The sequence below is a fragment of the Photobacterium sagamiensis genome (assembly GCF_050337085.1).
Classification (GTDB): domain Bacteria; phylum Pseudomonadota; class Gammaproteobacteria; order Enterobacterales; family Vibrionaceae; genus Photobacterium; species Photobacterium sagamiensis.
Map to the genome: position 1 here is coordinate 57672 of NZ_JAKJSP010000015.1, position 57671 is coordinate 115342.

Consider the following 57671-nt stretch of genomic DNA (forward strand, 5'->3'; position numbering starts at 1 on the left):
ATGGACGCACTGAAAGATGATCTTAAAGATCGCGTCAGTATCTTTGCCGGCCAATCCGGCGTTGGTAAATCCAGTATGGTTAATACCCTGATGCCTGAGGTCGGAGCTGATATCGGCGATGTCTCCGAGGGCTCCGGTTTAGGCCAGCACACCACAACGGCTGCAAGGCTCTACCACTTCCCTGGTGGTGGTGATCTTATTGATTCGCCGGGAGTCCGTGAATTTGGCCTCTGGCATTTAGAGCCGGAACAAGTCACTGAAGCCTTCGTTGAATTTCGCGAATACTTAGGTGGCTGTAAATTCCGTGACTGTAAACATGGCAATGATCCCGGCTGTCTAATCCGAGAGGCGGTCGAAGCTGGAAAGATAAGCCGTGAACGTTACGACAGCTACCATAAAATTATTGAAAGCATGTCGGAAAACGTGGCAAACCGCCAGTTTTCACACAATAAACTGAACTAGGCTCGTCGGGCAATTTTCCTCCCCCAAAAGCGGAGATTGCCCGTCGCTTTGAGTCAAATCCCTCCCTCCATTATCTACATACCCAGACCTAATTAACTGACTTTCAGGCCAGTTTTAGGTACTATTCTCGGTTCAAGTTATTCCAAGATGTTAAAGCGAATAGCTAGGCTGTTGATTAATTGACATTTTCTGGAAGACATATCGTGCTAGATAACATCAAATTGGGCCTGCAGTATTGCACCCCGAAACATGCCCTAACCCGCTTAGCTGGTAAACTGGCTTCATTAGAAGCGGGCAAACTTACAACCGCGGTTATTCGTTGGTTCATCGGCCAGTACAACGTCGATATGTCGGAAGCACGTAATCCGGATCCTGCCGCATACTCGACCTTTAACAACTTCTTTGTTCGTGAACTCAAAGAGGGCGCTCGTCCGATTAATGTTGACGACAATATCTTCTGCTACCCTGCTGACGCCTGTGTCAGTCAACTAGGGCCGATTAAAGAAGGGCGTCTGTTTCAAGCCAAAGGTCACTACTTTGATGCAGGCGAACTACTCGGTGGCGACAAAACGCTGGCTGAAGAATTCACGGGGGGAGATTTCGCAACCCTGTATTTATCGCCGCGCGATTATCACCGCGTTCACATGCCATGCGATGGCACGCTACGCCAGATGATCTATATTCCTGGTGATCTGTTCTCAGTCAATCCGCTGACCGCGAAAAATGTACCGAATCTGTTTGCCCGTAATGAGCGGGTGGTATGTATTTTTGATACTGCTCACGGTCCGATAGCCCAGGTGCTGGTTGGGGCTACCATTGTTGGCAGCATCGAAACAGTATGGGCTGGCACCGTCACCCCGCCAACTGGCCCGGATGTTCGTCGTTGGGACTACCCGGCTTCAGGGGCTCAATCCGTTGTATTGAAGAAAGGCGAGGAAATGGGCCGCTTCAAACTGGGGTCAACCGTAATTAACCTGTTCCCAAAAGAGATGCTTCACTTTGTCGAAGAAATGAAACCTGAGCAGCCAACTCGGATGGGCCAGCCATATGCTGATCTCAATGGAAAGCAAGACAAAGCGTAACCAGTTAACATTTCTGGAATAAAGGGGCGACTACTGCCCCTTTTTTGATCCCAAAAATTGACCATGTCGAGGATTTTACATTCGTTCAAATAGTATGCTGATTTGTAATTATTAGACTAGAAGCAAGCCGACATCACTATGAAAAGAATATCTATATCGCAGCTCATTCGGCTGTTCGTGGCCTTCGGGATCCCACTCGGTATTTTGATGCTACCTATTAATGCCATTCCCATAGAAGGCCTGACACTGATCCAACACCGTCTTCTGGCCATTTTTGCTCTCGCCGCACTCCTTTGGGTACTAGAACCCGTTCCCGTATTCGCAACCTCCATCCTTATCATTGCCCTTGAACTGATCATGATTTCAGATAAAGGGCTGCATCTGTTCCGCACCCCGCCAACAGGTCATGATATGGGTGAGATGATGAAATACACCGATATTTTCGGTGCTTTTTCTTCACCGATTATCATTCTATTCATGGGCGGTTTTGCGTTAGCCATTGCCGCATCAAAATATGAGCTTGATAACAACCTGGCCCGGGTATTACTTAAACCTTTCGGCACTCAGCCAAAATTTATAATGCTGGGCTTAATGCTGATCACAGCCGTATTCTCGATGTTTATGTCAAACACCGCTACCACGGTGATGATGCTGGCACTGTTAGCACCGATTGTTGCCTCGGTTCCGAAAGGGGATATCGGGATTAAAGCTCTGGTGCTATGTGTGCCAATCGCCGCGAATACCGGGGGTATCGCAACACCCATCGGCACCCCACCCAACGCCATTGCCCTGCAGTACCTGACCGGAGAGCACAGCATCAGCTTCCTTGGCTGGATGATGATGGGTCTGCCATTTGTTATGGTTCAGCTGGCTTTTGCCTGGTGGTTGCTACAAAAATTGTTCCCGTCTTCCCAGCAACAAATGGAGCTCAAGCTAGAAGGTACTTTCCAGAAAAGCTGGCAGGCGATCGTGGTATATATCACCTTTGCCCTTACCATTATCATGTGGATGACGACCTCGTTGCACGGCATGAATACCTACGTGGTTTCCATCATTCCATTGGCGGTATTCACCCTAACGGGGATCATGGGTAAAGAAGAGCTAAAGCTGATCAACTGGGATGTATTGTGGTTGGTCGCAGGCGGTATCGCCATCGGCATTGGTTTGGACAAAACCGGCCTGGCAGCAGCATTGGCTCATGCCATTGATTACGATGCCCTTTCACCGATTTCCGTCGTACTTACCCTGTCGCTGATCTGCTGGATAATGGCAAATTTCATGTCTAACACCGCGACCGCCAACTTACTGATGCCGATTGCGGCAGCGGTTGCAGCCTCAATGGAGAGCCTGGCTTCGATCGGCGGCTTGCAGGGCGTATTAGTTGTTGTCGCTTTTTCAGCCTCTCTCGGTATGATATTGCCAGTATCAACCCCGCCAAACTCATTGGCTTACTCGACCGGTTTAATTGAGAGTAAAGACATGGCTAAAACCGGTCTTATTATTGGGCTGGTGGGCTTAGCGATTGTCTATAGTGCCGCTCTTGTGCTGACCTAATTATAAGGGCTCAACATGCAAATCATTGCTCACCGCGGGGCAAGTGTTCTTGCCCCGGAAAACACCCTTGCCGCGATGCAGGCCGCGATTAACAGCGGAGCAAAAGCCATTGAATTCGATATTCACAGCCATGGTGATGAATTCCTTGTGATCCATGATCGCTGGCTGGATCACACCACCAATGGCAAAGGCTTGCTGCAGGCACATAGTCTGGAAGAAATTAAACAACTTGATGCGGGCAATGGTGAAGTTGTGCCAACCTTATGGCAGCTGTTGACGTTGGTAAACGGTCAGTGTGCGCTTAACATTGAACTAAAATACGTCACTCACCTCCCCCCTTTATTGAATCAACTCGATCTGGCCTGTGAAAAACTTAACTTTAGCGCCGACCAGTTTTTGATTTCATCCTTTAATCATCATCTGCTCAAACAGTTGAAAGCCCTTGCTCCCGAACTGAAGCTTGGCGCATTAACGGCTTCTCGCCCAACGGATGAATGTGCATTTGCCGAAGAGCTGGACGCCTATGCCGTCAAACTAAAAATCGATACGGTATGCCCCGAATTGGTCAATGATGCCCACCAGCGTGGGTTGAAATGTTATGTCTACACGGTCAACCAACCTGACGACTGGCAGTGGTTAGATCAGATGGGTGTCGATGGCATATTCTGCGATGTGCCTGAAATAGCCGTTGGCTCTTTTCCGCAATCCGCTGTCCGGCCCGTCTGGGAGTAGGTGTTCATCAGCCATCACAGTGGCAACCTGATAAAATTAACCTCACGACAAATAACCCTATAACAGCTATTGCTTTTTTATCTCTCTTGGCTGGGAGAAAGCTCACATTTACTTTTATTTCATTATCCCCATCGCTGCATTTTTGAACTTTATCACTAATGATTATGCCCTTCAGGCCGATAATATACGTGATGCATGCAAGAGTTCAGAATAACCACTTAGACTTCATATCTTTAATGCCTTGAAGTCACCTGTTGCTACCAAATATAAGAGTCTTCGATGAGATATACGATCAAATTTAAAATCCAGATTGCCATCGCCGCGATTATCGCTTCGGTTAGCGCAGTTCAAGCCTGGATTTCCATTAATCAGCTGAAACAAGAAACCACCACAGAAATCACCAGCCAAATGACCGATAAAGGTCAGGCCACCAGCCGCTATATTGCCGACTGGCTAAACACCCGAAGCGATATGATGCTGGCCAACGAATCCCTTATTGCCAACCAGGACAACGTTGACCGTGAACTGCTGCTAACTAAACGCGCCGGCCACTTCTTGTCCGTCTATGCCGGTTTTACTGATGGTAGCATTGCCTATGGTGATAAATCAGAAGACTGGCCTGCCGATTACGATCCGCGTACCCGCCCCTGGTATAAAGAAGCCATGAGCGTAAGCCAACTGACTCTGACCGAACCCTACCAGGATTTTGACGGCAGTATTGTTGTGAGTTTTGCCAAAGCCTTTCAGGGCAAACACTCCGGGGTGCTAGCCGCCGATCTGACCGTCAGTCATATCATCGATCAAGTGCTGAACCTGAAACTGGATCATGATGGTTTCGCTTTTTTAGTCGATGGTAACAACCGCATTGTCGCCTATCGAGATGAGACCTTAAGCCAGCAACCATTAACTCAGTTAGATAGCGAACTAACCCCGGAGCTGATCCGTCAGCTGCAAAACCAGCAGACAATCGAGACGTTCTCGTTAGACAGTGAGAACAAAGACAAACTCATTTTTGTCGCGCCAATTGCCGGTACAGACTGGACGCTGGGTCTTATCGAAGACAAGTCTCTGGCATTTGCTTCAATCTCAGAGCAGATCACCTTCGTTGTTCTGGCCTCCATCGGCCTTTACATCATCATCTCAATCATTGCGAGCCTGATCATCAACAGCCTGTTACGTCCGCTGAATAACCTGAATCAGTCGGTCAGCCAGCTTGCTAAGGGCAGTGGCGATCTGACCCAACGGATTGAAATTGAACGTATGGATGAAATCGGCGAACTGGCTGATAACATGAACCGCTTCTTAGCGCAGCTGCAAGGAATGATAAAAGGCGTTGTTGCTCACTCGCACACATTGGGTGAACACGCTGATATGTCTTCCAAGCAAACAGCTTTGGCATCGCAGAAAGTCGCCGATCAGCAGAACGATGTTAACCAGATTGCCACTGCCATTCATGAAATGTCTGCGACATCTGGTGAAGTGGCCAGCCATGCCGAAATGACAGCAGCAGCAGCGCAAGCATCAACCAATGCCTGTGATGAAGGTCAGCAGGTGATCGGGCAAAACCGTGATGCCATTACCTCGTTAGCGAATCAGGTGCAGGAAGCGGCAACCGTCATTCATGAGCTGGAAAATAACGCCCAAGGCATTAACCAGATCCTATCGACGATTCAAGGTATTGCTGAACAAACCAATTTATTGGCATTGAATGCCGCAATCGAAGCCGCACGTGCTGGTGAACAAGGCCGCGGTTTTGCGGTCGTGGCAGATGAAGTCCGCGTCTTGAGTAAGCGTACTCATGATTCCACGGAAGAAATCCGCAGCATGATCGAAACCTTGCAGCAGAACACCCATCAGGCAGTTGATAGCATGCAGGCGAGTACTGAACTGGCCGATCAAAGTGTCGGTTACGCGGAATCGGCAAACAGCAGCCTGACTAAAATCACAGAAGCAATTACAGAAATTTCTGACATGGCAACCCATATTGCCAGTGCTGCCGAAGAACAACGCGCAGTGAGTGAAGACATCAGCCGTAATACTCAGGCAATTAAAGATGTCTCTGACCATTTAGCAGACCAAACGGCAGATGTTAGCCAAAGTGCTCGCGAGATGAGCGATTCAGCAGAAGCGATGCGACAAGATATTTCTCGCTTTAAGGTATAAAGCAGCCATATCCGTATAGTGTGAAAGTAAGCCGATTGTTCAAAACGCTGATGAACACCATTATGGTGATTCACAGCGTTTTTTTTCGCTAGATCCCCATCAGGATCATTGTCTTAAAAATCAGGCAATGTCGATCGGAAAAGCAGTAACTTGATCAATATGATCCAATGTCAGCGCCAGCATGATCAAGCGATCAATCCCCAACGCAACACCGGCACAATCAGGGAAACCGGCTCGCAGTGCTTCCACCAAGTGCAAATCAATCGGCTGTGGCTTCAACCCCATCTCAATACGCTTCTTATTGTCCTGTTCAAATCGAGCAAGCTGCTCATTACCATCGGCTAATTCATGGAAACCATTCGCTAATTCAATGCCTTTAAAGTACACCTCAAAGCGTTCCGCTACTCGGCTATCCGCCGGGTTGATCTGAGCTAATGCAGCTTGTGATGCAGGGAAGTCATACACAAACGCCGGCACCTGCTGACCAATTTTGATTTCAACACCGATACTAAACAGGAGTTGCAACAAAGTATCGCGATCCTGCTCCGGTTCTGCAATATCAGCCAGGCCTAACGTAGCTGCAGCCACTTTAAGCTCATCCATGCTGCCTTCCAGCGGGCACACACCCAGCACCTGCATAAATGCTTGCTGGTAGCTCATACGCTCAGCCTGCTGGCAACCCAGCACTTGCTGCAGTAACTCATCCATTTCATCCATCAGCTCATGATGGTCAAAATCCGGACGATACCATTCCAGCATGGTAAATTCAGGGTTGTGATAACGACCCGACTCTTCATTACGAAATGACTTACAAATCTGATAGATAGGACCACTTCCCGCAGACAGTAACCGCTTCATATGAAATTCAGGACTGGTCATCATATAGAGTGTCTGGCCGCCGGCATATCCCGGGCCGACAAACTCAGTCTGAAAAGTATGCAGGTGGACATCCGTCACAGTCGCCTGGCTCATGGCTGGCGTATCGACTTCCAACACATCTTTGCGGGCAAAGAAATCACGGATAGAAGAAAGAATAGCAGCACGTTGTTTTAGCTGCTTCATTGAGGCCGTTGGTTGCCAAGGCAAAGACATAATACCACTTATTAATTTCAGGCTGATCATCTGGCGACAGTTTATCAAAGCCCTGCAGCTGTTCACATAGCAACCATTCAGCTTGAACTGAAAATATCGAACAATATTAATTTATAAAAATATATGAACAATGCATAACGCTGACTAGCTATTTCGCGATCAAAACACATACATCAGAAACACAACATCAACAACAACACAACCAACCACACATAAGCTCAACATTTTATTTCATTGAACACCCTCTAAATGATTAGATTAGATTTTACATTAATGACTTACACACAAAATGAGAAACACAACAATAACGGGCCAGAAACAATTAACACAGAACAGATCGGTCAATTAACAAACATTGCACATTACAAATTGTGACAATAATCACAAAACTTGTAATCCCTCACACTTTAGGGCTACTTCACTTCGAAAGATGCGTCTAAATCATATTTTCTCCCGGTTTTGTTGCATAGAATAACTTCAGGATTTCAAGGATAGGTGTGTATATGCATGCCTGTTAAATTTTTCGTCTTACCTCCGGAGGATAGCTGTGAAGACAATTACCACAGATATCGCTGTAATCGGCGCAGGTGGCGCAGGACTACGTGCTGCCATCGCTGCTGCTGAAGCAAACCCAGACTTAGAAATTGCACTGATTTCGAAAGTTTACCCAATGCGCTCTCACACCGTAGCTGCAGAGGGTGGCTCCGCTGCCGTCATCAAGGATGAGGATAGCCTGGACAACCACTTCAACGATACTGTTGGTGGTGGTGACTGGCTATGTGAACAGGACGTTGTTGAATATTTTGTAGAAAACGCGACTCGCGAGATGACCCAGCTAGAGCAATGGGGTTGTCCTTGGAGCCGTAAAGAGAACGGTGACGTTAACGTTCGTCGTTTTGGTGGTATGAAGGTTGAGCGTACCTGGTTCGCTGCCGATAAAACCGGCTTCCACATGCTACACACGCTTTTCCAGACCTCTATCAAATATACCCAAATCAACCGCTTTGACGAATACTTCGTGGTTGATCTGCTGGTAGAAGAGGGCGAAGTACAAGGCCTTATCGCTATTCACATGGCTGAAGGCGAGTTGGTTTGTATTAAAGCGAAATCTGTTGTACTAGCAACTGGTGGTGCAGGCCGTGTTTACAACTGCAACACCAACGGCGGCATCGTAACGGGCGACGGTATGGCGATGGCATTCCGCCACGGTGTACCGCTACGTGATATGGAATTCGTTCAGTATCACCCGACAGGCCTGCCTGGTACCGGTATCCTGATGACCGAAGGTTGTCGTGGTGAAGGCGGTATCATGCTGAACAAAGATGGCTACCGTTATCTTCAAGATTACGGTATGGGCCCTGAGACGCCAATCGGCCAGCCTAAAAACAAATACATGGAACTGGGTCCGCGTGACAAAGTTTCTCAAGCGTTCTGGCACGAGATGCAGAAAGGTAACACTATCAAGCACCCACTGGGTGATGTAGTCCACCTTGATCTTCGCCACCTGGGTAAAGAATACCTGCATGAGCGTCTGCCATTCATCTGTGAACTTGCGAAAGCATACGTGAACGTTGACCCTGCGGAAGAGCCAATTCCAATTCGTCCAACCGTGCACTACACCATGGGTGGTATCGAAACAGACAAGAACAACGAAACACGCATCTCTGGTCTATTTGCAGTCGGTGAGTGTTCTTCTGTTGGTCTGCACGGTGCAAACCGTCTGGGTTCTAACTCTCTAGCAGAGCTTGTTGTATTCGGCCGCCTGGCGGGTGAAAGCGCAGCAAAACGTGCAACAGAGTTCAAAGGTTGGAACGAAGAGTCCATTACCAAGCAAATGCAAGCGGTACAAGATCGCATCGACGCCCTCATGTCTCAAGAAGGTGACGAAAACTGGTCTGATATCCGTACCGAAATGGGTCACTCCATGGAAGCGGGTTGTGGTATCTACCGCCAAGAAGACCTGATGCAAGCGACAGTTGATAAACTAGCAGAGCTTCGTGAGCGTTATAAGAAGATCAGCATCAAAGACAAAGGCAAAGTATTCAACACTGATTTGCTATACGCAATCGAAGTTGGCTACGGCCTGGAAGTTGCTGAAACTATGGCTCACTCTGCAATTCTTCGTCGCGAGTCACGTGGTGCACACCAGCGTCTAGATGACAACTGCACAGAGCGTGATGACGTAAACTACCTGAAGCACTCGCTAGCCTTCTACAACGGTGACAAAGCACCTCGCATCGAATACAGCGACGTAAAAATCACTAAGTCTCAGCCTAAAGCACGTCTATACGGTGCAGCGGCAGAAGAGGCAGCAGCGAAAGAAGCAGCAGAAGCGGCAGAAGCGGCAGCGAACAAAGAGGAGCAGGCATAATGTCAGGCAACCGTATCCAAAAAGTTGAAATTCTGCGTTATGACCCAGAAAAAGACGCAGAACCGTACTTCGAGATGTTCGAAGTACCGTTTAACGAAACCATGTCTGTGCTTGATGCACTGGGTTACATCAAAGATAACCTAGACAAAGATTTGACTTACCGTTGGTCTTGCCGCATGGCGATCTGTGGTTCTTGCGGCATGATGGTTAACAAGGTACCGAAGCTAGCTTGTAAAACCTTCCTGCGTGACTACCCGAATGGTCTGAAAATCGAAGCGCTGGCTAACTTCGCTATCGAAAAAGATTTGATCGTTGATATGACACCGTTTATCGAGCGTCTTGAAGCGATTAAGCCATACATCATCGGTAACGATCGCACACCGGAAGATGGTCCAAACAACCAGACGCCTGAGCAAATGGCTAAGTACAAGCAATTTGCCGGTTGTATCAACTGTGGCCTTTGCTACTCAGCTTGTCCTCAGTTTGGTCTGAACCCTGAGTTCATTGGTCCTGCGGCGCTAACACTTGCACACCGATACAACCTGGATAGCCGTGATAACGGTGCTAACGAGCGTATGAAGCTGATTAACGGCGAGAACGGCGCTTGGGGTTGTACTTTCGTGGGTTACTGTTCTGAAGTTTGTCCGAAGAGCGTTGATCCGGCAGCAGCGGTTAACCAGGGTAAAGTTGAATCTTCTAAAGATTTTGTTATTGCCATGATTAAGCCTCAGGAGGCATAAGGATGAGCAACCGTAAACCTTACGTTCGCGAAATGACACGCACCTGGTGGAAAGATCACCCTTTCTACCGCTTCTATATGGTTCGTGAAGCAACAATTTTACCGCTGATCTTCTTCACTATCTGCCTGACTTTTGGTCTAGGTAGTCTGGTGAAAGGTCCTGAAGCTTGGGCTGGTTGGTTAGACTTTATGTCTAACCCAATCGTTGTGGTTTTGAACATTCTTGCGCTTCTAGGCAGCTTGTTCCACGCACAAACATTCTTCAGCATGATGCCTCAAGTAGTGCCGATTAAAATCAAAGGCAAAGCACTTGATAAGAAAATTGTTGTACTGGCGCAGTGGGCTGCAGTTGCTGCTATCTCACTATTCGTTCTAGTGCTAGTTTAAGGAGAACCACGTGGTAAATCTAAATCCTAAACGTTCTGACGAGCCAGTATGGTGGGGTCTGTTTGGTGCTGGTGGTACTTGGTTCGCAATGCTAACACCGGTAACTGTACTTGTTCTGGGTATCATGGTGCCGCTAGGCATGATTGATGCTGAAGCGATGAGCTACGAGCGTGTAACAGGCTTCGTAACCAGCATTATCGGCGCGCTATTTACTATCGCTACGCTGGCACTACCAATGTGGCATGCCATGCACCGCTTGCATCACGGTATGCACGACCTGAAATTCCACACCGGTGTGGCAGGTAAAATCGCGTGTTACGCGACCGCATTCCTGGTGTCTGCACTGGCTGTTATCTTTGTCTTCATGATCTAACCATCATCAAGATACCCGGTTTAAAAAGCACCGCTTCGGCGGTGCTTTTTTATATCTAAAATCCAGGTGAAACTTCAGAAAACAAGCAACTAACAGGCACAAAAAAGGCCGCCTAAGCGACCTTTTTCCAACAGTAAGCAGTGATTACTTCACACGGCTTACGTATTCGCCAGAACGCGTATCAACTTTGACAACTTCGCCAATCTGAATGAATAGCGGTACACGTACCACTGCGCCAGTTACTAGCGTTGCTGGTTTACCACCCGTACCCTGAGTATCACCTTTCAGGCCAGGATCTGTTTCAGTCACTTCTAGCTCAACGAAATTTGGTGGTGTCACAATAATTGGGTTACCGTTCCAAAGCGTCAGCGTACAAGTGTTGTTTTCTACCAGCCATTTCGCATTTTCACCAACAGCTTTCAGATCAGCAGCTAATTGCTCAAATGATTGGTTGTCCATGAAGTGGTAGAATTCACCGTCGTTGTATAAGTAATCAAGTTCGATGTCGACTACGTCTGCAGCTTCAACCGACTCGCCAGACTTGAAAGTCTTCTCAAGCACCTTGCCTGAAAGTAACTTACGGATCTTAACGCGGCTGAATGCCTGGCCTTTACCTGGCTTAACAAATTCGTTTTCGATAATGACACATGGTTCATTATCTAGCATAATTTTCATTCCGCTGCGGAATTCATTGGTGCTGAAAGACGCCATTTCTATCCTCTTAACCATCTTCGAGTTGTATTTAATGCCGCATATAATAACCCGAAACGCATCAACTGTTGAGCAAAAATGGCTCAATGATCTAGCTAATGCGATTTCAGATCCTTTTCTACTGTTAAAAACCCTGAAAATAGATCCCAACCCATGGGAAAAGGGGTTAGCGGCAAGGAAATTATTCGCGCTGCGTGTCCCTCTGAGCTTTGTCGAAAGAATGGAAGTTGGCAACCCTTACGATCCATTGTTGCGACAAGTGCTGCCTCTTGAGCAGGAGTTTGATGTTCACGAGGGGTATTCCCTCGATCCACTTGAAGAGCAGGACAACGCAATTCCAGGGCTGCTGCACAAGTACAAAAATCGTGTCTTGATGATTGTAAAAGGGGGTTGTGCGATCAATTGCCGCTACTGCTTCCGTCGCCACTTCCCTTATGAAGATAACAAAGGCAGCAAAAAACAATGGCAAGTGGCACTTGATTACATTGCCGGGCATTCAGAGCTCAACGAAGTGATTTTCTCGGGCGGTGATCCGTTAATGGCCAAAGACCATGAACTGCAATGGCTGATTAACGCTATCGAACAGATACCACACATCAAACGCCTGCGCATCCACTCACGCCTGCCTGTGATTATTCCTGCTCGTATTACCTCTGAACTTTGCCACATGCTGGATAACAGCCGATTGCAGGCGATTCTGGTTACCCACATTAACCATGCCAATGAAATTAATGATGAGTTAGCCTCGGCAATGGCCAAATTAAAACAGGCCAATGTGACCTTACTGAACCAGGGAGTGCTACTACGAGGAGTCAACGATTCAGTAGGCGCACTGACCTTGCTAAGTGAAGCGTTATTTGCCGTCGGTATTCTGCCTTACTATCTGCATGTGCTGGATAAAGTACAGGGGGCAGCCCATTTTATGGTGAGCGACCAAGAGGCTCGTCAGTTAATTGCAGGCTTGCTACAGAATGTCTCTGGCTATTTAGTGCCTAAATTGACTCGTGAAATAGGCGGACGCGCCAGTAAAACCCCGCTCGATTTACATTTAGAGTAAAGCCTGTATTTAGAGTGAAACCAACGCACCAAGCCAATGAATGCATCCAGAGTAAGCCCGTATTCATTGGCAGGTGTTCATTGAAATATCACTTCTTTGCGTTCAGCATTTCCAGTCATTTACAACAAAGTGCTGTTCCTATTTTCCAGCCTCTTACCCGTAAAAAATAACCATCCTTAATCTATTGATCTTTAAAGGCAGTACCGCTCGTACAGCTTTTTGATCATTACAACTCAAAAGCTAACGCCTATAGACAAGCAGCTTTTGAAGTCCAATCCAGCGAAAAGGTGCACCAAATGGAACATGACTAGCATTATGTTATAATTTTCACTATAAACTACTGATAAACAGGGATATTATCAGCCGTACAGCTTTATTGGTTAATTTCACTGTAAACCTAACATACAAAAATACCACGCATTATTGTTCGGATATCAACCAACCTCACGATTGGGCAGCAATTACCACTCAAAACAGCAAATAGATGTACCAATTTTCATTTCGGTAAATACAATGATATTTATCAATATAAGGCAATGGTTTTAAATGACTTTTATTTGCGCTCAGCTTTTCTGGCTTTTTCGTGAAGGAACCTATTTCAAGAATTTCCAACTCAAAGAATCGTAACTACGGTTTCTCTATCACTACCAATACCAGTAATCATAAACGCATCGTACAGCTTTTGAGTCAACATCCACCCAAAAGATGAGCGCTTTCTCACCAGTAGTCCAAAAACGAAATATTGCCACATAAGCTGTTGATTATTAAATGATTCATCATGCGTGCAGCTTTTCTGGTAATTTTCATAGTAAACCCTGCTCACGATGATCAGCAGAGAATACGATTCAAAACCTCGTGATGTTCAGCTTTTGATTCTAATAACAGTAAAATGATGTACTTTTTCGCCCGCCGTAGTCAGAATACCAACTTGAAACCTAAGCGATTGATTTTAATGGCTTAAAAATGCGTGCAGCTTTTGGAGGGATTTCCCTGATGAACTTGCGAGGGGGAAAACCAGGTACTAATAATAAACTATAAGGCATAAAAAACCCGCCATCAGGCGGGTCTTTAAATCAAGCGGTTAGCTTAGGGGATGATTACATCATGCCGCCCATGCCACCCATGCCGCCCATATCAGGCATTGCAGGAGCATCTTTAGCTGGCATATCGGTAATCATCGCTTCAGTGGTGATCATCAGACCGGCAACAGAAGCGGCGAACTGTAATGCCAGGCGCGTTACTTTTGTTGGGTCAATAATACCCATTTCAACCATGTCGCCATATTCGCCAGTTGCCGCGTTGTAACCGTAGTCGCCTTCACCAGCACGAACATTGTTAGCAACAACAGATTCTTCATCACCTGCATTCTTGGTGATTTGACGAATAGGCGCTTCCATCGCGCGAAGCGCAACACGGATACCCACACTCTGCTCTTCGTTGTCGCCTTCAAGGCCAGCAACTTTAGATGCCGCGCGGATAAGTGCGACACCACCACCCGCAACCACGCCTTCTTCTACCGCTGCACGCGTTGCGTGTAGTGCATCTTCAACACGGTCTTTCTTCTCTTTCATTTCAACTTCAGTCGCTGCGCCCACTTTGATGACGGCAACACCGCCAGCTAGCTTAGCCACGCGCTCTTGAAGTTTCTCTTTGTCGTAGTCAGAGGTTGCGTCTTCGATTTGCTGACGGATCTGAGCAACACGGCCTTGGATCATAGTTTCTTCACCAGCACCATCAATGATAGTGGTGTTTTCTTTGGTGATCGAAATACGCTTCGCCTGGCCAAGATCTTCAAGCTGAACTTTTTCCAGCTCTAGACCGATTTCTTCAGAAATTACCGTACCCGCTGTTAGAACAGCGATATCTTGCAGCATTGATTTACGACGGTCACCAAAACCAGGTGCTTTAACCGCTGCAACTTTAACGATGCCACGCATGTTGTTCACAACAAGTGTTGCCAGTGCTTCGCCTTCAACGTCTTCTGCAATGATTAGCAGTGGACGAGAAGCTTTTGCTACGCCTTCTAGAGCAGGAAGTAGTTCACGGATATTCGATACTTTCTTGTCTACAAGTAGAATGAACGGGCTTTCCAGATCAACAGAACCGGCTTCTTGGTTGTTGATGAAGTAAGGAGACAGGTAACCGCGGTCAAACTGCATACCTTCAACAACATCAAGCTCATCTTGCAGTGCCTGACCTTCTTCAACCGTGATAACACCGTCACGGCCTACTTTTTCCATAGCTTCTGCAATCAAGTTACCAACAGTCTCATCAGAGTTTGCTGAGATTGTACCAACCTGGGCGATTGCTTTCGTGTCTTCACATGGTACTGAAAGTTCTTTCAGCGCTTCAACGGCAGCAACAACTGCTTTGTCGATACCGCGCTTAAGATCCATCGGGTTCATGCCGGCAGCAACGGCTTTCAGGCCTTCACAGATAATAGATTGAGCAAGAACAGTCGCAGTCGTTGTTCCGTCACCCGCCGCGTCATTCGCTTGCGAAGCAACTTCTTTAACCATCTGTGCGCCCATGTTCTGGAACTTGTCTTCCAGTTCAATTTCACGCGCAACAGAAACACCATCTTTAGTGATAGTTGGTGCACCGAACGACTTGTCCAGTACAACGTTACGGCCTTTAGGACCCAACGTTACTTTTACTGCGTCAGCCAGAACGTTTACACCTTCCAGCATTTTAATGCGTGCGTCGTTACCAAATTTAACGTCTTTAGCAGCCATGTCTGTATTCCTTTCTTAGTTCTTTATTTGAAGTGAACGGATTATTCAACGATTGCCATGATGTCATTTTCAGACAKGATCAGGACTTCTTTGCCGTCAATCTTTTCAGTTTTAATGCCGTAGCCTTCAGCAAAAATCACAGTATCACCAACTTTGACGTCCAACGGCTGAACAGTGCCGTTCTCCAGAACGAGGCCTTTACCTACAGCAACGACTACGCCGCGAGTTGATTTTTCGGCAGCAGAACCAGTTAGAACGATGCCACCAGCAGACTTAGATTCAACTTCTTGGCGTTCAACGATAACTCGGTTATGTAATGGACGAATATTCATCGGTCGTCTCTCCAGATTTTGGTAAGATCCATAAGATTAAGAGAAGTAAGCAACAAACTGCTTACTTTCATGAAATAGCGTTTTTCTGATACTTAGACATGTTGGGTCGATTTTTTAGATCCCAAGCCTTTAGCTGTTATTTTTTTGAAAATTTCTCCGAGAATTTTTGCCCGATCACACTCTTTGCTTTAGGGTAAGCCTGCCAATCCAATCCGAGACCACTATGTCAGCAGAAAAAAGATCAGCCGGTATACGGTCTGACAAGCACGGACTGCTCTCTGATCCTATCGCAGAAGTATTGCGCCGCTTAACCGTGCCCATGGTATTCGGGATGGTGGCGATCTTAATGTTCAATCTGGTCGATACCTTTTTTATCTCCCTGTTAGGCACAGAAGCGCTGGCAGCGGTCAGTTTTACCTTTCCGGTAACCTTTGCCCTTAACTGCATTACCATGGGTGTCAGTGTGGGGATATCGACCAGTGTAGCTCGCTTATTAGGTCAGGGGAGGAATGATTGCGCAGCACGTTTTGCCAGCCACGGATTATTGCTGGCGGTCATTTTAATGATCAGCGCTTCCTCTCTGGGTACTGTCACGATCACCCCCCTCTTTTCTTTGATTGGGGCCACGCCGGAATTGCTGCCAATAATCACCCAATACATGAACATCTGGTATCTCGCCATTCCACTGTTAGTGATACCCATGGCCGGAAACAGTGCGATTCGTGCAACTGGTGATGCTAAAACCCCGGCCAAGATCATGATGCTGGCCGGATTGATCAACGGCATTCTGGATCCTTTACTGATCTTTGGTTACGGACCTTTTCCAGAATTAGGCGTCAAGGGGGCAGCCATTGCCAGTGGGATCAGCTGGGCCTTCGCGTTGATCAATTCCCTGTATATTTTAATCAGGCGTGAAAAACTACTGGCCTGGCCGCAACTGACACGTATTCGTAAAGACTGGTGGCAGGTAATGCAGATTGGTACTCCGGCAGGTTTGTCCAATGCAATGAACCCATTGGCAGGCGCACTGCTCATGTCGATACTGGCCGTTCAAGGTACAACGTCTGTTGCTGCTTATGGTGCGGCAATGCGCATCGAATCTCTGCTGGTGATCGTGATAATGGCTTTGGGCTCGGCCTTAATGCCGTTTATGGCGCAAAATTTAGGGGCTGATAAACCACGACGGGCATTTCATGCATTGTTTATCACCATGCGCTTTGCGATTGTTTTTCAGTTGCTGGTTTTTATTATGATGGTGCCACTAAGCTGGCCGCTATCCTCACTCTTCAGCCAGGATAGCGCGGTACAGCAACAGATATGGCACTATTTGATCGTCGTGCCGGTTAGCTATGGCATGCAGGCTGTGTGCATGTTGCTGATCAGCGCCTTAAACGCCATGCATAAACCAATGCACGCACTGGTGTGGAATCTGTTGCGGTTATTTGGTTTTTTACTGCCTGCAGCATGGCTCGGCAGTCAGCTTAATGGGACAGAAGGGCTATTTATCGGTGTTTCTGTCGCCAATATTGTCAGTGGTATCAGCGCTTACTTTTATGCGCTAAGAATACGTCGGCAAGCTGGATTATATGCAAGTTAAAAACCAGCGATGTATTCCTTCTATAATATGAACAGCATGAACAAATAAGGCAGCCTGAGCTGCCTTTAATGTATCAGTTAATGGTTAATGGTTAATGGTTAATGCAGACGATTTTGCTGATCGTTATCTTTGTCATCGTCTTTGCGCTCAAACTCACCGTCAAACACATCACCCTGACTATTCGCATCTTTGTCGCGGCGTGATTCAAAAGGATCTGCACCATGATCAAAAGGCCCCTGACCAGTAAAACCCTGGCCACCGCCAAACCCGGCACTAAAACCAGAGCCTGACGCCATACCCTTCACCTTTACGCGGCTCATTATCTGCTGCGCCAACATCGCCCGCGGGGCTGGCAGAAGAACAAACATACCAAGCGCATCCGTCATGAAACCCGGAGTCAGTAGTAATACCCCTGAAACCGCCAGCATAACTCCTTCAACAATTTGCTGAGCCGGCAGTTCGCCTTGCTGCAATTTTGTCTGAACCGCCATCAAGGTCGCAATGCCCTGACTACGCACTAACGACGCCCCGACCACCGCAGTGATCAGTACCAAAGCAATCGTTGGCCATAGTCCTAAGAAACCGCCGAGCTGAACAAATAAGGCAATTTCAACAATGGGAACAACGATAAACAGAAACAGTAATACCGGAAACACGACTCACCCCTTTGTGGTTGTCTGTCACTAACTGGTCAACACTTGCTGATGGTAATGCCATCAGAAAACACCAGCATCTTTATATAGTCTAATCAATGTGGGGTATTGTGGCATTTTTCAACCGTCAGTGCGCGTTACCAGTCCGCATTATTAGTTACCAAAGATAAACCAACAAGCTTTTCACATCCTGTCACTTTCAATCACCTACTGACACATAAGCCACACTACCGTTAACAGTATGCGTAAATTCGCTTTCGGTTTTGTGCAAATGCCTTCACGCACATCAAAATAAACCAACAAACCCTTCACATTCCGTCACTTACGATCATTTATTGACACACTCAGCCTCCTTATTGTTAACAAGTAAGTGTGAGGCCGATCTCGTTTTTGTGCAGTTGTTTTCATGTGCGTCAAAAAAGTGATCCAGGTTATGTTTTTACCATTCAAGGGGAGTATTATCAGCCCCACATAAGGTGTCAGGTACGATCATCTAGCCAACACTCCTGCGGAACGGATTCTTAATTCAGAATTGGCTCAACGTTTGAATTTTATTTAGCAGATTCCCATAAGGCTACCTCATGTCTCAGATGATTGATCTTGAAAAAAATGAAGCAACTCTGAATGTTGCTACCCGCATCGAAGAAGATCTACTTGGTGATCGTCACGTTCCTGCTGACGCTTACTGGGGCATCCATACTCTTCGCGCTGTTGAAAACTTCAACATTTCTAAAACCACTATCTCTGATGTACCAGATTTTGTCCGCGGTATGATTTTCACCAAGAAAGCTGCTGCAATGGCTAACAAAGAACTTGGTGCGATTCCATCTGAAGTTGGCGAATACATCATCAAAGCGTGTGACCTAATCCTGGACACAGGCAAGTGCATGGATCAATTCCCATCAGACGTATTCCAGGGTGGTGCCGGTACTTCTGTCAACATGAACGCCAACGAAGTAGTCGCGAACCTTGCTCTTGAGCTCATGGGCAAAGAGAAAGGCGAATACGACATCGTTAACCCGAACGATCACGTTAACAAAAGTCAGTCAACTAACTGTGCTTACCCAACCGGCTTCCGCGTTGCGGTATACAACAGCATCATGACAATGGTTGAAGCACTTGAGTACCTTAAAGGTGCCTTCGACGCGAAAAATGAAGAATTCGCAGACGTACTGAAAATGGGCCGTACCCAGCTACAAGACGCGGTACCTATGACCGTAGGCCAGGAATTCAACGCATTCAGCATTCTGATCAAAGAAGAAATCAAGAACCTTAGCCACACAGCAGAACTTCTGCTGGAAGTTAACCTTGGTGCAACCGCTATCGGTACTGGCCTGAATGCGGCAACTGGCTACCAGGAGCTGGCAGTTCAGCGTCTGGCTGAAATCACCGGTCTGCCTTGTACACCGGCAGAAGATTTGATCGAAGCAACGTCTGACTGTGGTGCCTACGTGATGCTCCACGGTGCGCTGAAGCGTACTGCCGTTAAACTGTCTAAGATTTGTAACGACTTACGTCTGCTTTCTTCTGGTCCTCGTACCGGTCTGAACGAACTAAACCTACCTGAAATGCAGGCAGGCTCTTCAATCATGCCCGCGAAAGTAAACCCTGTTATCCCTGAAGTGGTGAACCAGGTTTGCTATAAAGTGATCGGTAACGACACAACGATTACTTTCGCAGCAGAAGCAGGTCAGCTTCAGTTGAACGTCATGGAACCTGTTATCGGTCAGGCGCTATTTGAATCTATCGATCTACTGAAAAATGCCGCTATCAACCTGCGTGATAAGTGTATTACGGGCATCACAGTGAACAAAGATGTCTGTGAAAGCTACGTGTTCAACTCTATCGGTATCGTCACTTACCTGAACCCATTCATTGGCCACCATGAAGGTGACATCGTAGGTAAGATCTGTGCAGAAACAGGTAAAAATGTCCGTGAAGTCGTACTAGAGCGTGGGCTTCTGACTGAAGAGCAGCTTAATGACATCTTCTCAGTACAAAACCTGATGCATCCAGAATATAAAGCGAAGCGTTACAACTAATAACGCAAAAGCTAGATAACTCGGCGGGTTTTCAGGACGAAAACCCGCCCCCTTTTTGCTACAAATTCCCATTTTATTTTTTAACTTTAAAGACAGGAAATCTTATGATTGGTGTAGAGCTATTTGTCGTTCTCGCGTTTATTTATCTTGGCGCAAGAATCGGCGGTATTGGTATTGGTTTTGCTGGCGGTGCTGGTGTACTGGTACTTTCCCTTTTTCTAGGTATGGATGCAGGTAATATCCCTGTAGACGTTATCCTGATCATCATGTCAGTAATTACTGCCATCGCCGCGATGCAAGTTGCCGGTGGTATGGACTGGCTGGTTGATCTGGCAGAAAAATTTCTCCGTAAAAACCCTAAGCGCATCACATTCTATGCGCCGATGGTAACTTACTTCATGACCCTGCTTGCAGGTACCGGTCATACTGCATTCTCTACCCTGCCGGTTATCGCTGAAGTGGCCAAAGAGCAAGGCATCCGTCCTTCTCGTCCACTTTCTATTGCAGTTGTGGCATCACAAATTGCAATCACCGCATCGCCTATCTCAGCGGCGGTTGTGTTCTTCTCCGGTATTCTTGAGCCACTGGGTGTGGGTTACCTGACACTGCTGGCAATCTGTATCCCAACAACGTTTACCGCTTGTATGGTGGGTGCATTTGTTTCTAACTTCCTGGGCTGTGAGCTAAAAGACGATCCTGTTTATCAAGAGAATCTGGCTAAAGGCTTGATCAAGATCCAGGGCGCAACAAAACGTGAAATTCTGCCAACAGCGAAAACAGCAACTTACATTTTTATTGCTGCTATCGTCGCGGTAGTTGCTTACGCAACTATGATTTCAAGTGCTGTCGGCCTGATCGAAGACCCTGCACTGGGCCGTAATGATGCAATCATGGTATTCATGCTGACAGCAGCCATGGCTATCGTTACATTCACTAAGATTGATGCATCTCAAATTGCCAATGCCGCAACGTTCAAATCTGGTATGAGTGCTTGTGTGTGTGTATTGGGTGTTGCCTGGTTAGGTGATACGTTCGTATCTGGTCACATCTCTGAAATCAAAGAATTGGCGGGTGAAGTCCTGGCGCAATACCCTTGGATGCTGGCTGTAACTCTGTTCTTTGCTTCTATGCTACTTTACTCTCAGGGCGCAACAACGACTGCTCTGATGCCTGCGGCACTGGCGATTGGTGTAGCTCCTCTAACTGCTGTCGCTTCTTTCGCAGCAGTAAGTGCACTGTTCGTACTGCCAACTTACCCGACCCTGCTGGCAGCGGTTGAAATGGATGAAACAGGTTCAACCCGTATCGGTAACCTGGTATTCAACCACCCGTTCTTCATTCCGGGTCTGGTGACAATTTCAACATCGGTTACACTTGGCTTCGCAATAGGCGGTATCTTCCTGTAACAGGTTGATAATGCAATTGTTGATATAGCGACAATTGTGCAAGACCATGAAAAGGCTGCCTGCGGGTAGCCTTTTTTATTGGTACGAGATACGAGATACGAGATACGAGAAAAAGCATAAAGCCGGAATGAATCGCATCAATACCTTATTTCGGTTAATACAAGTACAGAGGAAACATTCAGAAAGAGTGAAGCATTACGAAGAGATAGAAAGAGTTACGAAGAGATTTAATTTGAATATTTGTCTCCGCCCCATCCCAGGGCGAAGACCAAGAGCAGATACGATTCCCGGCGTATTTGTTCAGACCGGATCCGCTGTTATTCCCCAACGGCTGATCCGATATCATGTCTCAATTTGCTACTGTTCAGGCTCAAGACAGGAGAACCTGAAACACTATAGTAATGATTGAGTGAGCCATGCGATAGAGGTAAAAGCGTTATGCAGCGATGCAAAAATAGGATGAAGTTAGATGACCTGCGCACACTGATTGCGATTGCCCAACACGGAAGTTTCAGAGCCGCAGCCAGTGCGCTAGACATCCCCCCGGCGACACTTAGCCGCCGGTTACAACGATTGGAAGAGACTCTCGGTAGCCAATTGGTGATCAGAGACAGCCGCAATGTCGCCCTCACTCCGCTCGGTCAGAATTATTTTGAACGCTGTCAGCCGCTGCTTGACGAGCTGGAAGCCACCACCTCAGAGCTGATTGATACCAGTAATAACAATCCTCGTGGTGCACTACGCATATCGGCACCGGTTGGATTGCTGACTTATCAGCTAATGCCGCTATTTAACCAGTTTCTGGTGCAATACCCGGAGATCACGCTGTCGCTCAACCATCTGTCGAACCAGCAGCATGATTACAGCCCGGAACAATACGATGTGGTATTTCGCGTCGGTCATCAGCCTGATTCAAGTTTTGCCGCCGCAAAAATTGGTGAATCACAGCGTACTTTAGTGGCCTCTTCGCACTATTTGGCCCAACACGGCACCCCCTTACATCCCGACGAACTCAATAGCCATGCCCGCCTGGCGACAGTGCCCGAGTTTGAGTGGGCACTCACTTGTAAAGCTGATTCTGCCAGCCCGGAAACAATCTGGATAAACTCACCGGTACGGATGGCCATCGCTGATCTTAACAGTGTCAAACAAGCCGCAATCAAAGGATTAGGCATCGCGTGTCTGCCAAACTACGTGGTGGCTGACGCACTGGAACAAGGCTTACTGTCAACCATGATGAACGACTGGTATTCACCGCCTCGCCCTATCTATATGCTTTATCAGCGCCTGGGTTATGTGCCAAGCCATATCCGCTGCTTTACCGATTTCATGCGTGATGCACTTACGGGCGAATAAAGCGGACGGATAAAAGGTATAAAAGAGCAGTTTCAATGTCGTTGTTAAATGACACTGCAATAAGGCGAATTGTTTCTTTCAAATGAAACCAATCACTGTATAAACCGGTCTTAAGGGGTATAGTTTATAATATTGAACCAAATACCCTTGCTGCTACCTCCGGGTACGCCCTGCAGACGAGTCGAGTGAGAATGATAGGATTGAAAAAAAATGACGGGGTTGCCCGTATCGTTTCCCTGTTTGTTTTATTGGGAACCCTGCTGATCGGCGCGCTCAGCCTGCCTGCTCAGGCTGAATTTTCTCTGCCGGGATTTTCGGATAACAATACCAATAAGTTTGTGACCGTCGATGAGGCCTTTCCGTTTAACTTCAGTCAGCAAGGCGACAGAGTCTATCTTGACTGGCAGGTAAAACCGGGCTACTACCTCTACCAGCACCAACTTTCGGTTACTGCTAATGACGCAACGCTGGGACAACTCGGTATCCCACCGGGTAAGCCTTATAAAGACGAGTTCTTCGGCGAAGTAAACATTTACACCGATCCACTGACCGTCACCGTGCCGCTGATAGAAGCGAGTGAAGGGGCAACCCTGACGGTGCGCTATCAGGGCTGTGCCAAAGCCGGTTTCTGCTATCCTCCCGAAATTCGCCAGGTCCCTTTATCTGCCGTTGCGAAACACAGTAATAATTCGACGCCTGCAATCCCATCAGCAACAGCGGCAGCACCACAGGGAAAAGTAAGTACTAACACGCAAGCAGCAACCGCTGTCACCGGTTTTGGCACAGCAAACATCGCAAGTACAACAGCGCCTCCACCGGCAACGCAGCAAGATCAGCTGGCCAGCGATCTCGCCGACCAATGGTGGACGCCCCTAGTCTTTTTGGCCTTAGGTGTCGGGCTGGCCTTTACGCCATGTGTCTTACCCATGTACCCCATTCTGACCGGTATCGTATTAGGTGGCGGCAAGCTCAGCCACGGCCGCGCTTTTCGTCTGGCCTTTATTTACGTCCAGGGGATGGCGCTGACCTACACCTTGCTGGGGTTAGTGGTCGCTTCGGCTGGCATGCAGTTCCAGGCGGCTTTGCAGCATCCGTACGTACTGATCGGCTTAAGTGTCCTGTTTGTACTACTGGCCCTGTCGATGTTTGGGGCTTATACCCTGCAGCTCCCTAGCACTGTTCAGACCTGGCTCAATGGCCTGAGTAACAAGCAGCAAGGTGGCCACATCGGCGGCGTATTCGCCATGGGGGCGATTTCTGGTTTGGTCTGTTCGCCATGCACCACAGCCCCATTATCCGGTGCATTGATTTATGTCGCGCAAAGCGGTGACTTACTGACAGGCGCAGTTGCTTTGTATGCACTGGCTATCGGGATGGGGATACCACTGATCCTGGCGGCGATGTTCGGTAACAAACTGCTACCTAAAGCGGGCAACTGGATGACCCACGTAAAAGTCTTCTTCGGTTTTATCCTGTTGGCGGTACCAATCTTCCTGTTAGAACGTATTCTGCCGCATACTCTGGTTCCGTATCTATGGTCAGTATTAGGGATTGCAGCATTTGGTTGGTTATATCATGTCAAAACCACTATGCCGGTATCGTGGCGTAGCAGCACATTGGCCGTGATAGCAATTGTGGGTCTGTTCGCGGCGACTCAGCCGCTATATCAGCGGATAACAGAGACTCAATCTTCCGTAACAGCCAAACCTGTACAAGTTCAGTTTGTCCGTATCAGCAATATTGATGAGCTGGATTTAGCACTTGCCGAGGCCAAAGCCCAGGGCAAACCCGTGATGTTGGATTTCTATGCTGACTGGTGTGTGGCATGTAAGGAGTTTGAGAAATACACCTTCCACGATCCAGCCGTTGCCCCTGAACTAAACAAGTTTATTTTGCTGCAAGCAGATGTCACATCTAGCTCGCCTCAAGACATCAAGCTACTACAGGAATTAGACGTACTGGGCTTACCGACTCTCGATTTCTGGGACGGCCAAGGAAACCGAGTCCCTAATGCTCGATTGACTGGATTCATGGAAGCCAAGCCTTTTCTTCAACACCTAAATAAGCAACGGCTCACCAACTGAGTTATCGCTGCTGAGTTATAGGATTAGGAGCATAAAAAAGAGCACATCAAGTGCTCTTTTTTTCATCAGGAATAGTTCACTTTTTTACCGGTTCATAGCACGACACGCAATCTGCCAACTCCTGCTGCTCATCAACATTAAAATGGTTACTGGCATCATCCATGTACTTACGCATTTTCCTCATGTTTATGTTTGGCGCCCATTCCACAATTGAAATCATTATGGCCATCGGTTGTTCTAACTCCCCTTTCACCAACCTATCGCAACAGCGGTGAACATGTCTTTGCACGCGCTCGGCAACTATCTCAGCACCGACGGCATCGGTATCGGGCAGCAACAAAGCAAATTCACTGCTGCCGACACGGGCAATAAAATCCCGCGGTCGGTACACCCCTCGCCGTAATCCTTTGGTGACGCGCTTAAGTAGACATTCACAAGCCTGGTGACCACACGTCATGGCATACAAACGCAGCGGCTCAATATTGACCATCATCACGGTGAGATCGCTGTTATGACGACGGGCGGCCATAATTTCCCGATCCAGCATTAGCTCAAAGTGTTTATCATTTTGCAGTCCCGTAACCGGATCAATCAACGCTACGGATGCAAGTTCCTGCCGTAGCCGTTGCTCTTCAAATTCATGCCAGACTGAGGCTTGAAACCAATGATAAAGGCACTCTCGCACCACAATAATAATAATGAGTCGACTACCCATACTCAAAAATGTTATCGCATCATTGGTATAACCGAAATACATATCCGTCACTAATAACGAACAGAGGATCGGTACAACCGCGAGATACAGTGCAGGTCGGTAACTAAAAAACGCGATCACCGAGAGGAAAATAAACAGATCACTGTACACATAAACGGTAAAGAAATGAGATTGCTGGATCAGCAATGGAAAGAGCAGTGCCCATCCCCCGCCTAATAAACACGCCAATGCGACGGAGACACTTTGCCAGCGAACTTTAAATGGTATGGCCTGAACAAGAAGCCATAGCATAGAGGCAATAACGCCAAACACCGCCACAAATCCACTGAATGCAGATTTACTTGAACTGGTCGCAGTCGGCACCAACCAAAACAACTCCAATGCCACTAACGTTAATAACAATACTGACGTACCAATGATTAACTTCCAGCCTTGCTCCTGGCGTTGAAATTGTTGTTGTTCAAAATAACGTTGACCATCATTTCGTTGATCAATCTGTCGGATCATCCCTTGGCCCATTAATAATTACATTCCCTCATTACAAAGCGACTTAATGTTCAAAAACTTAACTACAACAACATCATGGTTAACCTAAGGACTGATCCAGCTCTGATCTTGGGTGTTAACAAATTGATCTACCTTGATCGCAGTGATACCTTAATCGAAATGAATTACAAAATGACTGCCATGGACGCTCAGTACACTATTGTTATTGCCGATGATCATCCACTGTTCCGTAATGCGCTGTTTCAATCAGTTCATATGGCCATCAGTGGCGCCAATCTGCTGGAAGCCGACGCGCTCGACACCCTGCTCAGCTTGCTAGAAAAAGAGCCCGAGGTCGATCTTCTGCTGCTTGATTTAAAAATGCCGGGATCGAATGGTATGTCAGGCCTCATCCAACTACGCAACCAGTACCCTGATTTACCTATTGTGGTTATTTCCGCCAGTGAAGAAGCGACTATTATCAGGCAAGTTCGCCGTCATGGTGCCTTCGGCTTTATCCCCAAATCCAGTGATATGCGAGCTTTGATCGGCGCACTCAATCAGGTGCTTGAAGGTGAACCGTTTTTCCCTGAGGGAATTGGGGAAGAAGAGGATGACGACGTAGACGAACTGGCGCAAAAGATTGCGACGTTAACCCCGCAACAATACAAAGTCTTATGCATGTTATCTGATGGTTTACTCAACAAGCAAATTGCCTATGAACTCAATGTGTCAGAGGCCACCATTAAAGCCCATATGACGGCAATCTTTCGAAAAATGGACGTTAAAAACCGTACCCAGGCCGTCATTTTGCTCCAGCAAATGAATTTAACCCAGTAGGTCATAAAACCAGTTGGTTACAAAAACATCAGGTATCAAATCATCTAGCTTGATACCTGCCATTTACTTTAAATAAACACGACTCTTTAACCTCCTCACATAAAAAGCCGCCATTAACAGCCAAAAATAACAATAAACCTCACAGCGCCCCGTCAAATCTAATGAATTGAGGTTTTGTAACAAATAAAGTTAGCGAATTTCGCAAAAACAAACCATGATAATGGTTGTTTTTTGCTAACATAACTAAGAAACACTCAATTCACATTAGAATAAACACCTAAACCTTTAACACTCCTAACATTAATTTAAGGAGGTTCCTTTGCTCAGCGCCCTTATTACCCAATTTGTCCTCATCTGGGCCGTGGTTGATCCCATCGGTTCAGTACCCGTTTACCTGTCGCAAACCAGCCATCTTAATGCCCGGCAACGTCGGCTGGTGGCTTTAAAAGCCATCGGTATTTCAACGGGTATCTTGCTGTTTTTTATTATCGCCGGCCAGGTACTGCTTGAAGCCATGCAAATTCCACTGCCTGCATTTCAGGCCGCGGGCGGGTTAGTACTCCTTCTCTTTGCCCTCACGATGATTTTTGGTGAAGGTAAAGTGGAACAAGAGTGTAAGTTAAGCAAACAAGAGGTTCAGCATTCTGAACTCGGTAGCCTGGCCGTTTATCCACTCGCCATTCCTTCTATTGCTTCGCCAGGCGCAATGATGGCGGTGGTCATGCTGACCGATAACAACCGCTACGCTATCGGCGATCAAATCATCACCACACTGGTGATGTTAAGCGTCTTACTGGTTACTCTCTTGTTGATGCTCGGGGCCAATAAAATTCAGAAGTACATTGGTCATGTCGGCGCTGCAATTATCAGCCGGGTAATGGGTTTGATCCTTGCTGCTGTAGCCGTGAATAACCTACTTCTCGGGATCAAAGATTTTTATTTAATGAGTTAGACCTTAGACTAACGTTACATTTCATTAACACCCTCAAAAATCAGCCAACTTCACAAAATCGCCTGTTTCCGGGCGATTTTCTCGTTTTCGGCTCGACTAAAGTTGCACTGTTTCCCTGTCAAATCGTTGCTATTGTCATTCGGTAACATTTCATTAACGCGCTTTATGGCGCGATTATTAACATGACGTGTAAGGAGATAACAATGGCGTTTGAATCCAAGGAGCAGGCTCAGGCCTACTGGAAAGAAAACCTCGCCACGATGGGCTCTTTGTTAGCCATCTGGTTCCTAGTGTCTTATGGTGCGGGCATTTTATTTGTCGACGCCCTCAACAGCTTCCAAATCGGTGGTTTTAAACTGGGTTTCTGGTTCTCACAACAGGGGGCCATTTACACCTTTGTGGTACTGATTTTTGTCTACGTGGTGCGTATGAACGCGCTTGATCGTAAGTTCAACGTACAAGAAGACTAAGAGGTTACTCATGGATATCCAAACCTGGACGTTTATTTTAGTTGGTATAACCTTTGCGGTTTATATCGGTATCGCCATCTGGGCCCGTGCTGGCTCAACCAGTGAATTCTATATCGCTGGCGGCGGTGTTCACCCTGTGGCAAATGGTATGGCAACTGCCGCTGACTGGATGTCAGCTGCCTCTTTCATCTCCATGGCCGGTATTATTTCGTTCGTCGGTTATGACGGCGGCGTATACCTGATGGGCTGGACCGGCGGTTATGTGCTGCTTGCTCTTTGCCTTGCTCCTTACCTGCGTAAGTTTGGTCAGTTTACGGTGCCTGATTTCATCGGTGAGCGTTATTACTCAAAAACTGCACGTATGGTAGCTGTCTTTTGCGCCATCTTCATTTCGTTTACCTACGTGGCAGGCCAGATGCGTGGCGTTGGCGTCGTATTCGCCCGCTTCCTCGAAGTTGATATCAATATGGGTATTATCATCGGTATGGGTATCGTGTTCTTCTATGCGGTACTTGGCGGTATGAAAGGCATCACCTACACCCAGGTTGCTCAATTCTGCGTACTGATTTTTGCTTTCCTGGTTCCGGCGATCTTTACCTCAATCATGATGACAGGTAATCCGGTTCCACAAATTGGTTTGGGCTCTACGCTGACAGGTTCTGAAACCTTTGTACTGGACAAGCTTGATGGCTTAACCACAGAGCTCGGCTTTACCGCCTACACCGACGGCTCGAAGAGCATGGTTGACGTCTTCTTCATCTGCGCCGCGCTGATGGTCGGTACAGCCGGTCTGCCACATGTCATTATTCGTTTCTTCACCGTACCTCGCGTTAAAGATGCACGTATCTCTGCGGGGTGGGCGCTACTGTTTATTTCACTGCTTTATACAACAGCACCGGCGGTTGCGGCCTTTGCCCGTGTAAACATGATTAACACAATCAATGGCCCGGATATGCAAGGTGTCGCGGCAGAAGAAGCGCCAGGTTGGGTAACTAACTGGGAAAAAACAGGCCTGGTTAAATGGGAAGATAAAAACGGTGACGGAAAAATGTTCTACTCGGGCGATGAGCGTAACGAGATGAACATCAACCGTGACATCATCGTACTGGCAAGTCCGGAGCTGGCTAACCTGCCTAACTGGGTGGTGGCACTACTGGCGGCGGGTGGCCTGGCTGCCGCACTGTCAACCGCAGCAGGTCTGCTACTGGTTATCTCTACCTCGATTTCCCATGACTTGCTGAAGAAAGGCTTCAAACCTGATATGACCGATAAACAAGAGCTGTTAGCTGCCCGAATCGCGGCCTCTGTTGCCATTGTCGGTGCCGGATATTTAGGTATTAATCCCCCGGGTTTTGTCGCGCAGGTTGTTGCTTTCGCCTTCGGTCTGGCAGCCGCATCTTTCTTCCCGGCAATCATTCTCGGTATCTTCTACAAGCAGATGAACAAAGAAGGCGCGATTGCAGGCATGCTGTCAGGTATCGCGTTTACCGCGTCTTACATCATTTACTTCAAGTTCATTAACCCGGCGGCAAGTACCCCTGACAACTGGTTCTTTGGGATCAGTCCGGAAGGGATCGGTACGCTAGGTATGTGTCTGAACTTTGTGGTATCGATTGTGGTGAACAAGGTTACCGCCGAAGTACCGACAGAAGTACAGGATATGGTTGAATCGATTCGTTATCCAAAAGGAGCCGGAGAAGCACAAGAGCATTAATAACAAATCTCTGACGTTGTGCTAGGGTGTGCCCCTTAATCAATACAAAAAACGGAGCGAAAGCTCCGTTTTTTATATTATTAACTGCGATTAGAAGATGCCTTTCTTTTTCACTTTCTGAATACTCGCAATTTGTTGCGATAAATCCATTTCAGGTTCTGGCTCTTCCATTTCAGGTAATGGCTGCCCATTTGATAAGGCTTTTATGAGTTTATTTTGCGCCTTCAATAACGCTTTTAATTCAGCGATTTCTCTGTGCTGACTATGCGTTTTCATTTCAGCAGACAGATTGCTTTGCAGTGTTGATAAATCACTTTCTGACATTGCGTTCTGCGATTTCGCAGCGACGTCTTTTGATTCAAGCAACTCGGTCTTTAATTGCTGGATTTCAGCCATTAGCGGACTGATATCATTTGCAACCTTTAACTCATCAACTAATGCATCGGTATCAATAATTGACGCTGAAGGCTCGGTCGCTTTTAATTCGACTAACTCAGCCTTTAACTGTTGAATTTCAGCCATCAACGGTTTCATATCAACCGCTGCCTTCAGCTCAGAAATCAATGCATGCGTATCAATCGCTGGCGAAGAAGATGCAGAAGATGGTAATGCTAAACCACAGTTTTCCAACTGCTGCTTTAGCGTTTCCATCTTAATATTGTCTTCAGATAATGATCCCGCAAGGCCATTACTAATTACCGGGCTAAGTAAGTAAAGGAACATACCTGACAGATAAATGTTCTTGTGCATGTGCAGACTGTAATGCAGGGCTACGCTTGCACTTGGATCTGACATCATATCTTTACGTTCTTTCGCCCAGTTTTGCATAACGCCGACCGCATAGCGGTCGGTGTTAGAATTGACAGGGTCAAGATAAATTGAGTAGTTAACTCGCTTTAACTGACTATTACTCATCTTCGACCTCAACTAAGGTTTCACGCTCAATGTGAACCTCTTCAACATCGGTGTTGTACAGGCATAGCTCACGAGCCAAAGCTGACTGGGCATCTTTAATCAGTACCACACGCTCGCCTAATGTTTCATAAGCCGCTTGAATCGCAGAATAAACCAACGGCGCACCACCACCAACCAGATAAACACGGTTAGGGTTTTTGGCAAATTTCTTCGCTTCATACGCCACGGCTGAGCCCAGTTCCTGGATCTTAATTTCGATCTTATCAAGAATGGTATTCATCTGTGATTCGTCGTTAACCACTTCTTTAACGAAATCTAAATCGTGACGGCGTTTAATTAATTCGTTTGCCACTAAGTAGCTAGAGTCGCTGTCTGCCGATGCCAGTGCTTTACGCGCCGCATCAGTGACCATTGAAACACCAATTTCGTTATTGCCGTAAATCGCTGAAACATCATCAAATTGGCCAACGACAATCCCCATGTCCAGGGTTGTACCGCCACAGTCAACTACCAGTGAACGTGAGAACTCATTACAATCTGAATTCATCAAGGTTGATAGCACAGCCGGCAGGCTCTCAGGCATCACTTCAACATCGGCAATTTCAAATAGCTCGCCTTTATTTAAGCTGATTTCACGCATCAAGTTCGCTCGTTTCTTGGCGATTTTCTCTTCATTGCGCTGGCAGTCTTCTGAATTATAAAACTCAGTAATCGGCAGTGTGACCACTAACGTAACCGGGCATGGTTTTAAGCCGGTTTGCATCAGTGCATGGTGCACAGCAAGCAGGTTCAGATCATCATATTGATAATCAACATGCGTTGTTTCTAATGCTTTATCTGATGTTGCATCGTAAGTGTATTTCGTTGTACCAATGGTGTAGTTATAAACTTTTTTATCGCGTCGCAACGCAGCACTTTTCCAATCTTTACGGAAAGAGTTTGGAGAAACGAGGGTTTTTAACTGGTTGTTTTCAATCCAGCTTACTTTTACATTTGTTGAACCATCGTCAACCGCAATTTTAAACGCCGATACCGTCATAACTTCACTCACAATAATAATTAGTAACGACCTTTTATGACGATATTCAAATGGTTTTATCGTCATAAAAAGTTAATTACTTTTTAACAAAATACAATGCAACAGGTTTTATTTGAAATAACAAAAACCCAATAAAAATAAGGAAGTACGAGTCTTCCTTAAAAAATCTATAATACTTTCAGCAACATCAACGGGAACATCTGATCATCCACATTCAATAACTTGCGAATAGCTTCAATTCCCAGCCCTAACTTGACGCCGTGGCTTCTTGACCTGTGGTAGGTCTGTACTGCCAGAATGAGGTCATTATCTTGCAGGGGACGCTGAGAAGCAATGGCAACCCACAAGCCCGACAGAAAAAAACTAATCACTAATTCACCATGACATCAAGGCGCGACGCCGGGCGATTAGACTCGGCATATTTTCGTGCTTCGCTAACAGCAGGGCCTTGTGCCTCTAATTGATCTTTACCAAACAGCAACGCCAGCTGATCATCGGCTTCCTTGGTCAAAACCATCATTTCAATACGACGGTTCTTACCGCTTTTCGGATCTTGTTTATTCACCGGCATACGCGCGGCCATCGCTGCCACTTGCAGGATATTCACCACCGGAAGACCGGAGTCGACTAACACCTGGCGGGCTTTCAGTGCCCGAGATCCCGATAAGTCCCAGTTACTGTAATCACGGCGATGAAAAGGGATACTGTCAGTATGGCCACTGATCACCATGCGGTTTTTTATTTGCCCCAGCACCGGTGCAAGATTAAACAGCATATCTTCAAAGAAAGGGGTGATTTCAATACCGCCGCGCTGAAACATAAAATGATCATCATCATCCTGGATCAGAATTCGCAGGCCTTGCGGTACAATTTCCAGCACGATGTTATTAGACGCAGACAGTTCTTTCACCATCTCTTTTAACCCTTTAGCCAGCAACGCCAGCTGTGCGGTTGAAAGGTGTTTACCTGCCAGCATCGAATTTAATTTAGGCCCTCGTCCAGCACTCGCATTGTCATCCCCCTTAGGAATTTGCTGCGCAACAGACGAATCCCGCTTTTCGTTACCATTTGCCGTGATATAAATTGGATTTTCAAATGGCGAGGCATTGCCGTCAAAATCAATGGGATATGGGCTATTGGTGATCTCGAAAATGTTATCGAAAACAGAGGCCGTTTGCAGACGGTTCTGAATTTCAATACGATCTTCTTGGGTGGTGATCCCCATTAACCACATCACCATAAAAAATGCCATCATCGCGATAGCAAAATCGGCAAAAGCGACCTTCCAGGCACCGCCATGATGATCGTCATGATGGCGTCGCGCCCTCTTTTTAACAATAATAACCGGATGATCTTTATTCATGATTTATTATTGCCCTGTCATCCAGTTTTCCATCGTCGCAAAAGAGGGTTTAACCTCAGTATGCAAGACTTTACGCCCAGCATCTAAAGCCAATAATGTTGGCTTACCTTGTGCCTGAGAAACCAAAATGGCAGATACCATATGCATCGCCATCATTTCTTTTTTCACTTGGTTTCCAATGCTCGCGGCAATCGGTTCAAAAACCGCATAACACATTAAAATACCGAAGAATGTACCAACCAAAGCGGCAGCTACTTTTACCCCGATTAAGGCCAAGTCACCACCGATACTCTGCATGGTCACAACGATACCTAATACCGCAGCAACAATACCAAAACCCGGCATCGCTTCTGCTACTTTGCCAAGCGCTTTCGATGGGCGCATTAAATCTTCTTCTAAGGTATGAAGCTCTAACTCTAAGACGGCTTCCAGATCATGGTGATTCATTTTACCCATTGCCATCATCCGTAAATTATCAGTAATAAAACTGATCAATACATTGGAACGTGTTGCTTCCGGGTATTTTTTGAAAATGTTACTATTTTGTGGGTTTTCAATATGATCATCGAGCTTTTTAATGCCGTCTTTACGAATGATTTCGAGCAGCTCAAACATCATTTCGAGTACTGATTTATAATAGTTTCCGCTATAGCCTTTACCAAACATCATTTTCAGACGAGTAAGTGTGTTTTTTAGTACATAGGGTGGGTTTGAGATCACCATTGCCCCAAAGCCAGCCCCAAGAATGATGATAAATTCAGCTGGCTGCCAAAGTGCTAATAATCGTCCAGAGGCATGAATGTAACCATAGACAATGCTTCCGAATACAATGACGAAACCAATAATAACTTGCATGTGACAACTCCGCTAAACTGACTCGCGCCAATCCGTTAACATACTATTTAAACTTTTCAGGGCTTTTTTATGGATCTGACTAACGCGCGCCTCGGTTAACTCAAAAACTAAGCCGATCTCTTTCAGGTTCATTTCATGCTCGTAATAAAAACTCAACATGACTTGTTCCCGTTTCGATAATCGGGCCAAGGCCTGAACCATCGCTTTTTTCAATGCCGCGCGCTCGTAGCTATTACATTGAAAACTCAAACCAAAGAATTGCTCACCATCTTCTTGTAAGGCTTCCATACTGGTAAGGCTTTCAGCTTGGGTATCTACGCGCCGTTGTTGAACGTCTCCCTGCTCAATATCCAATTCGGCTGCAAGTTCTTGATCATTTGGCATACGCCCAAGCTGGCGACCTAAAGCCCGTTCGGCATCTCGCAGTTCATGGCTCTTCTGACGTGCACGGCGCGAACGCCAATCCATACGACGCAACTCATCAAGAATCGCACCGCGGACCCGTTGCACAGCCAGACGCTCTAATGACTCATCATCTTCATCAGAATAACGACGAATAATATCGAGCAGTGCCATTAACCCGATTTGCTCCATGTCTTCTAACGACATCACCGTTGTGACTTGCGCTGTAAGATGGCGAACAACACGCTTAACTAAGCCTGCGTGTTTGTTCACTAACCGCTGTTCACGCGCCTTCTGTCCAAGCTGATGACTTTTTTGATAAGCATGAAGCCCTTGCGCGTCATAAGACATTGCTGCACTGTGCACATCCGCCTCCTTTACTGAATCACCATTTTGGTGATCAGCACTTGATTGATACCATTACTGCTCGCCATATCATTCATGACGCTACGCAGCTTATCGCGCAATGCGACTTGCAGCGGTTTCATCATCCCTGGTTGCGAGAAATCGTTATAATGTTGTTCGCTCAATAAAGTGATCACAGCATTACGAATTACCGGCAGGAAGTCTTGTAGCTTATCGAGCTCTTCCTGGCTGTAACTCATCACCGACATCTCCATCATCAAATAATGAAGACGATCGTCACCCGGTACGCTAACGACAAATTTGTCCAGAGCGAGGAATACCGGTTTTTTAACCATCGCAGCAACCGGTACGTTTGCAACATGCTCAACTCCAGTGATTTTTGCTTGTTGTTGGAAATACCACCAACCTCCAGCCCCTGCCAGAGCAATAAGCAATACGGCCGCAGCAATAATCAGTGGGATTTTTTTATTCTCTTGTTTAGCTTCATCAGCCATAGCAAAACCTTTAAATTTATTTAAATCATGGATTCATAACGGCCAACAGATGTCGTCATTGCTGTACGCTGTTGCGTTTCTTCATTGCCGGTTATGAACTGGTTGGTCATGATTTCAGGCTCATCATGTTGACCTGATTGCTGTTGCGATTGTTGGTACATACCACTTGATACAGAAACATCGGTTAACTGCATCTGGCTACCGTCAAAGTCAAACCGGAGGCGCTCGGCATTGGCAGCCAATGCTTCACGTAATTGCGGGTGCGCCGCGGTAAAATGAACCGAGACTTTGTCACCATCAAGGCGCAGGTTGACATCTAAACGACCCAGCTCTGGCGGATCTAACCGTACATGGGCATGTTGAATTTGATCGCTTTTGCTCAGCTGTAAACGAGAACGAAGTTGCTCAACAAGATCACGGCCCCATTCCGGCTTGGTAATATCAACACTCGCCTGAAGCTGTTGGGTCACACTGGAAGAAGCAGCAACCAGTTGTGACGGGCTCTGGCCGTTAAGCCCCTGGCTGGCATTACTATTAATGTTATTTGTCACGTTCATCGCCAATGACGATAATGTTGATGAGGTAGAGGTTGATGCAGACAGCAGCGTGTTTGCTAACTTATCCATCAATGCACTCTCATTGGTTGCCATCGGATGATCCGCAGACAAAACCGCCCCATCTCGCGACATCACAGCATTCTTAGACAGTATAAAAGAGCCATCGCCAGCTTTAGCCTGCGCAAAGGAACCATCACCAGCTTTAGCCTGCGCAAAAGAACCAGATTTCTGAGTCAGAAATTGCTGCACTCTTTCTAATAAATCCGCTTTATCTGTGCCTTTTACCGGTTCTTGTCCCGCTAACATTGCCAGTAATTGATCAGCTTGCTGGTCAAGTTCTTGCCCGGGTAATGGATTCATACCCGATAAAGATTGCGCCAGGGGCATCGCCGTTGTCGCCGAAGCTAAAGCAGGAGCCGTTGATGTCGCTAATTGCTGCGCCAGTTCCAGCGCTTCCGAACCCGCGGTTCCCGCCTCGCCATTGGCTAACTGACCATTCACTAACAAAGGCGCTTGTTGACTTGCCGCAGGGTTTGCTACTTGCGCCAATAACTGCTCTATCTGCAGTGCCAGCTCTTCAGCTGAAGGTAACGCTTGACCATCCGCTTCCGCGAGATCTTCCTGTTGCTCTGGCTGTTTATTTATCTTTTGCTCAAACTGAGCAAAGCTCATCGGCTCGGCATCCAGCTCATTGGGCTTAACGTCAGACGTTGCTGCCGATGAAGAAGCCGTATTTGAGCTGATGTTTTTTGTTGCTACATGTTGCGCTGGGCTATTGGCTGAAATTTGCATGTCACTCATTCATTAACTGTTTTGCAAGTACGCAAGTACGCCTTCTTTATTACATTCTTGCTGCTTGATCTGCTGCTGGGTTTGCGTTTTCTCACGCTCACCCTCGGCGATCATGGTGCTATAAAACTGATTCAACCGTTGTAGCTGCTGCTTATCCGCTACAGACAATGGCTGTTGTTTCATTTTCGGGATAGCACGCTGCAACTTGCTGTCTAGTGCTCCAAGGGTTTCCCAGTCTTGCTTCGCTAACGCTTTTTCAAAACTGTGATAAATCCCTTGAAGTTGCTGCTCAAGACTCATTACCGACCTGAACCCGGTTTGGCTTAAGTACCACCCAACCTTCAAGAATATCGGTAATTAAGCGGGTCACTTCATCAATACCTTCGAGTTCATCATTGATATTGGCTTCGAACAGACGGCGGCCGCAATAATCATATAAACGGAACAGTTCGACGGTGACATCGCCACCTTTTTCTTCATCTAATACCGAGCTAAGACCATTTAAAATGTCGAGGCATTTTGAAATAGTCATGCCTTTATCAGCAACCTGGCCGCGTTCCATAAAACCACGGGCACGGCTTAAATTATCCAGCAGGCCTTCCAGCAACATCTGGATCAGACGGTGCGGGCTGGCAGCCGCTGCTTGGGCATGGTTTTGCGAGTGTTGGTAGGCACCTAGGCCTTCTTGATTCATCATTTCTTGTGCTTCACTCTTGCTACATCAACATGCTGACCAGCATGCTCTGAGTCTGGTTCATTTGGGCGATTTGGCTGTCCATTCGCGCGTAATAAGCTCGTAATGACAGGACTTTTGCTTCCATTCGTGAATCCAATTTTTCACGATCTTCCGCAATCTGCTTATTGCTGTACTCCAGCAGATCAATGCGGCGATCGTAGGTACCACCATTTTTGTGGTAATCATCAAGGATCACCATCATCTCATCCATCATGCCGGTCTGAACACCGTCACCTATAAACAGCTTGGAGACCGCCTCGAAGTCATCTTCTAACGCCTTGTCCAGCTTCTTCTGGTCAATTTCCAGCGTACCCTGGCGGGTGGTGGTAATGCCCAACTGAGACAGGGTGTTATAGGTTGATGCGCTGTATTCATCACCAATCACGCCACGCAGACGGCTGACCATACTCCGTGTTGCGGAGTCGCCTGACAGCGCCGCTGCGCCGTCTTCACTCGACTTGGTATAGGTATTAACGGTTTCAATGATCTTGTTATAGTCATCAACAAACGACTTGATGGTGCTGTTGACCGACGCCTCATCGCGTTCGACCTTGACGTTAACGGTCTCTCCGGGTTTGTTGATGGCTTTTAAATTAAGGGTGATACCATCGATCACGTTTTCCATTTTATTCGATGCCGAAGTCAGCTCCATAGAGCCGAATTTCACCGTGGCATCCAGGGCACTCTGCAGCGATTTCTGACCATTTTCGGGCAAAGCAAGATCCAGGGCATTACCTTTGATATCTGCCGGCGCTATCGCCACCGTGATAGCCCCTATGGCATTCGCCACACCGGTATCTTTGCCGTTCAACACCATGCTGATACCATCGCCGGAGCGCACCAGGGTGGCTTTCACGCCATCATTGTCCGGATCGTTATTGATCGCTGCCTGTAACTCTTCGACGGTCACACCATCATTGGTCAGACGGTCGATCTTATCCTGGTAGCCTTGCTGCTGGCTGGTATAGCTATCCAGCCGGGTCTGATCAAAATCCGGATTGGCGGAATTGGTCAGCATATCGCTAATCGCCGCCGCATCTGCCACCACATCTAAGCCATGCTTATCAGCAATATCTTGGTAAACCTGATCTTGGTGAGCGGTTTTCTTGTCCCCCTCAGCAGTGATCAAATCGCCTTTCACGGTAGCAATATCTATGCTGACCGCACCAAAGCTGATGGTCCCCTGATTCAGAGTACTGCCTTCGCTCACCTTAAACAGCTGCTCGCGGTGGGCCTGCGCCAGCTGGGTGACTTCGAAGCTGTACTCCCCCGCCACGGCATTGCTGTCTACGGTTGCCGACAGTACATCTTCATTACTTAACACCGCCTTTAATTTTTCGAGTTCGCGGTTGGAGTTAAGATCTTCGACCTTGTCGCGGAAGCTGTTAATGGTGAACTGGATCTCTTTCAGCGCATCCATCTCGGCACTGTTCATGCCCTCTTGGCGATTGAGCTGATTATCTTTAGGGGCGCGTTCTGCCCCCACGATCGCACCGATCATACTTTCGTAATCAATACCTGAACCTAACCCTGTCATTAACATGATTTACTCTCCGCCAAGGGGTGTATTCGCCTATTTCCGCTTTACTTGCATGTACAGAAAAACAGTGCACAAACACATTGTTCCGACGACAATAAAGCAAAAAACGTACCACATTTAATTTATTGATTTTAAAGGAAGTGGTCGATTTATAAAGGCTGGATAAAAAGAAAGCGGAAGTAATACTTCCGCTCTGGTAGATATGGTAGATATGGTAAACCGTGGCTTACCACAGGCTGACTACGAAAATTAACGTAGTAGCTGAGAAACCATGCTTGGCATCTGGTTGGCTTGTGAAAGCACAGTGATACCCGCTTGCATCATGGTATTCTGCTTGGTCATGTTGGCAGATTCTGCTGCGATGTCGGCATCCATGATGCGGCCCTTAGCCACAGACATGTTTTCAGCGATGTTGCCCAGGTTGTTGATCGTTGACTGGAAACGGTTTTGCGTCGCACCCAGGTCAGCACGAATCGAACCTACATTTTCAATCATTGCATCAATTTCTTGAATTGCCGTTTCAGAGCTAGCAACCGTATCAACTTTGCCTAGCGAATCAGTCGCTAGTGATGCGCTGTCTACTTTTACGTTGATAACGTTTGGATCAGCGAAACCTGTAGAGGTTACGCCCGCCGTATCCATTGCTGTTTTCAGTGCAGCCATGCCGTTAATACCGGCACCGTCTACGTCTGCAACAATACCAGAACCATCAAGTTTAGCAGTAGAGCCTGTCGCGGCCGCGGCTAGAGCAACTAGGTCTGACTGCTCTTGTGTTAGAGTAACTGCAGCTAGATCATCGGCAATATTGAATGTTGTTACACCAAGCGCCTTGTTCATTGCCGCCGCTTCAGGTGCAGTTAGATTACCAGCAGCACCTAATTTAGCCGCACCAGTTGCAACGGCACCCGCTTCTGTATCATCAATGCCACCGAGCGCTGCCTTCACATCAGCGATAGCCTTAGTTGCATCCTCCTGCGTCATTGCAGCTGCATCTTTAGGATCAACATCTGCACCCACCTGGAAATCAACACCAGTAGACAGCTTGTCAAACAGCTTCTCGCCTTTACCGAACGTCGTTGTGTCTACGATACGATCCAGCTCTTTGCTCAGCGCCTGGAATTCTTTATTCAGTGCAGCACGGTCAGAATCTGAGTTAGAACCGTTTTTAGACTGCACAGCCAGATCTCGCTGACGCTGCAGGATGTTAGTGAACTCTTGCAGAGAGCCTTCAGCCGTTTGCGACATAGAGATACCATCGTTGGCATTACGCTGCGCTACTTTCAGACCGCTTACCTGAGAGTCCATACGGTTAGCAATCTGCAGACCCGCGGCATCATCTTTTGCACTGTTAATACGCAGGCCAGTAGACAGGCGTTCCAGAGAACCGTTCAGTGAGCCTTGAGTGCTCATAAGGTTGCGCTGTGCATTCATTGATGCAAAGTTAGTGTTGATGGACATCGCCATGATGAGTATTCCTCTAATTCGGTATAAAAATGTTATTTTTAATTAAACAAGCAACATCTCTATCGGGGCGATGTAGACATTGCTTCTCTGTCGTTACCTTTTTAATGCGACCCATCTTTTTAATTGCTTAAACACTTTTTCTGATTTTTTACACCATTCTGAATAACGGTGAGATTGCTCCCAACGTTCAGGCCGAGCGCTTATCTGTGAGTGGCTGACGACTATCCAATAACGTTTTTTATCCCAGATAGCAAAAAAGCGAGCCAAGGCTCGCTTTTTTATGTCACGACTGATGTCGTCGTGGACGTTACGTTGAAGTCAGGTTAATAACGGCTAGGGCTCTAGCAATGCAACCACATTATGGCGCGAGGCATTGGCCTGGGCGAGCAAGGTCGGCACCGCATTATCAAGCAGCTGCAAAGAGACATTATTCGGCGCTTCTAACCAGCTGGCTTCAATCACCCCTTCATCGTTCATCACCCCGGACTTCATCATATTGGTTGCCACCAACCGCTCTAAGTCCTGGCTAACCTGATGTTGTACTTTGCTGATATGCGCCAATGATTGCTGCACTTTTTGCATCATCCGTTCAATATCGGCCAACGCCTTACGGGTTGATTGCGGTTTGCCAAATTCCAAATCTTGCGGTTCTACCGCCGTTTTATCCCGTTGCTCAAGTTTGGCTTTTACTGGATTGCCTGCGGGTAAGATTTGTCCGCCACCAGACATCCAGACCCCTTGTTTCACTTCGGGCCATTGCGCCTTGGGGATACTGAAGGCCAGGTCGCCATATTTATCGACATCGACCTGAATACTACGGGGTGCCAGGGCTTTATTAAATTTATCGGCAATCTCGTGATTATTTTCATCGTTATCAATCCGGATGCGAACAGAGCTTGGGGTACCGGAGTCAAACTGAAACCGTAAAATTTCATCTTGCTTGCGCATAGTATTTAAGCGCATGCCTTTAAAAGAAAATTCTTCTTTGGACTGTTCGCCACTCAGACGCGGGGTCAGATCATGATGCAGTACCGGTTCGCCTTCGTATTTGGCTTCACGGGTCAGCTTGGTCAGTTTGTTTTTCAACTGATGAAGCGACTGCTGCAGCTGATCTTTTTTACCTTCTTGTGCATTCAGCGAACGGCGTGCTAACTGGCGCATTTGCCCCAGCATATCACTGGCATTTTGCAGGGCTTTCTGCGCACTTTGTGCTTGTGCAGCTTGTTGATGCGCCTGGCTGGTTTGCACCAATAAACTGCGGCGCTTACCGCTTGCCGCCGAGTGCTGTTGTTCTTGTTTGGATTTTTTTTCAACAACTTTCGCGACGGCAGCCACCGGCTGTTGCTTCGCAACGCGATCTGTTTGGGTACTGTCACTACTGCGCAGCGTACTATGGCTGGAGGTTATTTGATTAACCAAGGTGGCCTCATTTTTCAGTTAGCGGAGCCAGTTCTAGCTCATTCGGGTCGCCCCGATCACATCAATTTAAACAGGGATAAATTTTGGATTTTACTGTAGGTCATCTGCGTTGCCTGCAACGCGGCCATTTGAGAGTTCATTTCTAAAATAGCTTCACTGTAATCCAGATCTTTCACATCACCGATCAACTTACTGTTCACCAGCTTGTTATCTTCGTGAGAACCTTGCACCATGCTCAGGGCATTACGCTGACCGCCGACTTCCGTCAAAGCACGGTTGATTGAATTTAATGTGCCATCAAGATCACTTTGGGCAGCGGTCACGCTGGCCGTTAGGCTGGCACCTTCAATCGCCGGGTTACGTAAATCCGTGATGGCTTTATCAAGGGCGTTGAATATATCACTTCCACCACTAAAGAAAATATCTTCTGCGGTCTGGTTGGCCGGAATACTCATCGATTCGGCCACTTTTACCATACGCTGATCGCCATTGCCACCGTAAACATACTTACCGGTTGCCGGATCTTTGGCTATTGGCTGGGTATCTGTCATCGTACCCGCAAAAATGTAATCACCGTTGGGGTTTTTGCTGTTTGCAATATCGGCCAACTGATCAAGCAGCGATTCTAATTCTGTCGCGATGGCTTCACGCCCTTCCATGGTACTGTTACTGGCATTCGATACACTGGCGACCAACTCTTGGGCGCGTAATACCGCATTATTTGACCCATCAAGGTGCGATTCGGTCTTACCCAGTTGCGCTTCAAGGTTGGTAATATTTTTCTGGAACTGGCTGATATTGGCCTGTTCGCGATCCAGCATCATTAACTGCACTGAACCCAGCGGATCATCAGATGGTTTGAGCATCTTCTCGCCCGAACTCATCTGCATAAATGATTTGTTCACCCCGGTCGTTGAACTTTGCATGCTGGTTAGCATAACGGTATTAAGCTGGGCTGTACTTAAACGCATGTCTCTTTCCTTTTCTTTTAATACCGATTAACGAAACATCGACAGGGTGACATCAAACAGCTGTTGCGCGGTTGAAATGACTTGCGCATTGGCCTGATACATCTGGGTGTAGGTCATGATACTCGCGGCCTCTTCATCGAGGTTTACCCCGCTAATGCTGTCGCGATCACCTTGAGCTTGCCCCACTAATGCTTTTGATGCTTCGGTATCTGCTTCAACTTGCGCGGTTTTGATCGCCCAGTCACCGGTTAAACCGGTGTAACCGCTATAGATAGATTTACCATCTAATGCTGCGATAGCGGTTTGATATTTTTCAGCTTCTTGAGGCGTGAGTTTAGTCGGATCAATCGATACCGACTTATTTTTCAGATCAATCAGCTGTTGCAGATTTTCACTGTTGCCGGGCTCGCCTGCTTTTGAGGCAAAAGCGAGTTCATTGGGATCATTAACCAATAACGTTAAATTTTTAGCGGCACCTTCAATGCTATCAACCCCGCCAAATACGGCTTTACCCGGGTCACCATTAAGATCAAAACCCGCTTGATGCGATTCATTAAACTGAGTGGCAAAGCTGTATGCCATCACATCTAATTCATGCTGCAGCTCTTTGAGTTCACCATCACGATAGCTAATCAAGCCGCCAATGGTGCCCCCGGTATCCCCATCAAGCGCTAAGGTGCCATTACCTCGTTGCAATGATAGTGAACCATCATTGTTTTGTTTCAACTCGCTGGCACTACCACCACTGACTAACGGTTGCCCTTTATCAAGGGTGATACTAACTGTGCCGTCATCACTGTACATGGTATTGACATCCATCAGTGCCGATAGCTCGCGGATGGATTCATCTCGGGCATCGAGCAAGTCAGTCATGCTTTTACCACTGGCACCGGCATCACGAATACTTTCGTTCATGCTGGCAATGCCCGCAATTAAGGTATTGGCTTCAGATACCGAGGCATCTAACTGCCCGCCCACTTGCTTGCTTTGGCTATCAAGCTGCGAGTTCAGGTTATTGAAACGCTGCACCATAGATTGGCTTTGACTAACAATAGTCTGGCGAAATGCGACATCTTGAGGGGCGGCAGACGCTTCACTTAATGAGGCATAAAAACGGTCTAAGCCGGTATTAATATTGGTGCTGTCATTATTAAGCAGAATCTCAGTTTTCTGCATATATTGAGAGCTGATTGCGTTGAATCCCCATGAGCCTTTCTGTTTATAGATCTGCTGATTGAGATAATTATCGGCCATCCGCTCAACACTGCTGACACCGACACCGGCACCTTGGGAGCCAGTATCCATCTGAGCACCAAACCCGACACGCTGACGGCTGTAACCTGGCGTCATCGAGTTAGCAATGTTATGCGCTGTGACTGAAAGCCCCGCATTGGAGGCATTCATGCCTGATAAACCGATATTAATTAAGCTCATAGTTCTTCGTCATCAAAATGGTTATTAAGTTGCTGAGACAAGGGCGTACTATCGCGCCACCAATGTGGCTGTGATGCTTTACTGTAAGGGCGTTCGGTTTCATTGAATACCGGACTCACCGCACCCGACGGTAAATGGAGCCCGGAAGGCATCGCCTCACCCTGTACATTAACAGCGACCAGTTGTTGCTGCGGCTTAAATGCTTCATGCTGGCCAAGTTGTTTGACCAGCATATCGGCAATGCCTAAGCTCTGCCGGTGACTCATTTCAACCGCAATCTGGCTGTCGTGCATCGAACGATAGAACTTCTGCTGGCGGCTGTTAAACACCCCTTCTTCTTCATCTTGCATCGCATCCGATGCCTGACGCATGTGCTTCAATACCGTCTGTAAAAACACGGCTTCAAACTGCCCCGCCGCTTGTTCTAACGCTTCTTGCTTATCTGTATTGGCTTTGATGTTCTGAATACTGGTTAAGTCGTTATACAGCGCGGGGTTATTTTCATTATCAATAATTTTCATTACAACACCACCAGCTCACCGTCTAATGCTCCGGCTTCATCTAATGCGATCAGAATGGCCATGAGATCGTTGGGGGTGGCGCCAAGGCTGTTGACTGCATCTACAATGGTTTGCAGGGCAGTACCTTCATCGCTGTCAGGCCAGATAAACACTTTGCCGCGTTCCTGATCAATCGAGACATCAGATTCGGGGGTCACCGTTGTATTGCCACGACCAAAGGCATTGGGCTGACTGACATTGGATTTTTCCAATACACTCACTGTCAGATTACCGTGGCTGACTGCGGCAGTATGTACTTTGACATTCTTACCCACCACTATGGTGCCGGTTCGGGCATTAAATACCACCCGTGCCGGACGCGGGCCGGTTTCAATGTCTAAATTTTCAAGCATCGCCAAGAAAGTCACACGCTGACTCGGATCATGCGGGGCACGCACATTTATACGCGCATGGCTTTGCGCCAACGCGACATCGGGGCCAAAGAGTTTATTGATCTCTTTTTCGATGTTTCGAGCCGTGTTAAACCCTGGTTTCTTCAAATTAAGAACAACCATTGAAGCGGTTAAAAACGAGGATGAAATTTCACGCTCAATAATACCGCCATTGGGAATTAAGCCCGCGGTGGGAATATTAATGGTGATACCGCTACCACCACTGCCTTGCGCTACCACACCACCAACCACAAGGTTACCTTGGGCAACGGCATAGATCTGACCATCGGCCCCTTTTAACGGCGTCAGCAACAAGGTACCGCCACGCAGGCTTTTTGCATCACCAATCGATGACACCGTGATATCTAAAGACTGGCCTTTACTGGCAAGGGCTGGAAGGGTGGCATTAACCGCCACCGCTGCGACGTTCTTTAATTTCGGATCAACATTAGCCGGTAACTGAACACCAAACTGGCTCAGCATGTTTTTAACCGACTGTGAGGTAAATTTGGTCTGGCTTTTGTCACCCGTGCCACTTAAGCCCACAACCAAGCCATAACCGACAAGCTGGTTCTCACGGATCCCTTGAATATCAACCACACTTAACAATGGTTGCGCTTGAAGCGATAACGGACACAGAATAAGGAGTAAACCAATAAGGTGTTTTTTTATAACCATTAGATTGGGAACCAAGAGCTATTAAAGAATCGAGATAACCAGCCAGCTTCATTCGCATCAGCGAGTGCTCCCCGGCCAGAATAGGTAATTCGGGCATCACCCAAACGCTGGGAAGAAACACGGTTGGTGCCGTCGATATCATCGACCCGTACCAGACCTGACAGACGAATATATTCATCGCCCTGATTGAGCTTCAGCCACTTTTCACCACGAATTCGCAGCACACCATTAGGCAAAACTTCTACCACCATCACGGTGATACTGCCCGAGAGTGAGTTTTGCTGTGAGCTGGATGAAGACCCTTTAAAGTCACGCTCAGCGTCAAGGGAAAACTGCCCTTTCGGTTGTACTTTCCCGGCAATCATTGGAACGGCAATCTCGACATTACTGTCTTTACCGTAACTGGTACCTGCCTTTTTACTGGAGCGAGTCTGCTCAGCAAGCTCAACCGTTAAAATATCTCCGAGACGAAAGGCCCGGCGATCCTGGAACAGGGCCATACCATAGTTGGCACTGAACAGACTGCCATCAGGGTCAACGGTATATTCAGGGAACGCCATGTCGGGCACATTCTCTTTCGGCTGCACATCAACAAAGCTTGAGACTGGCGCACACCCCGTCAGAAACAGAGTACCCAGTAAAAAAATAACGCGTAACATGCCGCTATACTCACATTGATTGACTGACGAATTTCAGCATTTGATCGGCACTTGATACCACTTTGGCATTCATTTCATACGCACGTTGGGTGGTGATCATATTGACCATTTCTTCGACAACGTTAACGTTTGAACCTTCAAGGCTAAACTGACTGATTTGACCTAAACCGTCTTCGCCTCCCACACCTTCAATCGGTGCGCCAGATGCGCCGGTTTCTCTAAATAAGTTACCGCCCAGCGACTCTAAGCCCGCAGGGTTGGCAAAGTTCGCCAGGGTGATCTGACCGATTTCTTGCGGTTGCGGATCATCAGCCGTTGAGATTGAGACCATGCCATCGGTACCAACACTGAAGTTGGTCGCATTTTCCGGGATCTCGATATTTGGCATTAACGGTAAACCCGCAGCCGTCACCATCATGCCTTCTGAATTACGGTGGAACTGACCATTACGGGTATAACCGGTATTACCATCGGCCAGCTCAATCTGGAAAAAACCAGAACCCAGCACGGCTAAATCGGTTGGTTGTTCCGTATTTTGGTAAGCCCCCGTTTTCATTAACTTTTGAGTACCAATGGTGCGTACGCCGTTACCTAATTGCAGACCGCCTGGGTTTTCATTTTGCTGGTCGGTCATTGCACCCGGCTGTTTTTTCATTTGATAAAACAGATCTTCAAATACAGCGCGATCTTGTTTAAAGCCCACTGTATTGACGTTTGCCAGGTTATTTGAAATAACCTGCATTTGGGTATCTTGTGCCGCAAGACCAGTTTTACTGACCCAAAGAGCTGCGTGCATGTGTATTACTCCTGAAAAGTACTATTTTCTCTACGAACTGTTTTATCGACGAACTGTTTTATTAACGGAGGTAAATTAGCTACCGCGAACAATTCGGTTACCCGCGCTCGCTAAGTCTTCCGCGGTTTTCATCATTTTGATTTGAAACTCAAAATTTCGAGACAAAGACATGTTGTTAATCATCGATTCAACCGCATTGACGTTACTGGTTTCAATGTAACCCGAGGCAACGGTTACGTTCTCATCTGCTTCTGCCTGACCACCTTGTCCCGCAACACGGAATAAACCATCTTCGCTTTTACGCAAACCGGCCAAATCGGGCTTCACCAGCTTTAATTGCCCCACTTCCTGAACCAGGCTGCTACCTGACGGCACGATAGAAATGGTGCCATCAGCGCCGATATCTAACTGTTGATATTCAGGGATCACTATAGGGCCACCGGTGCCCAAAACAGGGCGGTCGCCCAACATCAATGTGCCTTCGGCATCTAAGTGAAAGTTACCTGCCCGGGTATAAGCTTCGTCATTGTCTCCGGCTTCAACCGCAAAAAAACCGTCACCGCGAATCGCTATATCAAACGGATTATCAGTATGCTGTAAGGCGCCATTTGAAAAGTCGGTTCCACCCGCTCGTGCTGCGACCAGAGTTCGGCTCTCAAAACCATTACCTTTTACTGCCACACTTTCAGCTTGTTCAATATCGGCACGGAAACCCGAAGTGTTCACGTTAGCGAGATTATTGGCATGCACCTGCTGCGCCATCATTACGCGGCTCGCACCTGACATGGCAGTAAATAACATCTTATCCATTTGCTATGCTCCGGTTACAGGTTCTGGAACAGAATTTGAGTCATTTCCTGAGACACTTTGATGGTCTTAGCATTCGCTTGGTAGTTACTTTGTGCCGACATCAAATTCACCATTTCACTACTCAAGTCAACGTTCGAGTTTTCATACATGCCGGTACGAACATCGCCAAGCTGACCCGTACCTGGTGCACCAACAAGAGCTGAACCAGAAGAGAAACTTTGGGTCCAGCTGGTATTACCCGCTTGCTGCAAACCTTCCTGGTTAGGGAATCGGGCAAGGGCAACCTGGCCTTGCACTTTGGTCTGGCCGTTAGAATAACGGGCATATACGCGACCATCAGCCTCGAAATACCAACCCGCAACCTGGCCTGGTGCGTGACCATCCTGGCTGTTTTTAGTGATTGAGAATTCGCTGCCAAACTGGGTGGTTTCTGCCACATCAAACAGAATGGTCTGTTTAGCTGAACCGTTCTTTGGGGTGAACGTTAAATCAAAGTTATTAGTCGCCGGCGGTATCGGTGTCGTTAACTTACCGTTAGCGTCAAAACCCAATGTCGTTTTCTGAGCGCTCGCCTTATCACCGTCAACAACATAGTTAACATCCCACGCGTTATCAGCAGTTTTAACATAATACTGCGTCACTTCATGCTCGGCACCTAAGGAGTCATACACGGTAGTGGTCGCACTTGAGGTAAATGTCGAAGGGTCTTCCGGATCAAATGTTTTTGCCGGATCAATCGCAGGAGAATTCGCATCTAAATTCACCCCCATATTCACTTTAGTTGAACTTTTTGCCGGCATTTCACCCGTCGCAACCGCCAGGTCAGTAATACTACCGGTTTGAATTTGACCACTGTCGGTCACGCCATAACCCTGCAGACGGCTGCCGTCACTTGCGACCAAGTAGCCATCCTTATCAAGGTTAAACACACCGTTACGAGTGAACATATCCTGGCCATTGTTTTCAACCATGAAGAAACCTTCACCGCTAATTGCCAAATCACCGTTACGGCCTGTCGGTGTGGTCGTGCCGTTTTTGAAGCTCTGACGAACAGCAGCAACTTCCACACCGTTCATCTCACCGCCACCAAACTCAGGCGCGTAGATATCCTGGAACTCAGTACGTGACGATTTATAACCGGCCGTACCAACGTTGGCAATATTGTGGCTGATAGAGTTCATTTGTTCGGAGGTCGCTATCAGACCACTCATACCGATATTCATAGACATAACCGTTGTTACCTTTTTGAATTGTTTTGATTTTTTAAATGGTTTTAAGCTGTAATTTCACGCATATCGAACATAGACATCTTGCCAAGACCTTTTAAGCTCAGCATGATCGTGCCGCCGTCAGAAGGGATGTTGACCGATTCAACGTCGGCGGCAATCATCATTTTCTGGGTCCAGGCGCTATCGCCTTGTTCAGCAACCACTTCAAAGGTATAAGTACCCTTTCCTAGCTTGTCGCCATCAATCTTAAATTCAGCCATGCCAGTAGCCTGTGGCCCCAATTTAATTTCATCAACCACTTTGCCGTCTTCGCCATAAACCATGACTTTGGCGGTATCTGCTGGTTGATCAAATTGCACACGACCATCAATAATCTGACCTTCTGAAACATCTACCTCTTGGTTTGCTTCCATCAATACTTTCTTGCCCACTAAATTGGTGGCTTGAAGCATTTCAAGGTTCGTAATGCCAATGTTCATGTTCATCATGCCCGTTTTGACGCCTTCCAGACTTTCCACCGCAGACATCATGCCAAGCTGGGTGAGGTACTGTGTACCATCGGCCGGCTCTAGGGGGTTCTGGTTTTGGATCTGCGCCACCATCATGGTAAGAAACTCATTACTGGTCGGATTCATGCCATTACCAGCCACTTGCTGGCTGTTTTGTTCAGTCGAACCATGGCTGTATTGGCTAACGGTATTAACGTGGGGCAAACTCATTTACGGCTCCTAACTTGTCTGGCCTAGACGTAAAATGCTTTGTTGCATGCTGCGCGCCCGGCTCATTACATCAACGTTGGTTTCAAAGTTACGTGCTGCGGCCATCATGTCAGCCATTTCTTCAACCACATTAACGGTGGAATAAAACACATAACCGTCGTTATTCGCTTTAGGGTGATTTGGTTCATAACGGCGACGTAGTGGTTCTGTACTTTCAATGACGTCATCAACCTGTACTTTCGCACCGGGTACCTGACTGTCCATATCGGTCATCACTGTCGAAAAAACAGGGCGCTTGGCGTGATAACCCGTTTTATCTGAACCAGAAACAACATCGGCATTGGCTAAGTTACTCGCTACAGTATTTAGGCGAATGGTTTGAGCCGACATAGCAGAACCTGCAATATCGTATATTGTGGAAAATGACATCGTAATTACTGTCCGTTAATGGCTTGCTTTAAGCCGCTAATTTTCATATTCAAAAAACTCATGCTGGTTTCAAATGCCATGGCATTTGACGCAAACTTTGCTTGTTCAATACCCAGTTCGACCGTATTACCATCTTGTGTTGGTTGTTGTGGATTGCGGTATAGCAATTCAGTACTTGGCGCTTGCGAACGGTAGCGAGCCTGATGCTTTGCCCTTGCCTCGCCTGCAATTTGGCTCATCGCATCTTCGAAGCTAATATCACGAGCTTTATAATTTGGGGTATCAACATTGGCGAGGTTACCTGCCAATACTTTTGCGCGTTGTGTTCGAAACGCCAATGTATTAGGGTGTACCCCTAATGCTTGCTCAAAATTTATTGCCATACTACAAACCACATGATGATGGTGAAACCTTACCAACATTAGCAATATTCATGCCGCAATTTAAATCAAATAATATCAACAACTTAATGGTACAAAGACGTGCAATCAACAACAAAGCGGAAGTGTCACTTCCGATCGGAAATGGTATTGATTGCGGCCTTGATAGTAGGGGGCGGAATTAGTCTCACCTCTGCAGTGCAAGCCGCCACCAGGCACATTGAGCAAGTCACCCAAACAACCGCTAAGACCGAACGTGCGGTTAAGCGTTATCTGGAACAAAACGTTCGTCGTTATGCCGCGACATTAGGTAGTCGAGATTACAAAATAATCTTGCAGCCATTATCTGACATTCCAGATTGTGATACTCCGGTTAGCCAATCTTTAAGCAATCCACAGCAACCTGCAGGACGATTAACGGTCACATTGGAATGTCAGAAGCCAACCTATTGGAAAGCCAGGGCAAAGGCCGAAGTAGCAATTTATCGCCAATTGGTTGTGGCCAAAGATACCTTAAATCGCCACCAAACAATCACGCCTGCAATGCTGAGTCTGAAACGCAGTGATGTAGCCTATTTACGCCACGGGTATTTCACCGCCAAAGAAGCGCTTACCGGACTGGCGAGCCGACGAAAAATTGTGGCCGGTAAAATTATCAGCCCTAAAATGGTCGAACTGCCGGAATTAGTTCAGCGTAATGATGGGGTACTCATTGAGGCTACATTTGGAGAGATGAGTGCCACGATGAAAGGGGTGGCGTTGGAATCAGGCGTGAAGGGTGATTCAATTCGGGTACGTAACCTCTCTTCACAAAAAGAGATTTACGCCATCATTGTGGGGCCTCAAAAAGTCAGAACCAACTTTTGATGCTAATATTCCACCCTCATTTGGGTAATGAAAAATAATTTAAGAGTTCCTCTCACTGGTCGCTCTTATCTCTATAACCGCAACTACTGTTTTATGTGAACACTATGATTGGAAAAGTATCTCATTCACAGCCGATGGTTTTGCCACCGGAAGTGACAAACAAAACAACAAAATCTGGTACTTCAAATGTCGCCCAGGTTGAGCTGAGCAGTGCGTTAAAATCGCTGCAGTCGGCAAAAACATCAATGGATAAAACCAGTGATGTCGACATGAATAAAGTCGCTGAAATGAAAGCACTGCTAGGCAGCGGAAAAGTATCCGTTAACCTTGATAACTTAGCTGGCAGCATGCTCGATTTTTACCAAGACAACGAATAATCACACACGATCAAACCGTAAAATAAGGTAATAACGTATGGCCACTCAAGCTGAATTGGTTAAAGCACTTATCACTGAGCTGGCGCAGGATGTGAAAAGCTATCAACAACTAGCCCAACAACTTAAGCATCAACAACGGTTACTACAAAATCGTGATAGTAAGGCGTTGTTAACCCATAACACCGATCTTCAGCAGCTAATGTTACAGTTAAGCCGTCATGCCCAACGCCGTGGTGAACACCTGATTGCCCTTGGTGTGACTGCTGATGATGCCGGAATGAAGCGGTTGCTCACGGCATTACCAACCCAATATAATCAGCAAGGTCGCCAGTTATGGCAGCAATTGTATGAACTTACGTTGCAGTGCCAAGAGATGAACAATGCGAATGGCCGTTTACTGGCACAGCAAAAGCAAATGATGGATAAGCTATTAAAACCAGAACAACAATACAGCTATAGCCCAAACATTTAATGCTGATGTGCCGATTTTGTTGCACCACCTTTTTTTGTTGCACTGCCGCTCATGAGCGACGATGAAAGAAGCGGTTGATCGATAATTCATCAAGCACTTTTTGCTCTTGCTTATCTCGTTGATATTGAATTTTCGTTAACCGCTTATCAATGATTTTAGTGCTCATTTGAACTTGGCAGTGTTGCTTGACCAGGCGTTCATTCATACTGCGCAATTCCACCTGCGATAACGCAAGCTCTTGGCGTTGAAGATTGGTCAGATTGTCGAGCTGATGCCGGAAACGACCAATGCCTTTCAATAACAGAGCCGATGCCTGACTGCCGCTGGCAACACTATACTGCCCCGACAAATCTTCTAACAAGGTTAAACGTTGCTGATGAGCATGCATCTGCTGATTAAGCTGCCCCTGCTGCTGCTGCAGCTCGTCAAATTTACGCTGCTGTTGGTCGCGCCAACTTTGCACTATTTTGACTCGCTTCATCATAGGTTACTGCCCTCCGGTCAACTGCATTAACTGCTGCTGACTATCCGCGAGAAGTACCCGCTCATTCATCCCCTGCTGCAGAAAACCACAGATCTCAGGATAATAATGTACTGCCATATCGAGGTTTTGATCTTGCCCTTGCTGGTACCCGCCAAGCGAAATCAAATCCTGAACTTGACGATAACGGGCATACAACTGCTTAACCCGTTGCGCTTTTTGTAACTGCTCAGGTGCGACCACCTGTGGCATTGCGCGACTGATTGACTGTTCAATATCAATTGCCGGGTAATGGCCTTGTTCGGCTAATTCCCGGTTTAAAACGATATGACCGTCCAAAATCGCTCTGGCAGCATCAGCAATCGGATCCTGCTGATCATCACCTTCTGACAGCACAGTATAAAACGCGGTAATAGAGCCTTTTTCCGTCGCGCCATTACCCGCGCGCTCAACTAGTTGAGGCAGCATACTGAATACCGAAGGCGGATATCCTTTGGTTGCAGGCGGCTCGCCAACAGCTAAGGCGATCTCACGCTGAGCCTGGGCATAACGGGTTAGTGAATCCATCAGTAGCAGTACATCATGGCCCTGGTCTCGGAAAAATTCAGCAATACGGTGGCAGAGCATTGATGCCCGCAGCCGCATTAACGGTGGATCATCGGCTGGTGATGCAATCACTACCGCATTCTTCATTCCTTCCGGCCCCAAAGAGTGCTCAATAAATTCGCGAACCTCACGACCACGCTCACCGATCAGGCCTACGACGGTAATTTCAGCCGTAGTATTACGGGTCATCATGCCTAGCAGCACACTCTTACCGACACCACTACCGGCAAACAGCCCCATACGCTGGCCTTTGCCGACGCTGAGCATACCGTTAATAGCACGGACACCCACATCCAGCTGGGTTGAAATAGGTAAGCGTTGCAATGGATTAATTGTTTCGCCTTGCAGGTTAATTCGCTGATCGGCATTAACAGCACCTTGGCTGTCTAATGGCTCACCTAAGCCATTCAATACCCGGCCCAGCATGCTATAGCCAACATTGATTTTGCTGTCGCCATGCAATGGCAAGACCCGGCTGCCAGGGCGTAAGCCGGTGGTATGGCGGATCGGCATCAATACCGATGCATTACGATCAAACCCCACCACTTCCGCTTCCACCAGAGTGCCGTGATCGGTTTCAATCATACAACGCTGACCGGTACACAACCGGCAGCCAACGGCTTCTAATGTCAGCCCTGCCATACGCGTTAATCGCCCGTAAGTGCGCGCGATAGGTACATCAGGAACATGCTCAACAGCAGAAGAGAGACGAGCATTCAGCTCTTGGAATAAATCACGCATTGGTTAGCAAGTTATCTTTAACTGAATCCATACACGCTTCCAGACGCTCTTCGCTATCTGAAAAGGCTTCAGAATCATTAGTCACCACACGACAGCTACCTATTGCGAGACTATCGTCTGGGGTTAAGTTCCAGGTTGCAATTTGCTCTGGCACTAAGTCAACCAAACGCTGGCAGTCTTGTGGATTAAGGTAAACCACAAGCTCTGGTTTTTGCTCAGGCATTTGCGCCAGCGTTTCTTCGATTAAGTGCACCATTTGACTCGGTTTTAACGTCAGTTCAGCACGAATAACCTGACGCGCGACTTTCTGGACCAAGTCACAAATCATTTCGCTTTGCTGGCGAACATGCTGATGAAATACCTGCTGAACCTGCTGCATGAGATGATCCACAGAACTAGCAGCGCCAGCCATCTGCTGCCTGACTTGCTCAACACCTTCACGAGCACCTTGTTGGCGCCCCTGCTCGAGACCTTGCTGTTCTCCCGCTTGCAGCCCCTGTGCCAAGCCTTCTTGATAGCCCTGTTCATGGCCTTTTTGCTGACCCTCTTGAAAGCCATTGTGGAACTCATCTTGATACGAACCACCGCTTTCATCACCAAACAGATCTTCTTCCGGCTCAACCAGTGGAGGAAAATGATACGAACGGTACTGGCCCGGTTGCGGATGAAGAATATTCACAGCTGGTTTCTTCATAATTACTCCACAACAGGTTCACTAAACAGTTGTAATTCAACTTCACCGGCATCAGCCAGCTGACGTAACGTGATAATAAGTTGCGCTCTTGCCTCTTCCACCGCACTAACACGTACGCGGCCTTTGCCTTCCATCGCTTCACGTAAATATTGCGCTGCACGTTTAGGCATGGTGGCGAAGATTTTATCTTGCAGTGCTTGCTCGCAACCTTTTAATGCCGTTGCTAATAGCTCTTGATCAACTTCTTCAACCAGGCGCTCAAGGGTTTCTTCCGTCTGACGTACCAGAATGCTGAAGTTGTACATTTGCGATTCAAGCTTCGCGACCAGCTCAGGATCTAGCTCTTTCATCCCGGTTAGCACCTTCTGGCTCTGCTCGCCCTGCAGGCGGTTGATGATCTCGCCCGCTTTTTGCGTGCCGTCGACCAGCGTACTGTTCTGCTGGCCAACTTGCGCTAAGAACTTCTCTAATAAGACATGCACTTCATCGATCATATCAGGGTGAATTTCTTTCAAGTTCGCTAAGCGATATAGCAAGTCATCAAGATTTTCTGGCGGTAAACGCGCAAGCAGATTCGTTGCTACATCAGGCTCTAAATAAGCAAGGAAGACGGCTTGCATCTGCGGGTGTTCACCAGAGATCAGCTCGGCAAGTTTGGCCGGCTCTAACCACTGCAACCGTTGCAAGTTATGCTTCAGTGAATCGCCATAGATCGAGTCAAGCAATGGCTGTGACAACGATTGGCCTAACGCCTTGTTTAATGTGCGCTCAAGGTAACTGCGCGAAGCACCTGAGATACCTGATTCACTCTGGAAGTCAGTAAAGAAACGCTGAAATACTTGTTCAGCCTGATCTTTTTTCACCGCAGGAATACCCGCCATAACAATCGATAGTTGGCGTACTTGCTCGCGATCAAGTTGCTTTAAAACATTGGCAGCCGCTTCTTCTCCCATGCTCAACAGTAGGATCGCCGCTTGTTCAATGTTCGGGTTATTCTCAGTTGTCATCATCTTTCGGCGTAATCCATTGTTTAACGACGTGAGCAACACGCTCTGGTTCTTTCTCAGATAACATCTGAATGTAAGATGATTGCACTTCTAATCCCGTTTCAGGACTTGGCAATTCTGGATAATCTTCACTCGCGACAACCGAGCTTAAGCTTGCGCCTTCCGCTGTCGTTGCAACCGGTACGACTTCAATTTCCGGACTCGTGTCATTGCTCTGCGCGGTATTCTGACTTGCTGATTTATCTGTAACGGCTGCCAGATTATCGTTTGGCACCGCTAATGCTGTCGACTTGCGAATACCAGACAGCTGACGAATCGCGGGACGTACAACCACTAACAAAATCACCAATGCCACAATGGCCGATAAAATATAGCGTAAGTAATCTAACCAAATTAATTGCATCCACCAGACCGGCTCTTCAGCCAATAAGTTGGTTTCTGCTTTAGTGAATGGGTACACCAAGACACTGAACTGATCGCCACGGGCTTCATTGATCCCAATCGCATCGGCTAACATTTGCTTGATATTAGTCAGTTGCTCTGGGGTAAAGGTATCTGGCTGACCATTTAGCAAAATAGAGACACTTAAACTCTTCACCTGCCCTTGCTGGTATAGCGTATGTTTAAGTACACGATCTAAGGCGTAATCTCGGGATGATTCACTGCGTTCATTACCGGCATTTGGATCCCCCTCTTCATCTTCTTCAGGTGGACGGTTACTTAATGCACCGGGAATACCCTGGGCTGCTTTGCCAACACGGCGATCTGTCGTGTTAAATTCATTGCGAACCGACCCTTCAGGGGCATAGCTTTCTTCTGTTGCTTCAGTGCGGTCATAATTAATATCGGCAGCCACTTCCACCTGGAAGTTATCAATACCCACCATTGGTCGCAGCATACGCGCTGCGCGGTTGATATAACTACGTTCTAGATTTTGGACGTATTCCAAGTAACTGCTGCTGTTACGGCTATGCTTACCATCACTGTTAATCACCGATGACAATAAACGCCCCTGCTGATCGATAACATTCACCCGATCGGCATTCAGATCCGGCACACTACCTGCGACTAAATTAACAATGGCGGTCACTTGCTCGGTCGTCAGTTCACGCCCAGAGGTTAACGATAAAACAACCGATGCTGATGGCTGCTCTTTCTCACGGCGCACGAATAAGGTTTGCTTAGGGATAGCCAGGTGCACACGCACATTGGTGATGGAATCCAGCTCCATAATACTCAATGCCAGCTCACCTTCTAAACCATGGCGATAGCGGGCACTTTCAATGAACTGGCTCGTTCCTAAACTGGAATCTTGCGATAAA

At 47.2% G+C, this 57671-nt stretch carries 57 protein-coding genes (2 of these 57 cut by a window edge); 22 read left to right on the top strand and 35 right to left on the bottom strand.

Going from position 1 to position 57671, the window contains the following annotated elements:
• The 5 genes from rsgA to L4D76_RS05995 all read left to right on the top strand — a co-directional run.
• Nucleotides 1–462, top strand: the final stretch of a protein-coding gene (gene rsgA / locus L4D76_RS05975) for a small ribosomal subunit biogenesis GTPase RsgA (RefSeq protein WP_428440121.1). Its footprint begins 591 nt before the window's first position; only the last 462 of its 1053 coding nucleotides appear in the window; the start codon falls outside the window, past its left edge; its stop codon occupies nucleotides 460–462.
• A gap of 203 nt (nucleotides 463–665) precedes the next feature.
• Entirely contained in the window at nucleotides 666–1544 is an 879-nt protein-coding gene (asd, locus tag L4D76_RS05980; RefSeq protein WP_428440007.1) for an archaetidylserine decarboxylase, read from the top strand.
• Nucleotides 1545–1682: 138 nt separating this feature from the next.
• The gene (locus tag L4D76_RS05985) at nucleotides 1683–3098 is read left to right on the top strand and encodes an SLC13 family permease (RefSeq protein ID WP_428440008.1); all 1416 of its coding nucleotides are present in this window, start codon (nucleotides 1683–1685) and stop codon (nucleotides 3096–3098) included.
• A gap of 15 nt (nucleotides 3099–3113) precedes the next feature.
• Nucleotides 3114–3830 (top strand): glycerophosphodiester phosphodiesterase, encoded by a 717-nt coding sequence (locus tag L4D76_RS05990; RefSeq protein WP_428440009.1) that lies wholly within the window; start codon nucleotides 3114–3116, stop codon nucleotides 3828–3830.
• Nucleotides 3831–4109: 279 nt separating this feature from the next.
• Nucleotides 4110–5993, top strand: a complete 1884-nt coding sequence (locus tag L4D76_RS05995) for a methyl-accepting chemotaxis protein (RefSeq protein ID WP_428440010.1) — start codon at nucleotides 4110–4112, stop codon at nucleotides 5991–5993.
• 120 nt (nucleotides 5994–6113) lie between these two features.
• Here the strand turns inward: L4D76_RS05995 and epmA are convergent, their stop codons facing one another.
• On the bottom strand, nucleotides 6114–7085 hold the full coding sequence (gene epmA, locus L4D76_RS06000) for an elongation factor P--(R)-beta-lysine ligase (protein ID WP_428440011.1): 972 nt from the start codon (nucleotides 7083–7085) through the stop codon (nucleotides 6114–6116).
• 547 nt (nucleotides 7086–7632) lie between these two features.
• Here epmA and frdA point away from each other — a divergent pair.
• From frdA to frdD, 4 genes are read left to right on the top strand one after another with little or no spacing between them, the layout of a single operon-like run.
• Complete coding sequence (frdA, locus tag L4D76_RS06005) at nucleotides 7633–9456, top strand: fumarate reductase (quinol) flavoprotein subunit (RefSeq protein ID WP_428440012.1); 1824 nt, start codon at nucleotides 7633–7635, stop codon at nucleotides 9454–9456.
• Nucleotides 9456–10196 (top strand): succinate dehydrogenase/fumarate reductase iron-sulfur subunit, encoded by a 741-nt coding sequence (locus L4D76_RS06010; RefSeq protein WP_428440013.1) that lies wholly within the window; start codon nucleotides 9456–9458, stop codon nucleotides 10194–10196. Before frdA ends, L4D76_RS06010 begins: the two co-directional genes overlap by 1 nt.
• Before the next feature lie 2 nt (nucleotides 10197–10198).
• Complete coding sequence (gene frdC / locus L4D76_RS06015) at nucleotides 10199–10582, top strand: fumarate reductase subunit FrdC (RefSeq protein ID WP_428440014.1); 384 nt, start codon at nucleotides 10199–10201, stop codon at nucleotides 10580–10582.
• A gap of 10 nt (nucleotides 10583–10592) precedes the next feature.
• Entirely contained in the window at nucleotides 10593–10955 is a 363-nt protein-coding gene (gene frdD, locus L4D76_RS06020; protein ID WP_048899877.1) for a fumarate reductase subunit FrdD, read from the top strand.
• 144 nt (nucleotides 10956–11099) lie between these two features.
• Here the strand turns inward: frdD and efp are convergent, their stop codons facing one another.
• Nucleotides 11100–11666, bottom strand: a complete 567-nt coding sequence (gene efp, locus L4D76_RS06025; RefSeq protein WP_428440015.1) for an elongation factor P — start codon at nucleotides 11664–11666, stop codon at nucleotides 11100–11102.
• 34 nt (nucleotides 11667–11700) lie between these two features.
• Between efp and epmB the strand changes: the two genes are divergently transcribed.
• A complete protein-coding gene (gene epmB / locus L4D76_RS06030; protein ID WP_428440016.1) occupies nucleotides 11701–12723 on the top strand; it encodes an EF-P beta-lysylation protein EpmB in 1023 nt (340 codons plus the stop codon).
• A gap of 1097 nt (nucleotides 12724–13820) precedes the next feature.
• Here epmB and groL read toward each other — a convergent pair.
• Together groL and L4D76_RS06040 are read right to left on the bottom strand one after the other, a co-directional pair.
• Nucleotides 13821–15458, bottom strand: coding sequence for a chaperonin GroEL (groL, locus tag L4D76_RS06035; protein ID WP_428440017.1), 1638 nt, complete (start codon nucleotides 15456–15458; stop codon nucleotides 13821–13823).
• A 41-nt stretch (nucleotides 15459–15499) separates the two neighbouring features.
• The gene (locus L4D76_RS06040; protein ID WP_428440018.1) at nucleotides 15500–15790 is read right to left on the bottom strand and encodes a co-chaperone GroES; all 291 of its coding nucleotides are present in this window, start codon (nucleotides 15788–15790) and stop codon (nucleotides 15500–15502) included.
• A 223-nt stretch (nucleotides 15791–16013) separates the two neighbouring features.
• Between L4D76_RS06040 and L4D76_RS06045 the strand changes: the two genes are divergently transcribed.
• The gene (locus L4D76_RS06045; protein ID WP_428440019.1) at nucleotides 16014–17387 is read left to right on the top strand and encodes an MATE family efflux transporter; all 1374 of its coding nucleotides are present in this window, start codon (nucleotides 16014–16016) and stop codon (nucleotides 17385–17387) included.
• Between the two features lie 98 nt (nucleotides 17388–17485).
• Here L4D76_RS06045 and L4D76_RS06050 read toward each other — a convergent pair whose 3' ends face one another.
• Complete coding sequence (locus L4D76_RS06050) at nucleotides 17486–18043, bottom strand: FxsA family protein (protein ID WP_428440020.1); 558 nt, start codon at nucleotides 18041–18043, stop codon at nucleotides 17486–17488.
• Between the two features lie 578 nt (nucleotides 18044–18621).
• On the opposite strand from L4D76_RS06050, the gene aspA reads away from it, so the two are divergent.
• The 4 genes from aspA (at nucleotide 18622) to L4D76_RS06070 (ending at nucleotide 24928) form a co-directional block, all read left to right on the top strand.
• On the top strand, nucleotides 18622–20082 hold the full coding sequence (aspA, locus tag L4D76_RS06055; protein WP_428440021.1) for an aspartate ammonia-lyase: 1461 nt from the start codon (nucleotides 18622–18624) through the stop codon (nucleotides 20080–20082).
• Between the two features lie 104 nt (nucleotides 20083–20186).
• A complete protein-coding gene (locus tag L4D76_RS06060) occupies nucleotides 20187–21488 on the top strand; it encodes an anaerobic C4-dicarboxylate transporter (protein ID WP_428440022.1) in 1302 nt (433 codons plus the stop codon).
• A gap of 459 nt (nucleotides 21489–21947) precedes the next feature.
• On the top strand, nucleotides 21948–22844 hold the full coding sequence (locus tag L4D76_RS06065; RefSeq protein WP_428440023.1) for a LysR family transcriptional regulator: 897 nt from the start codon (nucleotides 21948–21950) through the stop codon (nucleotides 22842–22844).
• Between the two features lie 191 nt (nucleotides 22845–23035).
• Complete coding sequence (locus L4D76_RS06070; RefSeq protein ID WP_428440024.1) at nucleotides 23036–24928, top strand: protein-disulfide reductase DsbD; 1893 nt, start codon at nucleotides 23036–23038, stop codon at nucleotides 24926–24928.
• Between the two features lie 76 nt (nucleotides 24929–25004).
• Here L4D76_RS06070 and L4D76_RS06075 read toward each other — a convergent pair whose 3' ends face one another.
• Nucleotides 25005–26162 carry a GGDEF domain-containing protein gene (locus L4D76_RS06075; RefSeq protein ID WP_428440025.1) on the bottom strand — a complete coding sequence of 386 codons (1158 nt, stop codon included), beginning with the start codon at nucleotides 26160–26162 and terminating at the stop codon, nucleotides 25005–25007.
• Between the two features lie 168 nt (nucleotides 26163–26330).
• Here L4D76_RS06075 and L4D76_RS06080 point away from each other — a divergent pair, with 168 nt between their 5' ends.
• The 4 genes from L4D76_RS06080 (at nucleotide 26331) to L4D76_RS06095 (ending at nucleotide 30105) form a co-directional block, all read left to right on the top strand.
• On the top strand, nucleotides 26331–26969 hold the full coding sequence (locus tag L4D76_RS06080; protein ID WP_428440122.1) for a response regulator transcription factor: 639 nt from the start codon (nucleotides 26331–26333) through the stop codon (nucleotides 26967–26969).
• A 319-nt stretch (nucleotides 26970–27288) separates the two neighbouring features.
• On the top strand, nucleotides 27289–27921 hold the full coding sequence (locus L4D76_RS06085) for a MarC family protein (protein WP_428440026.1): 633 nt from the start codon (nucleotides 27289–27291) through the stop codon (nucleotides 27919–27921).
• 203 nt (nucleotides 27922–28124) lie between these two features.
• The gene (locus L4D76_RS06090; protein WP_428440027.1) at nucleotides 28125–28391 is read left to right on the top strand and encodes a DUF4212 domain-containing protein; all 267 of its coding nucleotides are present in this window, start codon (nucleotides 28125–28127) and stop codon (nucleotides 28389–28391) included.
• Nucleotides 28392–28401: 10 nt separating this feature from the next.
• The gene (locus L4D76_RS06095; protein WP_428440028.1) at nucleotides 28402–30105 is read left to right on the top strand and encodes a sodium:solute symporter family protein; all 1704 of its coding nucleotides are present in this window, start codon (nucleotides 28402–28404) and stop codon (nucleotides 30103–30105) included.
• 90 nt (nucleotides 30106–30195) lie between these two features.
• Here the strand turns inward: L4D76_RS06095 and L4D76_RS06100 are convergent, their stop codons facing one another.
• The 24 genes from L4D76_RS06100 to flgB all read right to left on the bottom strand — a co-directional run bounded on the left by L4D76_RS06100 (nucleotide 30196) and on the right by flgB (nucleotide 51107).
• Entirely contained in the window at nucleotides 30196–31020 is an 825-nt protein-coding gene (locus tag L4D76_RS06100) for a hypothetical protein (RefSeq protein ID WP_428440029.1), read from the bottom strand.
• Nucleotides 31013–32125 carry a plasmid segregation protein ParM domain-containing protein gene (gene parM, locus L4D76_RS06105; RefSeq protein WP_428440030.1) on the bottom strand — a complete coding sequence of 371 codons (1113 nt, stop codon included), beginning with the start codon at nucleotides 32123–32125 and terminating at the stop codon, nucleotides 31013–31015. Before parM ends, L4D76_RS06100 begins: the two co-directional genes overlap by 8 nt.
• 101 nt (nucleotides 32126–32226) lie before the next feature.
• Nucleotides 32227–32430, bottom strand: a complete 204-nt coding sequence (locus tag L4D76_RS06110; RefSeq protein WP_428440031.1) for a hypothetical protein — start codon at nucleotides 32428–32430, stop codon at nucleotides 32227–32229.
• The gene (locus tag L4D76_RS06115) at nucleotides 32430–33422 is read right to left on the bottom strand and encodes a flagellar motor protein MotB (protein ID WP_428440032.1); all 993 of its coding nucleotides are present in this window, start codon (nucleotides 33420–33422) and stop codon (nucleotides 32430–32432) included. Before L4D76_RS06115 ends, L4D76_RS06110 begins: the two co-directional genes overlap by 1 nt.
• Before the next feature lie 6 nt (nucleotides 33423–33428).
• Nucleotides 33429–34277: a flagellar motor stator protein MotA gene (motA, locus tag L4D76_RS06120; RefSeq protein WP_428440033.1), complete on the bottom strand. Its 849-nt coding sequence runs from the start codon at nucleotides 34275–34277 to the stop codon at nucleotides 33429–33431.
• Nucleotides 34278–34289: 12 nt separating this feature from the next.
• On the bottom strand, nucleotides 34290–35045 hold the full coding sequence (locus tag L4D76_RS06125) for a FliA/WhiG family RNA polymerase sigma factor (protein ID WP_428440034.1): 756 nt from the start codon (nucleotides 35043–35045) through the stop codon (nucleotides 34290–34292).
• A gap of 11 nt (nucleotides 35046–35056) precedes the next feature.
• The gene (locus L4D76_RS06130) at nucleotides 35057–35539 is read right to left on the bottom strand and encodes a flagellar basal body-associated FliL family protein (protein ID WP_428440035.1); all 483 of its coding nucleotides are present in this window, start codon (nucleotides 35537–35539) and stop codon (nucleotides 35057–35059) included.
• Between the two features lie 20 nt (nucleotides 35540–35559).
• The gene (locus L4D76_RS06135) at nucleotides 35560–36897 is read right to left on the bottom strand and encodes a flagellar hook-length control protein FliK (protein ID WP_428440036.1); all 1338 of its coding nucleotides are present in this window, start codon (nucleotides 36895–36897) and stop codon (nucleotides 35560–35562) included.
• A 3-nt stretch (nucleotides 36898–36900) separates the two neighbouring features.
• Entirely contained in the window at nucleotides 36901–37188 is a 288-nt protein-coding gene (locus L4D76_RS06140) for a hypothetical protein (protein ID WP_428440037.1), read from the bottom strand.
• Nucleotides 37178–37585 carry a flagellar export chaperone FliS gene (fliS, locus tag L4D76_RS06145; protein ID WP_428440038.1) on the bottom strand — a complete coding sequence of 136 codons (408 nt, stop codon included), beginning with the start codon at nucleotides 37583–37585 and terminating at the stop codon, nucleotides 37178–37180. The genes L4D76_RS06140 and fliS overlap by 11 nt, the downstream gene beginning before the upstream one ends.
• 19 nt (nucleotides 37586–37604) lie before the next feature.
• The gene (gene fliD / locus L4D76_RS06150) at nucleotides 37605–39167 is read right to left on the bottom strand and encodes a flagellar filament capping protein FliD (RefSeq protein ID WP_428440039.1); all 1563 of its coding nucleotides are present in this window, start codon (nucleotides 39165–39167) and stop codon (nucleotides 37605–37607) included.
• A 246-nt stretch (nucleotides 39168–39413) separates the two neighbouring features.
• Nucleotides 39414–40628 carry a flagellin N-terminal helical domain-containing protein gene (locus L4D76_RS06155; RefSeq protein WP_428440040.1) on the bottom strand — a complete coding sequence of 405 codons (1215 nt, stop codon included), beginning with the start codon at nucleotides 40626–40628 and terminating at the stop codon, nucleotides 39414–39416.
• 333 nt (nucleotides 40629–40961) lie between these two features.
• Nucleotides 40962–42047 carry a hypothetical protein gene (locus L4D76_RS06160; RefSeq protein ID WP_428440041.1) on the bottom strand — a complete coding sequence of 362 codons (1086 nt, stop codon included), beginning with the start codon at nucleotides 42045–42047 and terminating at the stop codon, nucleotides 40962–40964.
• A 56-nt stretch (nucleotides 42048–42103) separates the two neighbouring features.
• Nucleotides 42104–43018 carry a flagellar hook-associated protein FlgL gene (gene flgL / locus L4D76_RS06165; protein WP_428440042.1) on the bottom strand — a complete coding sequence of 305 codons (915 nt, stop codon included), beginning with the start codon at nucleotides 43016–43018 and terminating at the stop codon, nucleotides 42104–42106.
• A gap of 27 nt (nucleotides 43019–43045) precedes the next feature.
• Nucleotides 43046–44452 carry a flagellar hook-associated protein FlgK gene (gene flgK / locus L4D76_RS06170; RefSeq protein ID WP_428440043.1) on the bottom strand — a complete coding sequence of 469 codons (1407 nt, stop codon included), beginning with the start codon at nucleotides 44450–44452 and terminating at the stop codon, nucleotides 43046–43048.
• On the bottom strand, nucleotides 44449–44973 hold the full coding sequence (locus L4D76_RS06175; RefSeq protein ID WP_428440044.1) for a rod-binding protein: 525 nt from the start codon (nucleotides 44971–44973) through the stop codon (nucleotides 44449–44451). The genes flgK and L4D76_RS06175 overlap by 4 nt, the downstream gene beginning before the upstream one ends.
• Entirely contained in the window at nucleotides 44973–46082 is a 1110-nt protein-coding gene (locus L4D76_RS06180; protein WP_428440045.1) for a flagellar basal body P-ring protein FlgI, read from the bottom strand. Before L4D76_RS06180 ends, L4D76_RS06175 begins: the two co-directional genes overlap by 1 nt.
• Nucleotides 46082–46741, bottom strand: coding sequence for a flagellar basal body L-ring protein FlgH (gene flgH, locus L4D76_RS06185; protein WP_428440046.1), 660 nt, complete (start codon nucleotides 46739–46741; stop codon nucleotides 46082–46084). The genes L4D76_RS06180 and flgH overlap by 1 nt, the downstream gene beginning before the upstream one ends.
• 10 nt (nucleotides 46742–46751) lie before the next feature.
• Nucleotides 46752–47537: a flagellar basal-body rod protein FlgG gene (gene flgG / locus L4D76_RS06190; protein ID WP_428440047.1), complete on the bottom strand. Its 786-nt coding sequence runs from the start codon at nucleotides 47535–47537 to the stop codon at nucleotides 46752–46754.
• Between the two features lie 75 nt (nucleotides 47538–47612).
• Entirely contained in the window at nucleotides 47613–48347 is a 735-nt protein-coding gene (flgF, locus tag L4D76_RS06195) for a flagellar basal-body rod protein FlgF (protein ID WP_428440048.1), read from the bottom strand.
• A 14-nt stretch (nucleotides 48348–48361) separates the two neighbouring features.
• Nucleotides 48362–49576 (bottom strand): flagellar hook protein FlgE, encoded by a 1215-nt coding sequence (gene flgE / locus L4D76_RS06200; protein WP_428440049.1) that lies wholly within the window; start codon nucleotides 49574–49576, stop codon nucleotides 48362–48364.
• 44 nt (nucleotides 49577–49620) lie between these two features.
• Nucleotides 49621–50295, bottom strand: coding sequence for a flagellar hook assembly protein FlgD (locus tag L4D76_RS06205; protein WP_428440050.1), 675 nt, complete (start codon nucleotides 50293–50295; stop codon nucleotides 49621–49623).
• 9 nt (nucleotides 50296–50304) lie between these two features.
• Nucleotides 50305–50724 carry a flagellar basal body rod protein FlgC gene (flgC, locus tag L4D76_RS06210; RefSeq protein ID WP_428440051.1) on the bottom strand — a complete coding sequence of 140 codons (420 nt, stop codon included), beginning with the start codon at nucleotides 50722–50724 and terminating at the stop codon, nucleotides 50305–50307.
• A gap of 5 nt (nucleotides 50725–50729) precedes the next feature.
• Nucleotides 50730–51107: a flagellar basal body rod protein FlgB gene (gene flgB, locus L4D76_RS06215; protein ID WP_428440052.1), complete on the bottom strand. Its 378-nt coding sequence runs from the start codon at nucleotides 51105–51107 to the stop codon at nucleotides 50730–50732.
• Nucleotides 51108–51206: 99 nt separating this feature from the next.
• On the opposite strand from flgB, the gene flgA reads away from it, so the two are divergent.
• The 3 genes from flgA to L4D76_RS06230 all read left to right on the top strand — a co-directional run bounded on the left by flgA (nucleotide 51207) and on the right by L4D76_RS06230 (nucleotide 52820).
• The gene (gene flgA / locus L4D76_RS06220; protein WP_428440053.1) at nucleotides 51207–51971 is read left to right on the top strand and encodes a flagellar basal body P-ring formation chaperone FlgA; all 765 of its coding nucleotides are present in this window, start codon (nucleotides 51207–51209) and stop codon (nucleotides 51969–51971) included.
• 104 nt (nucleotides 51972–52075) lie between these two features.
• Nucleotides 52076–52348: a flagellar biosynthesis anti-sigma factor FlgM gene (flgM, locus tag L4D76_RS06225; RefSeq protein WP_428440054.1), complete on the top strand. Its 273-nt coding sequence runs from the start codon at nucleotides 52076–52078 to the stop codon at nucleotides 52346–52348.
• A gap of 37 nt (nucleotides 52349–52385) precedes the next feature.
• The gene (locus L4D76_RS06230; protein WP_428440055.1) at nucleotides 52386–52820 is read left to right on the top strand and encodes a flagellar protein FlgN; all 435 of its coding nucleotides are present in this window, start codon (nucleotides 52386–52388) and stop codon (nucleotides 52818–52820) included.
• Between the two features lie 49 nt (nucleotides 52821–52869).
• On the opposite strand, the gene L4D76_RS06235 is transcribed toward L4D76_RS06230, so the two are convergent.
• The 5 genes in view from L4D76_RS06235 to fliF are tightly spaced (at most 3 nt apart) and all read right to left on the bottom strand, a layout consistent with a single transcriptional unit that may run on beyond the window.
• Nucleotides 52870–53304, bottom strand: a complete 435-nt coding sequence (locus tag L4D76_RS06235; RefSeq protein ID WP_428440056.1) for a flagellar FliJ family protein — start codon at nucleotides 53302–53304, stop codon at nucleotides 52870–52872.
• Between the two features lie 3 nt (nucleotides 53305–53307).
• Nucleotides 53308–54648 (bottom strand): flagellar protein export ATPase FliI, encoded by a 1341-nt coding sequence (gene fliI, locus L4D76_RS06240; RefSeq protein ID WP_428440057.1) that lies wholly within the window; start codon nucleotides 54646–54648, stop codon nucleotides 53308–53310.
• Nucleotides 54641–55342 (bottom strand): flagellar assembly protein FliH, encoded by a 702-nt coding sequence (fliH, locus tag L4D76_RS06245; RefSeq protein ID WP_428440058.1) that lies wholly within the window; start codon nucleotides 55340–55342, stop codon nucleotides 54641–54643. The genes fliI and fliH overlap by 8 nt, the downstream gene beginning before the upstream one ends.
• 2 nt (nucleotides 55343–55344) lie before the next feature.
• A complete protein-coding gene (gene fliG, locus L4D76_RS06250) occupies nucleotides 55345–56352 on the bottom strand; it encodes a flagellar motor switch protein FliG (RefSeq protein ID WP_428440059.1) in 1008 nt (335 codons plus the stop codon).
• Nucleotides 56339–57671: the 3' portion of a flagellar basal-body MS-ring/collar protein FliF gene (gene fliF / locus L4D76_RS06255; RefSeq protein WP_428440060.1), read on the bottom strand. The gene runs 350 nt beyond the window's last position; the window shows 1333 of its 1683 coding nt (coding positions 351–1683); its start codon lies beyond the right edge, outside the window — the gene reads right to left on this strand; the stop codon is at nucleotides 56339–56341. Before fliF ends, fliG begins: the two co-directional genes overlap by 14 nt.

Coding starts and splice junctions, on each gene's coding strand:
- fliD (WP_428440039.1), bottom strand. CDS start 39,167: ATGTTAATGACAGGGTTAGGTTCAGGTATTGATTACGAAAGTATGATC.
- L4D76_RS06180 (WP_428440045.1), bottom strand. CDS start 46,082: ATGGTTATAAAAAAACACCTTATTGGTTTACTCCTTATTCTGTGTCCG.
- L4D76_RS06070 (WP_428440024.1), top strand. CDS start 23,036: ATGATAGGATTGAAAAAAAATGACGGGGTTGCCCGTATCGTTTCCCTG.
- L4D76_RS06100 (WP_428440029.1), bottom strand. CDS start 31,020: ATGAGTAATAGTCAGTTAAAGCGAGTTAACTACTCAATTTATCTTGAC.
- fliG (WP_428440059.1), bottom strand. CDS start 56,352: ATGATGACAACTGAGAATAACCCGAACATTGAACAAGCGGCGATCCTA.
- L4D76_RS05995 (WP_428440010.1), top strand. CDS start 4,110: ATGAGATATACGATCAAATTTAAAATCCAGATTGCCATCGCCGCGATT.
- L4D76_RS05985 (WP_428440008.1), top strand. CDS start 1,683: ATGAAAAGAATATCTATATCGCAGCTCATTCGGCTGTTCGTGGCCTTC.
- L4D76_RS06230 (WP_428440055.1), top strand. CDS start 52,386: ATGGCCACTCAAGCTGAATTGGTTAAAGCACTTATCACTGAGCTGGCG.
- L4D76_RS06095 (WP_428440028.1), top strand. CDS start 28,402: ATGGATATCCAAACCTGGACGTTTATTTTAGTTGGTATAACCTTTGCG.
- flgF (WP_428440048.1), bottom strand. CDS start 48,347: ATGGATAAGATGTTATTTACTGCCATGTCAGGTGCGAGCCGCGTAATG.
- motA (WP_428440033.1), bottom strand. CDS start 34,277: ATGCAAGTTATTATTGGTTTCGTCATTGTATTCGGAAGCATTGTCTAT.
- L4D76_RS06140 (WP_428440037.1), bottom strand. CDS start 37,188: ATGAGTCTTGAGCAGCAACTTCAAGGGATTTATCACAGTTTTGAAAAA.
- flgC (WP_428440051.1), bottom strand. CDS start 50,724: ATGTCATTTTCCACAATATACGATATTGCAGGTTCTGCTATGTCGGCT.
- flgK (WP_428440043.1), bottom strand. CDS start 44,452: ATGAGCTTAATTAATATCGGTTTATCAGGCATGAATGCCTCCAATGCG.
- L4D76_RS06235 (WP_428440056.1), bottom strand. CDS start 53,304: ATGATGAAGCGAGTCAAAATAGTGCAAAGTTGGCGCGACCAACAGCAG.
- L4D76_RS06130 (WP_428440035.1), bottom strand. CDS start 35,539: ATGGCTGATGAAGCTAAACAAGAGAATAAAAAAATCCCACTGATTATT.
- L4D76_RS06205 (WP_428440050.1), bottom strand. CDS start 50,295: ATGAGTTTGCCCCACGTTAATACCGTTAGCCAATACAGCCATGGTTCG.
- L4D76_RS06075 (WP_428440025.1), bottom strand. CDS start 26,162: ATGGGCCAAGGGATGATCCGACAGATTGATCAACGAAATGATGGTCAA.
- L4D76_RS06010 (WP_428440013.1), top strand. CDS start 9,456: ATGTCAGGCAACCGTATCCAAAAAGTTGAAATTCTGCGTTATGACCCA.
- L4D76_RS06045 (WP_428440019.1), top strand. CDS start 16,014: ATGTCAGCAGAAAAAAGATCAGCCGGTATACGGTCTGACAAGCACGGA.
- L4D76_RS06060 (WP_428440022.1), top strand. CDS start 20,187: ATGATTGGTGTAGAGCTATTTGTCGTTCTCGCGTTTATTTATCTTGGC.
- efp (WP_428440015.1), bottom strand. CDS start 11,666: ATGGCGTCTTTCAGCACCAATGAATTCCGCAGCGGAATGAAAATTATG.
- groL (WP_428440017.1), bottom strand. CDS start 15,458: ATGGCTGCTAAAGACGTTAAATTTGGTAACGACGCACGCATTAAAATG.
- fliS (WP_428440038.1), bottom strand. CDS start 37,585: ATGATGAATCAAGAAGGCCTAGGTGCCTACCAACACTCGCAAAACCAT.
- frdC (WP_428440014.1), top strand. CDS start 10,199: ATGAGCAACCGTAAACCTTACGTTCGCGAAATGACACGCACCTGGTGG.
- flgB (WP_428440052.1), bottom strand. CDS start 51,107: ATGGCAATAAATTTTGAGCAAGCATTAGGGGTACACCCTAATACATTG.
- aspA (WP_428440021.1), top strand. CDS start 18,622: ATGTCTCAGATGATTGATCTTGAAAAAAATGAAGCAACTCTGAATGTT.
- flgE (WP_428440049.1), bottom strand. CDS start 49,576: ATGTCTATGAATATCGGTATGAGTGGTCTGATAGCGACCTCCGAACAA.
- flgH (WP_428440046.1), bottom strand. CDS start 46,741: ATGTTACGCGTTATTTTTTTACTGGGTACTCTGTTTCTGACGGGGTGT.
- epmB (WP_428440016.1), top strand. CDS start 11,701: ATGCCGCATATAATAACCCGAAACGCATCAACTGTTGAGCAAAAATGG.
- L4D76_RS06135 (WP_428440036.1), bottom strand. CDS start 36,897: ATGAGTGACATGCAAATTTCAGCCAATAGCCCAGCGCAACATGTAGCA.
- L4D76_RS06080 (WP_428440122.1), top strand. CDS start 26,331: ATGGACGCTCAGTACACTATTGTTATTGCCGATGATCATCCACTGTTC.
- L4D76_RS06155 (WP_428440040.1), bottom strand. CDS start 40,628: ATGGCGATGTCCATCAACACTAACTTTGCATCAATGAATGCACAGCGC.
- flgL (WP_428440042.1), bottom strand. CDS start 43,018: ATGCGTTTAAGTACAGCCCAGCTTAATACCGTTATGCTAACCAGCATG.
- L4D76_RS06065 (WP_428440023.1), top strand. CDS start 21,948: ATGAAGTTAGATGACCTGCGCACACTGATTGCGATTGCCCAACACGGA.
- epmA (WP_428440011.1), bottom strand. CDS start 7,085: ATGTCTTTGCCTTGGCAACCAACGGCCTCAATGAAGCAGCTAAAACAA.
- flgM (WP_428440054.1), top strand. CDS start 52,076: ATGATTGGAAAAGTATCTCATTCACAGCCGATGGTTTTGCCACCGGAA.
- fliH (WP_428440058.1), bottom strand. CDS start 55,342: ATGAAGAAACCAGCTGTGAATATTCTTCATCCGCAACCGGGCCAGTAC.
- parM (WP_428440030.1), bottom strand. CDS start 32,125: ATGACGATAAAACCATTTGAATATCGTCATAAAAGGTCGTTACTAATT.
- L4D76_RS06175 (WP_428440044.1), bottom strand. CDS start 44,973: ATGAAAATTATTGATAATGAAAATAACCCCGCGCTGTATAACGACTTA.
- flgG (WP_428440047.1), bottom strand. CDS start 47,537: ATGCACGCAGCTCTTTGGGTCAGTAAAACTGGTCTTGCGGCACAAGAT.
- L4D76_RS05990 (WP_428440009.1), top strand. CDS start 3,114: ATGCAAATCATTGCTCACCGCGGGGCAAGTGTTCTTGCCCCGGAAAAC.
- fliI (WP_428440057.1), bottom strand. CDS start 54,648: ATGCGTGATTTATTCCAAGAGCTGAATGCTCGTCTCTCTTCTGCTGTT.
- L4D76_RS06090 (WP_428440027.1), top strand. CDS start 28,125: ATGGCGTTTGAATCCAAGGAGCAGGCTCAGGCCTACTGGAAAGAAAAC.
- L4D76_RS06115 (WP_428440032.1), bottom strand. CDS start 33,422: ATGAATAAAGATCATCCGGTTATTATTGTTAAAAAGAGGGCGCGACGC.